This window comes from Streptomyces sp. NPDC001816, from assembly GCF_042892235.1.
Taxonomy (GTDB): Bacteria; Actinomycetota; Actinomycetes; order Streptomycetales; family Streptomycetaceae; genus Streptomyces.
In genome coordinates, this window is the sequence record NZ_JBIATY010000009.1 from 282993 (window position 1) to 340663 (window position 57671).

49 protein-coding genes (2 of these 49 cut by a window edge) are annotated in these 57671 nt (G+C 70.2%); 34 read left to right on the forward strand and 15 right to left on the reverse strand.

The genetic code is table 11. The features are described 5' to 3' along the window. The 4 genes from ACFYZZ_RS30365 to ACFYZZ_RS30380 form a co-directional block, all read left to right on the forward strand. Nucleotides 1-341 carry the final stretch of a S8 family serine peptidase gene (locus ACFYZZ_RS30365; protein ID WP_389182537.1) on the forward strand. It extends 1033 nt beyond the left edge of the window, so the window shows 341 of its 1374 coding nt (coding positions 1034-1374); its start codon lies beyond the left edge, outside the window; its stop codon occupies nt 339-341. Between the two features lie 172 nt (nt 342-513). Continuing rightward, entirely contained in the window at nt 514-1122 is a 609-nt protein-coding gene (locus ACFYZZ_RS30370) for a DJ-1/PfpI family protein (RefSeq protein ID WP_389182700.1), read from the forward strand. 197 nt (nt 1123-1319) lie between these two features. Then, nucleotides 1320-2129, forward strand: a complete 810-nt coding sequence (locus ACFYZZ_RS30375) for an endo-1,4-beta-glucanase (RefSeq protein WP_389182540.1) — start codon at nt 1320-1322, stop codon at nt 2127-2129. Between the two features lie 132 nt (nt 2130-2261). Continuing rightward, nucleotides 2262-4199, forward strand: coding sequence for an acyl-CoA dehydrogenase family protein (locus ACFYZZ_RS30380; RefSeq protein WP_389182543.1), 1938 nt, complete (start codon nt 2262-2264; stop codon nt 4197-4199). Nucleotide 4200: 1 nt separating this feature from the next. Here ACFYZZ_RS30380 and ACFYZZ_RS30385 read toward each other — a convergent pair whose 3' ends face one another. Next, the gene (locus ACFYZZ_RS30385; protein ID WP_389182546.1) at nt 4201-4659 is read right to left on the reverse strand and encodes a lamin tail domain-containing protein; all 459 of its coding nucleotides are present in this window, start codon (nt 4657-4659) and stop codon (nt 4201-4203) included. A gap of 199 nt (nt 4660-4858) precedes the next feature. Between ACFYZZ_RS30385 and dxr the strand changes: the two genes are divergently transcribed. The 3 genes from dxr (at nt 4859) to ispG (ending at nt 8752) form a co-directional block, all read left to right on the forward strand. After that, the gene (dxr, locus tag ACFYZZ_RS30390) at nt 4859-6124 is read left to right on the forward strand and encodes a 1-deoxy-D-xylulose-5-phosphate reductoisomerase (protein ID WP_389182549.1); all 1266 of its coding nucleotides are present in this window, start codon (nt 4859-4861) and stop codon (nt 6122-6124) included. Beyond that, nucleotides 6121-7425, forward strand: a complete 1305-nt coding sequence (locus ACFYZZ_RS30395; RefSeq protein ID WP_389182552.1) for a M50 family metallopeptidase — start codon at nt 6121-6123, stop codon at nt 7423-7425. Before dxr ends, ACFYZZ_RS30395 begins: the two co-directional genes overlap by 4 nt. A 169-nt stretch (nt 7426-7594) precedes the next feature. Continuing rightward, the gene (gene ispG / locus ACFYZZ_RS30400) at nt 7595-8752 is read left to right on the forward strand and encodes a flavodoxin-dependent (E)-4-hydroxy-3-methylbut-2-enyl-diphosphate synthase (RefSeq protein WP_386576405.1); all 1158 of its coding nucleotides are present in this window, start codon (nt 7595-7597) and stop codon (nt 8750-8752) included. A 58-nt stretch (nt 8753-8810) separates the two neighbouring features. On the opposite strand, the gene ACFYZZ_RS30405 is transcribed toward ispG, so the two are convergent. Next, nucleotides 8811-9548 (reverse strand): GNAT family N-acetyltransferase, encoded by a 738-nt coding sequence (locus tag ACFYZZ_RS30405; protein WP_389182555.1) that lies wholly within the window; start codon nt 9546-9548, stop codon nt 8811-8813. A gap of 101 nt (nt 9549-9649) precedes the next feature. Between ACFYZZ_RS30405 and ACFYZZ_RS30410 the strand changes: the two genes are divergently transcribed. The 3 genes from ACFYZZ_RS30410 (at nt 9650) to ACFYZZ_RS30420 (ending at nt 12859) form a co-directional block, all read left to right on the forward strand. After that, the gene (locus ACFYZZ_RS30410) at nt 9650-10498 is read left to right on the forward strand and encodes a GNAT family N-acetyltransferase (RefSeq protein WP_389182558.1); all 849 of its coding nucleotides are present in this window, start codon (nt 9650-9652) and stop codon (nt 10496-10498) included. 49 nt (nt 10499-10547) lie between these two features. Beyond that, nucleotides 10548-11078: a GNAT family N-acetyltransferase gene (locus ACFYZZ_RS30415; protein WP_389182561.1), complete on the forward strand. Its 531-nt coding sequence runs from the start codon at nt 10548-10550 to the stop codon at nt 11076-11078. A 74-nt stretch (nt 11079-11152) separates the two neighbouring features. Continuing rightward, nucleotides 11153-12859 (forward strand): proline--tRNA ligase, encoded by a 1707-nt coding sequence (locus ACFYZZ_RS30420; RefSeq protein ID WP_389182564.1) that lies wholly within the window; start codon nt 11153-11155, stop codon nt 12857-12859. A 338-nt stretch (nt 12860-13197) separates the two neighbouring features. Here the strand turns inward: ACFYZZ_RS30420 and ACFYZZ_RS30425 are convergent, their stop codons facing one another. From ACFYZZ_RS30425 to ACFYZZ_RS30435, 3 genes are read right to left on the reverse strand one after another with little or no spacing between them, the layout of a single operon-like run. Then, nucleotides 13198-14115, reverse strand: coding sequence for an aminoglycoside phosphotransferase family protein (locus tag ACFYZZ_RS30425; RefSeq protein WP_389182567.1), 918 nt, complete (start codon nt 14113-14115; stop codon nt 13198-13200). Nucleotides 14116-14165: 50 nt separating this feature from the next. Continuing rightward, nucleotides 14166-14651 carry a ferritin-like domain-containing protein gene (locus ACFYZZ_RS30430; RefSeq protein ID WP_386576399.1) on the reverse strand — a complete coding sequence of 162 codons (486 nt, stop codon included), beginning with the start codon at nt 14649-14651 and terminating at the stop codon, nt 14166-14168. After that, nucleotides 14648-15184, reverse strand: coding sequence for a hypothetical protein (locus tag ACFYZZ_RS30435; protein WP_389182570.1), 537 nt, complete (start codon nt 15182-15184; stop codon nt 14648-14650). The genes ACFYZZ_RS30430 and ACFYZZ_RS30435 overlap by 4 nt, the downstream gene beginning before the upstream one ends. A gap of 233 nt (nt 15185-15417) precedes the next feature. Between ACFYZZ_RS30435 and rimP the strand changes: the two genes are divergently transcribed. From rimP to ACFYZZ_RS30480, 9 genes are all read left to right on the forward strand, one after another. Beyond that, a complete protein-coding gene (rimP, locus tag ACFYZZ_RS30440; protein ID WP_389182573.1) occupies nt 15418-15927 on the forward strand; it encodes a ribosome maturation factor RimP in 510 nt (169 codons plus the stop codon). Nucleotides 15928-15929: 2 nt separating this feature from the next. Beyond that, nucleotides 15930-16928: a transcription termination factor NusA gene (gene nusA / locus ACFYZZ_RS30445; protein WP_145885528.1), complete on the forward strand. Its 999-nt coding sequence runs from the start codon at nt 15930-15932 to the stop codon at nt 16926-16928. 101 nt (nt 16929-17029) lie between these two features. Next, the gene (locus tag ACFYZZ_RS30450; protein WP_389182576.1) at nt 17030-17311 is read left to right on the forward strand and encodes a YlxR family protein; all 282 of its coding nucleotides are present in this window, start codon (nt 17030-17032) and stop codon (nt 17309-17311) included. A 166-nt stretch (nt 17312-17477) separates the two neighbouring features. Further along, entirely contained in the window at nt 17478-20561 is a 3084-nt protein-coding gene (gene infB / locus ACFYZZ_RS30455; protein WP_389182579.1) for a translation initiation factor IF-2, read from the forward strand. A 194-nt stretch (nt 20562-20755) separates the two neighbouring features. After that, on the forward strand, nt 20756-21049 hold the full coding sequence (locus tag ACFYZZ_RS30460; RefSeq protein WP_067301563.1) for a DUF503 domain-containing protein: 294 nt from the start codon (nt 20756-20758) through the stop codon (nt 21047-21049). 41 nt (nt 21050-21090) lie between these two features. Next, nucleotides 21091-21552 (forward strand): 30S ribosome-binding factor RbfA, encoded by a 462-nt coding sequence (gene rbfA / locus ACFYZZ_RS30465; protein ID WP_386576392.1) that lies wholly within the window; start codon nt 21091-21093, stop codon nt 21550-21552. Next, nucleotides 21549-22454, forward strand: coding sequence for a tRNA pseudouridine(55) synthase TruB (gene truB / locus ACFYZZ_RS30470; protein WP_389182583.1), 906 nt, complete (start codon nt 21549-21551; stop codon nt 22452-22454). Before rbfA ends, truB begins: the two co-directional genes overlap by 4 nt. A 271-nt stretch (nt 22455-22725) precedes the next feature. After that, the gene (locus tag ACFYZZ_RS30475; protein ID WP_389182586.1) at nt 22726-26310 is read left to right on the forward strand and encodes a trypsin-like peptidase domain-containing protein; all 3585 of its coding nucleotides are present in this window, start codon (nt 22726-22728) and stop codon (nt 26308-26310) included. Nucleotides 26311-26441: 131 nt separating this feature from the next. Further along, complete coding sequence (locus tag ACFYZZ_RS30480) at nt 26442-27389, forward strand: bifunctional riboflavin kinase/FAD synthetase (RefSeq protein WP_389182588.1); 948 nt, start codon at nt 26442-26444, stop codon at nt 27387-27389. Nucleotides 27390-27529: 140 nt separating this feature from the next. Here ACFYZZ_RS30480 and ACFYZZ_RS30485 read toward each other — a convergent pair whose 3' ends face one another. From ACFYZZ_RS30485 to eccE, 3 genes are all read right to left on the reverse strand, one after another. Then, complete coding sequence (locus tag ACFYZZ_RS30485) at nt 27530-31090, reverse strand: SCO5717 family growth-regulating ATPase (protein ID WP_389182591.1); 3561 nt, start codon at nt 31088-31090, stop codon at nt 27530-27532. Nucleotides 31091-31451: 361 nt separating this feature from the next. After that, complete coding sequence (locus tag ACFYZZ_RS30490; protein WP_389182594.1) at nt 31452-32216, reverse strand: hypothetical protein; 765 nt, start codon at nt 32214-32216, stop codon at nt 31452-31454. After that, a complete protein-coding gene (eccE, locus tag ACFYZZ_RS30495) occupies nt 32216-33586 on the reverse strand; it encodes a type VII secretion protein EccE (protein ID WP_389182597.1) in 1371 nt (456 codons plus the stop codon). Before eccE ends, ACFYZZ_RS30490 begins: the two co-directional genes overlap by 1 nt. Before the next feature lie 205 nt (nt 33587-33791). On the opposite strand from eccE, the gene eccB reads away from it, so the two are divergent. Genes eccB through ACFYZZ_RS30515 form a run of 4 tightly spaced genes read left to right on the forward strand, consistent with a single transcriptional unit; the run spans nt 33792 to nt 37554 of the window. Continuing rightward, nucleotides 33792-35315, forward strand: a complete 1524-nt coding sequence (gene eccB, locus ACFYZZ_RS30500) for a type VII secretion protein EccB (RefSeq protein ID WP_389182600.1) — start codon at nt 33792-33794, stop codon at nt 35313-35315. A 27-nt stretch (nt 35316-35342) separates the two neighbouring features. After that, nucleotides 35343-36617, forward strand: a complete 1275-nt coding sequence (gene mycP / locus ACFYZZ_RS30505; RefSeq protein WP_389182603.1) for a type VII secretion-associated serine protease mycosin — start codon at nt 35343-35345, stop codon at nt 36615-36617. Further along, complete coding sequence (locus tag ACFYZZ_RS30510; protein ID WP_389182606.1) at nt 36605-37213, forward strand: hypothetical protein; 609 nt, start codon at nt 36605-36607, stop codon at nt 37211-37213. Before mycP ends, ACFYZZ_RS30510 begins: the two co-directional genes overlap by 13 nt. After that, entirely contained in the window at nt 37207-37554 is a 348-nt protein-coding gene (locus ACFYZZ_RS30515; RefSeq protein ID WP_389182609.1) for a hypothetical protein, read from the forward strand. Before ACFYZZ_RS30510 ends, ACFYZZ_RS30515 begins: the two co-directional genes overlap by 7 nt. A 450-nt stretch (nt 37555-38004) precedes the next feature. Here ACFYZZ_RS30515 and ACFYZZ_RS30520 read toward each other — a convergent pair whose 3' ends face one another. Next, complete coding sequence (locus ACFYZZ_RS30520) at nt 38005-38358, reverse strand: DUF4333 domain-containing protein (protein WP_389182704.1); 354 nt, start codon at nt 38356-38358, stop codon at nt 38005-38007. Between the two features lie 180 nt (nt 38359-38538). Further along, nucleotides 38539-39228: a hypothetical protein gene (locus ACFYZZ_RS30525; protein WP_389182612.1), complete on the reverse strand. Its 690-nt coding sequence runs from the start codon at nt 39226-39228 to the stop codon at nt 38539-38541. 164 nt (nt 39229-39392) lie between these two features. On the opposite strand from ACFYZZ_RS30525, the gene ACFYZZ_RS30530 reads away from it, so the two are divergent. From ACFYZZ_RS30530 to ACFYZZ_RS30540, 3 genes are read left to right on the forward strand one after another with little or no spacing between them, the layout of a single operon-like run. Continuing rightward, the gene (locus ACFYZZ_RS30530) at nt 39393-39698 is read left to right on the forward strand and encodes a hypothetical protein (RefSeq protein ID WP_389182616.1); all 306 of its coding nucleotides are present in this window, start codon (nt 39393-39395) and stop codon (nt 39696-39698) included. Nucleotides 39699-39730: 32 nt separating this feature from the next. Further along, a complete protein-coding gene (locus ACFYZZ_RS30535) occupies nt 39731-41002 on the forward strand; it encodes a putative T7SS-secreted protein (RefSeq protein ID WP_389182619.1) in 1272 nt (423 codons plus the stop codon). Nucleotides 41003-41035: 33 nt separating this feature from the next. Next, nucleotides 41036-41551, forward strand: coding sequence for a hypothetical protein (locus ACFYZZ_RS30540; protein ID WP_389182622.1), 516 nt, complete (start codon nt 41036-41038; stop codon nt 41549-41551). 90 nt (nt 41552-41641) lie between these two features. On the opposite strand, the gene ACFYZZ_RS30545 is transcribed toward ACFYZZ_RS30540, so the two are convergent. The 4 genes from ACFYZZ_RS30545 to ACFYZZ_RS30560 all read right to left on the reverse strand — a co-directional run bounded on the left by ACFYZZ_RS30545 (nt 41642) and on the right by ACFYZZ_RS30560 (nt 45958). Beyond that, nucleotides 41642-42355, reverse strand: coding sequence for a hypothetical protein (locus tag ACFYZZ_RS30545; RefSeq protein WP_389182625.1), 714 nt, complete (start codon nt 42353-42355; stop codon nt 41642-41644). Nucleotides 42356-42500: 145 nt separating this feature from the next. Beyond that, the gene (locus tag ACFYZZ_RS30550; protein ID WP_389182627.1) at nt 42501-43196 is read right to left on the reverse strand and encodes a hypothetical protein; all 696 of its coding nucleotides are present in this window, start codon (nt 43194-43196) and stop codon (nt 42501-42503) included. Nucleotides 43197-43209: 13 nt separating this feature from the next. Beyond that, complete coding sequence (locus tag ACFYZZ_RS30555) at nt 43210-45498, reverse strand: hypothetical protein (protein WP_389182630.1); 2289 nt, start codon at nt 45496-45498, stop codon at nt 43210-43212. Between the two features lie 4 nt (nt 45499-45502). Further along, on the reverse strand, nt 45503-45958 hold the full coding sequence (locus ACFYZZ_RS30560; RefSeq protein WP_389182633.1) for a hypothetical protein: 456 nt from the start codon (nt 45956-45958) through the stop codon (nt 45503-45505). Between the two features lie 488 nt (nt 45959-46446). Here ACFYZZ_RS30560 and ACFYZZ_RS30565 point away from each other — a divergent pair, with 488 nt between their 5' ends. The 8 genes from ACFYZZ_RS30565 to ACFYZZ_RS30600 all read left to right on the forward strand — a co-directional run bounded on the left by ACFYZZ_RS30565 (nt 46447) and on the right by ACFYZZ_RS30600 (nt 56349). After that, complete coding sequence (locus ACFYZZ_RS30565) at nt 46447-46848, forward strand: hypothetical protein (RefSeq protein ID WP_389182636.1); 402 nt, start codon at nt 46447-46449, stop codon at nt 46846-46848. A gap of 2 nt (nt 46849-46850) precedes the next feature. Continuing rightward, a complete protein-coding gene (locus ACFYZZ_RS30570; protein WP_389182707.1) occupies nt 46851-48647 on the forward strand; it encodes a hypothetical protein in 1797 nt (598 codons plus the stop codon). A 90-nt stretch (nt 48648-48737) separates the two neighbouring features. Beyond that, nucleotides 48738-49964, forward strand: a complete 1227-nt coding sequence (locus tag ACFYZZ_RS30575; RefSeq protein ID WP_389182638.1) for a S8 family serine peptidase — start codon at nt 48738-48740, stop codon at nt 49962-49964. A gap of 142 nt (nt 49965-50106) precedes the next feature. Then, entirely contained in the window at nt 50107-50457 is a 351-nt protein-coding gene (locus tag ACFYZZ_RS30580) for a WXG100 family type VII secretion target (RefSeq protein WP_386576370.1), read from the forward strand. A 77-nt stretch (nt 50458-50534) separates the two neighbouring features. Continuing rightward, nucleotides 50535-50834: a WXG100 family type VII secretion target gene (locus ACFYZZ_RS30585; RefSeq protein ID WP_094221041.1), complete on the forward strand. Its 300-nt coding sequence runs from the start codon at nt 50535-50537 to the stop codon at nt 50832-50834. A gap of 113 nt (nt 50835-50947) precedes the next feature. Beyond that, nucleotides 50948-51922 (forward strand): serine/threonine protein kinase, encoded by a 975-nt coding sequence (locus ACFYZZ_RS30590; RefSeq protein WP_389182642.1) that lies wholly within the window; start codon nt 50948-50950, stop codon nt 51920-51922. Nucleotides 51923-51934: 12 nt separating this feature from the next. After that, complete coding sequence (locus ACFYZZ_RS30595; protein ID WP_389182645.1) at nt 51935-54130, forward strand: protein kinase; 2196 nt, start codon at nt 51935-51937, stop codon at nt 54128-54130. A 104-nt stretch (nt 54131-54234) separates the two neighbouring features. After that, a complete protein-coding gene (locus ACFYZZ_RS30600; protein ID WP_389182648.1) occupies nt 54235-56349 on the forward strand; it encodes a protein kinase in 2115 nt (704 codons plus the stop codon). Between the two features lie 131 nt (nt 56350-56480). On the opposite strand, the gene eccCa is transcribed toward ACFYZZ_RS30600, so the two are convergent. Next, a protein-coding gene (gene eccCa, locus ACFYZZ_RS30605; RefSeq protein ID WP_389182651.1) for a type VII secretion protein EccCa crosses the window boundary here: on the reverse strand, nt 56481-57671 show its final stretch. The gene runs 2775 nt beyond the window's last position; the window shows 1191 of its 3966 coding nt (coding positions 2776-3966); its start codon lies beyond the right edge, outside the window; the stop codon is at nt 56481-56483.

The window sequence follows — 57671 nt, forward strand, 5'->3', positions numbered from 1 at the left end:
CGGTCAACGGCGGCGCCTGGATCTACTCCAGCTACGACCCGACCGCCACCGGCTGGGACGTCACCGGCGGCACCAGCGAGGCCAGCCCGCTCTTCTCGGGCATCGTCGCCCTCGCCGACCAGGCGGCGGGCCACCGGCTCGGCAACATCAACGCGGCGCTGTACAAGCTGGCCAAGCTCAGGAACACCGGCGTGGTCGACGTCAAGGACGGCACAGACAACAGCTACGAGGGTGTCACCGGCTACAAGGCCGTCAAGGGCTACGACATGGCCACCGGCGTGGGCACCGTGGACGCCCTCCGCTTCGTGGCCGCCCTCGCCGACGCGAGCCACCACAGCTGACGCACCTGCGACGGGGCTTGTGCTGCCCTGCCGACGGCCCGGGTTCACCACCCGGGCCGTTCGTCTGTCCGCGGGCCACGGATCGCGGGCCACGGATCGCCGATTGGCCCGCGTCCCGGGTCCGGCGCGCCTGGCAGACTGCGCCTCCCGTGCCGTACTGCGAGGAGACGCCATGCAGGTAGCCGTGGTCACCTTTGACGGATTCAATGAGCTCGACAGCTTCATCGCTGCCGCGCTGATCAACCGGTGCCGCAAGGACGGCCTCGAAGCCTTCATCACGACACCGACGCCGGTGGTGACGTCCATGAACGGCGTCGAGGTGACCGGACAGCGCCCGATGGAATTCGTCACCGAAGCCGACGTCGTGCTGATCGGCAGCGGCGTGAAGACGCGGGACGTGGTTGCCGACGACCGGCTGATCTCCCGGCTGCCGCTCGACCCCGCGCGACAGCTGATCGGCGCGCAGTGTTCCGGCGCGCTGGTGCTCGCCCGGCTCGGCCTGCTGGACGGCATGCCCGCCTGCACGGACCGCAAGAGCCGCCCCTTCGTCGAGGCCTGCGACGTCACCGTGCTGGACGCGCCGTTCCACGCCGAGGGGAACATCGCCACGGCGGGCGGCTGCCTGGCGTCGCAGTATCTCGCCACGTGGGTGATCATCCGCACGCTCGGCGAGGACGCGGCCCGCGACGTCATCGACTACGTGGCGCCGGTCGGCGAGAACCAGGCGACCGTCGAGCGCGCCCTGCGCGCCGTCCGGACGGGCGAGGCGGCACTGCACTGACGGCCCCGCGCGCCGGCGTCGGTCTCCCGCCGTACTGACCGACATCACCGCACCCCTGCGGGTCAATACACCTGGAGCCTGCGGCGTGCGAGAAGGGGCCCGGCACCGCTGCCTTCCGGTGCCGGGTTCGGCAACCTTTCGGCAGGCCGGCGACCACAGGGAGGCGGCAGACGAACCGTCCCCCGGAAGGACCCTCGATGCAACACCGCAGACCGCGCCTGTCGAGGAAGGCGAAGACGCTTGTCGCCGCCTCCGTCGCCCTGGCCGCCGCCGCAGGCGTCACCATGGCGCAGGCCGGCGAGTCGAGCAAGAAGTGCACGGCCTTCGACACCGTCACGCTCGGCAAGTACTACGTGAACAACAACCTGTGGGGCCAGGACAAGGGCACCGGCACCCAGTGCGTCTGGGACAACTTCCGGAGCGGCTCGACGATCTCCTGGGGCACGGACTACACCTGGGCCAACAGCAGCAAGGGCAAGGACTCCGACGTGAAGTCCTACGCCAGCACGGTCCTCGGCTGGCACTGGGGCTGGAAGACGGACCGGGCGAGCACCGGGCTGCCGGTCCAGGTCGGCGACCGCAAGAAGATCACCGCCAAGTGGAGCTTCGCGCTCAGCTCGAACCCCGGAACGATGAACGTCGCCTACGACCTGTGGCTGCACGCCAAGGGCAGCGCGGACTGGCCCGACCAGCCCACCGACGAGGTCATGATCTGGCTCAACCGGCAGGGCGGCGCCGGCCCGCTCGGCACCAAGGACGGCAGCGTCAGCCTCGGCGGTGCCATGTGGGACATCTACCAGGGCGACATCGGCTGGAAGGTCTACTCCTTCGTTCGCCGTACCAACACCACGAGTGCCACGCTGAACCTGGACGACTTCACCCAGGCACTCGTTCGGCGCAAGCTGCTGAGCAACGACAAGTACCTCTCCGGGATCGAGGCCGGAACCGAGGTGTTCAAGGGCTCCGGGCGGCTGGACACGAAGTCGTACTCGGTCGACATCGGCTGAACCCGCCCGCCGGCGTCGACCGAGCGGCGCGCGAGGACTGGTGGGGTCGGCCGGATTCGGGTACCAACGATCCAGTAGCACTGGTCGGTAAGGATCGGTCCTCAACATCCCTATTGCGGCGAGGTGAGCCTCATGTCCGCCCCCACCACCCAACGCAAGACCGTCACTGAGCGCGAGGCGCGCCAGGTGGCGGAGGCCGCCCGGGAACAGGACTGGCGCAAGCCCAGCTTCGCCAAGGAACTGTTCCTCGGGCGCTTCCGGCTCGACCTCATCCATCCCCATCCGCTCCCGGAGCCCGAGAGCGTGCGCCGCGGCGAGGAGTTCCTCGCCAAGCTGCGCGTCTTCTGCGAGACGACGATCGACTCGGCCCGCATCGAGCGCGAGGCACGCATCCCCGACGAGGTCATCGCCGGCCTGAAGGAACTCGGCGCCCTCGGCATGAAGATCGACCCCAAGTACGGCGGTCTCGGCCTCACCCAGCTGTACTACAACAAGGCCCTCGCCCTGGTCGGCTCCGCGAGCCCCGCGGTCGGCGCCCTGCTCTCCGCCCACCAGTCGATCGGCGTACCCCAGCCGCTGAAGCTCTTCGGCACCCAGGAGCAGAAGGACGCCTTCCTGCCCCGCTGCGCCCGCACCGACATCTCCGCCTTCCTGCTCACCGAGCCGGACGTCGGCTCCGACCCGGCCCGCCTCGCGACGACGGCCGTCCCGGACGGGGACGACTACGTCCTCGACGGGGTGAAGCTGTGGACCACCAACGGGGTGGTCGCCGACCTGCTGGTCGTCATGGCGCGGGTGCCGAAGTCCGAGGGGCACAAGGGCGGCATCACCGCCTTCGTGGTGGAGGCGACCGCCGAAGGCGTCACCGTGGAGAACCGCAACGCCTTCATGGGCCTGCGCGGCATCGAGAACGGTGTCACCCGCTTCCACCAGGTCCGGGTCCCGGCCGCCGGCCGCATCGGCCCCGAGGGCGCGGGCCTGAAGATCGCGCTCACCACCCTCAACACCGGCCGGCTGTCGCTGCCCGCGATGTGCGCCGGCGCCGGCAAGTGGTGCCTGAAGATCGCCCGCGAGTGGGCCGCCGAGCGCGAGCAGTGGGGCAAGCCGGTCGCGCTGCACGAGGCAGTCGGCTCCAAGATCAGCTTCATCGCGGCCACGACCTTCGCCCTGGAGGCCGTCCTCGACCTGTCCTCGCAGATGGCCGACGAGGACCGCAACGACATCCGCATCGAGGCCGCCCTCGCCAAGCTCTACGGCTCCGAGATGGCCTGGCTGATGGCCGACGAACTGGTCCAGATCCGCGGCGGCCGCGGCTACGAGACGGCCGAGTCCCTCAAGGAGCGCGGCGAGCGCTCGGTCCCGGCCGAGCAGATCCTGCGCGACCTGCGCATCAACCGGATCTTCGAGGGCTCGACGGAGATCATGCACCTGCTCATCGCCCGCGAGGCCGTGGACGCCCACCTCTCGGTCGCCGGCGACCTCATCGACCCCGACAAGTCCCTGTCGGACAAGGCGAGGGCGGGCGTGGGCGCGGGCGTCTTCTACGCCAAGTGGCTGCCGAAGCTGGTCGCCGGACCCGGCCAACTGCCCTCCTCGTACCACGAGTTCAAGCGCGAGACGGACCTCTCCGGCCATCTGCGCTACGTCGAGCGGCACGCCCGCAAGCTGGCCCGCTCCACCTTCTACGCCATGTCCCGCTGGCAGGGCCGGATGGAGACCAAGCAGGGCTTCCTCGGCCGGATCGTGGACATCGGCGCGGAACTGTTCGCGATGAGCGCGGCCTGTGTGCGCGCCGAGCGGCTGCGCGGCGAGGGCGAGCACGGCCGCGAGGCCTACCAGCTCGCCGACGCCTTCTGCCGTCAGTCCCGCCTCCGTGTCGAGGAACTCTTCAACCGGCTGTGGGCCAACACGGACGACCTCGACCGCAAGGTGGTCAAGGGCGTGCTCGGCGGGGCCTACGAGTGGCTGGAGGAAGGGATCGTCGACCCCTCGGGCGAGGGCCCGTGGATCGCCGACGCGACCCCCGGACCGTCCACCCGCGAGAACGCGCGCCGTCCGTACGGCGCGTAGCTCAGCAGTACACGTCGCTCGGATCCCGTGTCGTCCAGGAGCAGGAGTCGACCTTGGTGCCGCTCGCCTTGGTCAGCGTGGCCGTGTCCTTGTCGTTGTTCCAGACGTAGGCACGACGGCCCTGGTACTTGTTCGACGCGGTGTCCGAGCCGCTGCCGGTGTGGATCTTCATGTACTTCCCGGCGCCGATCTTGACGTTCGGGAAGACGTACTTGTGGTTCGAGGCGTCCTTCAGGATCCAGCCCTTGAGCGAGACCGCCGAACTGCCGCTGTTCTTGATCTGCACCCACTCGGCGTTGAGGCTCGTGTTGGAGCGGTTGTCCGGGCCCGGGCTGTCGAACCAGACGTGGTGGATGTGCACGCCGCCGGCCGCCTGGGCCGGGGTGCTGAGCAGGGTTCCGGTGAGCAGGGCCGCGCCCGCGAGGGCGGGCAGGGCGGCGCGTATGCGCACAGTACGCATGAAGAGATCCCCCCAAGGATGTCGTCCGCGAAGTCGTACCCGGACCGGCTGACCACCGGCCCGACTGAAGTGTTATCACACGATCTTCACGCCGACTTCACAAACGGAGAACCACCCCATCCGGCAACGAAAGCTGCTAACGCACCCGCCCGAGGGATGCCCTGTCCGATCGCCCGCGGCCAGCGGCCACAATGGGGGGATGACCGACAGTCCCGCCAGTCCCGCACCCCTCGCCGACCCGCACCTCGTGTACGACCCCCTCGCGGGAGACGGCCCGAAGGACGTGGTGATCCTCGGCTCCACCGGGTCCATCGGAACCCAGGCCATCGACCTCGTGCTGCGCCACCCCGACCGCTTCCGGGTCACCGCCCTCTCCGCGAACGGCGCCCGCACGGCCCTGCTCGCCGAGCAGGCGCACCGGCTGCGGGTACGGACCGTGGCGGTCGCCCGCGAGGACGCCGTACCGGCCCTGCGCGAGGCGCTGACCGAGCAGTACGGCGCCGGGGAGCCGCTCCCCGAGATCCTCGCCGGACCGGACGCGGCCACCCAGGTCGCCGCCTCCGACTGCCACACCGTGCTCAACGGGATCACCGGGTCCATCGGCCTCGCGCCCACCCTGGCCGCCCTGGAGGCGGGCCGCACCCTCGCGCTCGCCAACAAGGAGTCGCTGATCGTCGGCGGCCCGCTGGTCAAGGCCCTCGCCAAGCCCGGGCAGATCATCCCGGTCGACTCCGAGCACGCCGCGCTCTTCCAGGCCCTCGCCTCCGGCACCCGCGCCGACGTGCGCAAGCTGGTCGTCACCGCCTCCGGCGGCCCCTTCCGCGGCCGCACCAGGGCCGAGCTGGCGAACGTCACCGTCGAGGACGCCCTCGCGCACCCCACCTGGGCCATGGGCCCGGTGATCACGATCAACTCCGCGACCCTCGTCAACAAGGGCCTGGAAGTCATCGAGGCGCACCTGCTCTACGACATTCCCTTCGACCGCATTGAGGTCGTCGTGCATCCCCAGTCGTATGTTCACTCGATGGTCGAGTTCACCGACGGATCCACGATCGCCCAGGCGACGCCCCCCGACATGCGAGGGCCGATCGCCATCGGTCTGGGCTGGCCCGAACGCGTTCCCGACGCGGCGCCCGCCTTCGACTGGAGCAAGGCCTCCACCTGGGAGTTCTTCCCGCTGGACAACGAGGCCTTCCCCTCGGTGAACCTCGCCCGACACGTGGGGCAGCTCGCGGGGACCGCCCCGGCGGTGTTCAATGCGGCCAACGAGGAGTGTGTCGAGGCCTTCCGCACCGGCGCACTGCCCTTCAACGGCATCATGGAGACCGTCACCCGGGTGGTCGAGGAGCACGGCACCCCGGTCACGGGAACCTCACTCACCGTGTCGGACGTCCTCGAAGCGGAGACCTGGGCGCGGGCCCGGGCGCGCGAACTGACAGACCGGACCGCGGAGGCGCGTGCATGACGACCTTGATGTTCATCCTCGGCATAGTGGTCTTCGTGGTCGGCCTGCTGGTCTCGATCGCCTGGCACGAGCTGGGGCACCTGTCCACGGCCAAGCTCTTCGGCATCCGCGTACCGCAGTACATGGTCGGCTTCGGCCCGACCATCTGGTCGCGGCACAAGGGCGAGACCGAGTACGGCATCAAGGCCATCCCGCTCGGCGGCTACATCCGCATGATCGGCATGTTCCCGCCCGACGAGGCCGGCCGGGTCTCCGCCCGCTCCACTTCCCCGTGGCGCAGCATGATCGAGGACGCCCGCTCGGCGGCCTTCGAGGAGATCAAGCCGGGTGACGAGACGCGCATGTTCTACACGCGCAAGCCGTGGAAGCGCGTCATCGTCATGTTCGCGGGCCCGTTCATGAACCTGATCCTCGCGATCGGTCTGTTCCTGACCGTGCTGATGGGCTTCGGCATCCAGCAGGAGACCACCACCGTCGAGTCCGTCTCGCCCTGCGTCATCGCGCAGAGCCAGCACCGCGACACCTGCAAGAAGTCCGACCCGGCCTCCCCGGCCCAGGCCGCCGGCGTGAAGAACGGCGACAAGATCGTCTCCTTCGACGGCAAGCCGACCGAGGAGTGGAACACGCTGTCCGACCTCATCCGCGACAGCGCCGGCAAGGAGGTCGCGATCGTCGTCGACCGCAAGGGCCAGGAGCTGACCCTGCACGCGAAGATCGCCACCAACCAGGTCGCCAAGAAGGACTCCAGCGGCGCCTACGTCCAGGGTGAGTACGTCAAGGCCGGCTTCCTCGGCTTCAGCCCGGCCCAGGGTGTCGTCAAGCAGGACTTCGGCCAGTCCGTGACCTGGATGACCGACCGGGTCGGCGACGCCGTCGACTCCCTCGTCGCCCTGCCCGGCAAGATCCCGGCCCTGTGGGACGCGGCCTTCGGCAACGGCCCGCGCGAGCCGGACTCCCCGATGGGCATCGTCGGCGCGGCCCGGGTCACCGGCGAGATCGCCACGCTGGACATCCCGGCCTCGCAGCAGCTGGCCATGGCCGTCTTCGTGGTCGCCGGGTTCAACCTCTCCCTGTTCCTGTTCAACATGCTCCCGCTGCTCCCGCTCGACGGCGGGCACATCGCGGGCGCCCTGTGGGAGTCCCTCAGGAAGAGCGTGGCCCGGGTGCTGCGCCGCCCGGACCCCGGTCCGTTCGACGTGGCCAAGCTGATGCCGGTGGCGTACGTGGTGGCCGGGATCTTCGTCTGCTTCACCATCCTGGTGCTGATCGCGGACGTGGTTAACCCCGTGAAAATCTCGTAGCCATCCGACGTTCGAGGCGGCCCGGGGCCTTGTGTTCCGGGCCGCCTTCCAATGAGTGGGTTTGCCGGGTGGGATGTGCTCGGCCCGGGGCCCGTGCCGTAATCTCGAAGCCTGGAGCCCGCCGTTCACGGGACCGGACCTTGATCCACGACTTGGGGTTGCACAGCAGATGACTGCGATTTCTCTCGGCATGCCGTCCGTTCCGACCAAGCTCGCCGAGCGCCGGAAGAGCCGGCAGATCCAGGTCGGATCCGTGGCGGTCGGCGGAGACGCGCCCGTCTCGGTCCAGTCGATGACCACGACCCGTACGTCCGACATCGGCGCCACCCTCCAGCAGATCGCCGAGCTGACCGCGTCCGGCTGCCAGATCGTCCGCGTCGCCTGCCCCACCCAGGACGACGCCGACGCCCTCGCGACCATCGCCAGGAAGTCGCAGATCCCGGTCATCGCCGACATCCACTTCCAGCCGAAGTACGTGTTCGCGGCCATCGAGGCCGGCTGCGCCGCCGTCCGCGTCAACCCCGGCAACATCAAGCAGTTCGACGACAAGGTCAAGGAGATCGCCAAGGCCGCCAAGGAGCACGGCACCCCGATCCGCATCGGCGTCAACGCCGGCTCCCTGGACCGCCGCCTGCTCCAGAAGTACGGCAAGGCGACCCCCGAGGCCCTGGTCGAGAGCGCCCTGTGGGAGGCCTCCCTCTTCGAGGAGCACGATTTCCGCGACATCAAGATCTCGGTCAAGCACAACGACCCGGTCGTGATGATCGAGGCCTACCGCCAGCTCGCCGAGCAGTGCGACTACCCGCTCCACCTGGGCGTCACCGAGGCCGGCCCCGCCTTCCAGGGCACCATCAAGTCCGCGGTCGCCTTCGGCGCACTGCTCAGCCAGGGCATCGGCGACACCATCCGCGTGTCCCTGTCGGCGCCGCCCGCCGAGGAGGTCAAGGTCGGCCTCCAGATCCTGGAGTCCCTGAACCTCAAGCAGCGCGGCCTGGAGATCGTCTCCTGCCCGTCCTGCGGCCGCGCCCAGGTCGACGTCTACAAGCTCGCCGAAGAGGTCACCGCCGGCCTGACCGGCATGGAGGTCCCGCTGCGCGTCGCCGTCATGGGCTGTGTCGTCAACGGCCCCGGCGAGGCCCGCGAGGCCGACCTCGGCGTCGCCTCCGGCAACGGCAAGGGCCAGATCTTCGTCAAGGGCGAGGTCATCAAGACCGTCCCCGAGTCCAAGATCGTGGAGACCCTCATCGAGGAGGCCATGAAGCTCGCCGAGCAGATGGAGGCGGAGGGCATCGCCTCCGGCGAGCCGTCCGTCTCGGTCGCGGGCTGACGCGGTACCACTCCGGGGGCGGTCGACCTCCTGCAAGGCCGATCGCCCCGCCGCCTGTTCAGCAGTGGCGCATCCAGACGTTGGGCTCCCGGTACACGCCCTCGTCCGTATCCCGGTCGACGTGCAGCAGGCTCAGCCCGTCCGGGATCACGTACGCACCGGACTCCGGGAGGGCGAGGCCCGTCCAGCCCTCCCACTCGGCGACCGTGCCGGTCATCGTCTGCGACTGTGGCGCCGCCGCCAGGATCTCGGCACCGAGACGCTCGTGCGTCCGTATCCACGGGTCGAGTGCGGCACCGTCGGGCCGCCGCCACCACATGAACGTCTCGACGGGCGTCACCGGATACCGCGCCTTCGTCGTCGGCCGCACCGGCGCGATCACCCGGCACAGCCCCGCCTCCCGGGCCGTCTCCCGCAGCGCGGTCAGTGTCCGGCCCGCCAGCCCGCGCCCCTTCAGCGACGGGGTGACGACGGCCCCGCAGATCACCAGCGTGTCCGGCTCGACGCCCTGCTCCCGCCCCTCCACGGCCCGCACCAGCGCGTCCGTGTATCCCGAGGGAAGAGTGTCGACCCGCCCGTCCCACCGCACCGGCACACCCCACCCGCCGGCGACCGGTACCCCGTCCTCGTCCACGAGCATCAGATCCAGGGCCGCGAAGAACTCCCGCACCCGGCCCATGTACGCCTTCACCAGCCGATCGGCCGTGATGAACTGCGGAAATCCCTCACTGAACAGCTCCGCGAGCTGCTCCTCGGAGCGGCTGCGGGCGTCGGCACGTTCGGCTGTCAAGATCATGCGCCGTTGGTAGCACAGGGCCCGGCTCGACGAGGCAGCGCGGCACAAATTCGGCAGGTACAGTGCGGAGATCAGCAGACCCCAGTGTGAGGCCCCCGCGCGTGTTGACCCAGACGACCTCCCGGGTCCTCGAACCGAGCGACCTGGATGCCGCGCTCGCCGTCCTCGACCGCGAGCCGGTCGCGAACGCCTTCGTGACGTCCCGGGTGCAGATCGCCGGGCTCGACCCCTGGCGCCTCGGCGGCGAGATGTGGGGCTGGTACGAGGACGGCATGCTCACGTCCCTGTGCTACGCGGGCGCCAACCTGGTCCCGATCTGCGCCTCCCCGCGAGCCGTCCGCGCCTTCGCCGACCGCGCCCGCAGGGCCGGCCGCCGCTGCTCCTCCATCGTCGGGCCGGCCGGATCCACCGCCCAGCTGTGGCGCCTGCTCGAACCGCACTGGGGCCCGGCCCGCGAGGTCCGCGCCCACCAGCCCCTGATGGTCACCGACCGCATGCCCGCCGACATCGCCCCGGATCCCTACGTCCGCCGCATCCGCAAGGACGAGATGGAGACGATCATGCCGGCGTGCGTGGCGATGTTCACCGAGGAGGTCGGCGTCTCGCCGCTGGCCGGCGACGGCGGCCTGCTCTACCAGGCCCGGGTCGCCGAACTGGTCGGCTCCGGCCGCTCCTTCGCCCGCCTCGACGAACACGGCAAGGTCGTCTTCAAGGCGGAGATCGGTGCGGCGACGTCCCAGGCCTGCCAGATCCAGGGCGTGTGGGTGGCACCCGAGTACCGCGGCCGGGGCCTCGCGGCACCCGGCATGGCAGCCGTCCTGCGCTACGCGCTGGCCGACGTGGCTCCGGTGGTGAGCCTCTACGTCAACGACTTCAACACGGCGGCGAGGCGGACCTACCGGCGCGTGGGCTTCCAGGAGGTCGGCGCCTTCATGAGCGTTCTCTTCTGAGACAACCGCGGGGCGGCCGCCCCAGGGGCGCCCCCTGTACGCTCCCCGCATGGACCTCGTGATCGGCCCCCTGGACCTCTCGGCGCACGTCGACGAGGCCCTCGCCGTCCAAGCCGTCGCCTTCGGACTCGGCCCGGACGAGGTCGCCGTACGCCGCCAGATCGTCCAGCGCCACATGCAGTACCCGGGTGCCAGGGCCCTCGGTGCGACCGTCGGCGGACTGCTCGTCGGCTTCGTCTACGGCATGCCCAACTCCCGCACCCACTGGTGGTCCACGGTCGTGGAGCCCTACCTGCGCGCCCAGCACAACGACTGCTGGCTGGACGACTCCTTCGTCATCACCGAGCTGCACGTGCACCCCGACCACCAGAACCGCGGCATCGGCCGCCGTCTGATCACCACCATCACCGACGGCGCCGCCGAACCCCGCTCGATCCTCTCCGCGATCGACACTGACAGCCCGGCCCGCGGCCTCTACCACTCCCTCGGCTACGTCGACCTCGCCCGGCAGGTCCACTTCCCGAGCGCGCCCCGGCCGTACGCCGTGATGGGCGCCCCTCTGCCACTGCGTCGGCGTTAACCGATTTCCACCGGAACAGGCAGCCCGGCTAACCTCCTATGCCATCACCCTTACCCGGCAGGAGTACGAGAACCATGGCGAACGCACCGGTCCAGCGCATGTCCCAGTTGATGGCGAAGACGCTGCGCGACGACCCGGCGGACGCCGAGGTCCTCAGCCACAAGCTCCTCGTCCGTGCCGGCTACGTCCGTCGCACCGCCGCCGGCATCTGGAGCTGGCTGCCCCTCGGCAAGAAGGTCTTCTCCAACGTGGAGCGGATCGTCCGCGAGGAGATGGACGCGATCGGTGCCCAGGAGGTGCTGCTTCCCGCGCTGCTGCCCCGGGAGCCGTACGAGGCGACCGGCCGCTGGGACGAGTACGGCCAGGAGCTGTTCCGGCTCAAGGACCGCAAGGGCGGCGACTACCTCCTCGGCCCCACCCACGAGGAGATCTTCACCCTCCTGGTCAAGGACCAGTGCACGTCCTACAAGGACCTGCCGGTGATCCTGTACCAGATCCAGACCAAGTTCCGTGACGAGGCCCGCCCCCGCGCCGGCATCCTGCGCGGCCGTGAGTTCCAGATGAAGGACTCCTACTCCTTCGACCTGGACGACGAGGGCCTCGGCAAGTCCTACGCCCTGCACCGCGAGGCCTACCGGCGCACCTTCGAGCGCCTCGGCCTCGACTACCGCATCGTCGCCGCCACCGCCGGCGCGATGGGCGGCTCCAAGTCCGAGGAATTCCTGGCCCCGGCCGAGGCCGGCGAGGACACCTTCGCGGACTGCCCGAACTGCGACTTCGCCGCCAACACCGAGGCGATCAGCTACGAGCTCAAGCCGGTGGACGGCTCGGCCGTGCCCGCGCTCGAGGAGATCCCCACCCCCGACACCCCGACCATCGAGACGCTGGCCGCCTCCCTCGGCGTCCCGGCCTCCGCCACGCTGAAGAACCTGCTGGTCAAGGTGGACGGCGAGATCGTCGCCGTGGGCGTGCCCGGTGACCGCGAGGTCGACCTGGGCAAGGTCGAGGAGCACTTCGCCCCGGCGGTCGTCGAGATGGTCACCGAGGCGGACTTCTCGGGCCGCCCGGACCTGGTCCGTGGCTACGTCGGCCCGCAGGGCCTGGGCGAGAAGGTCAAGTACATCGCCGACCCGCGCGTGGCCCCCGGCACCGCCTGGATCACCGGCGCCAACAAGGAGCACACGCACGCCAAGAACGTCGTCGCCGGCCGTGACTTCGAGGTCGACGAGTACGTGGACGTCGTCGTGGTCCTGGAGGGCGACCCCTGCCCGAAGTGCGGCACCGGCCTGAAGCTGGACCGCGCCATCGAGATCGGCCACATCTTCCAGCTGGGCCGCAAGTACGCCGACGCCCTCAAGCTCGACGTCCTCGGCCAGAACGGCAAGCCGGTCCGCGTCACCATGGGCTCCTACGGCATCGGCGTCTCCCGCGCCGTCGCCGCGCTCGCCGAGCAGACCGCCGACGACAAGGGCCTGTGCTGGCCCAAGGAGGTCGCCCCGGCCGACGTGCACGTCGTCGCCGCCGGCAAGGCCCTGCAGACCGAGCTGGCGCTCGACGTCGCCGACAAGCTGGCCGCCGCGGGCGTCCGGGTCCTGGTGGACGACCGGGCCGGGGTCTCCCCGGGCGTGAAGTTCACCGACGCCGAGCTGATCGGCGTACCGCAGATCCTGGTGGCCGGCCGCCGCTCCGGCGAGGGCGTGCTGGAGCTGAAGGACCGCAAGACGGGTGAGCGCGAGGAACTCTCCGTCGAGGACGCCATCGCCCGCCTGACGGCGCAGTAAAGAAAACAGGGTTCTCTCAGGCCGTTCCCCGACCGTGGGACGTGACACAGCGTCACGGTCGCCACAGGAGGGGAACGGCCATGGACACCAGGGAACGGGGCGCTGCGGCAGCGGTCCGCAGCGGAGCCCGCCGGACGGCGAACGCCGCGGCCGCGCTCACGCTGCATGGGCGGCCGACCCGGCCGTGGCCACGCTGGCGGCCTGCCCGCAGGGCGGAGAGGGACTGTCCGGCGCCGGCTTTCAAACGGAGGGCCAGTTCAACACCCCAGGGGCGTGGGGCGGTGTCTGATGTGCGGCTCCCGCCGCGTGGGCGCGACCAGCCCCCCTCAGCCAACCCGCTAAAGCCAACCCGCGAACTCCAACAACAGCTCCGCATCCTTCGGCCGGCCAACCCGAAGCGCGCGAACCCCCGACTCCACGGCCCGGAACAACGTCCACCCCCGCAGCCGCTCCAGATCCACATCCAGCGACTCGGCAAGCCGCTTGATCCGCCGCCGAGTGGTCGCCGCCCCCGACGGCGTCGCGATCAGATCCTCCACCCGATCCCGCACCAGCCGGGCCAGATCGAACGCACACTCACCGACGACCGGATCCGGCCCCACGGCCAGCCACGGCATCCGCTCCCCGGCGAGCACCTTGCTCTGCCGGAACGTGCCGTGCAGCAGCCGATGCTCAGGCGCGGACGCCGACAACTCCTCGCGCGCACCCACAGCGGCGTCGACCAGGTCCGCCACTTCGGCGAACGCGGACGCAGTCGCCCGCATCGCCTCCGCCTGCCGTCCCGTCCGCTCGGCCACCGTCTCGAAAGCGTGGGCCGTGTCGCCGACGGGTGGCTCCACCCACAGCCGCCGCAGCGTCCCCGCCGCCTCCAGCAGCGCCTTCGCCTCGGGCAGCGACCGCACCGACACGTCCGGGTGCAGCCGCTCCAGCAGCAGCACCCCCTCGGCGGCGTCCTCGGTGTCCGTCTCCAGGAGCTGTACGGCGCCCAGGCCGGCCCAGTGCGCCAGCGCCGCCCGCTCGCTCTCGGGGCGGGCCCGGGGCGGGGCCAGCTTCAGTACCGCCGGGCTGTCGTCCGTCCGCCGGACCAGCACCACCAGGCTGCTGCGCCCGCCGGGCACCTGGACCCGCTCCACGGTCAACTCGCGCCGGGCGACCGCCCGTTCGGCCGCCCCGGGCAGCCGCGTCAGCCAGTCGTCCCCGGCCGGTGCCGTCTCACCGAGCGCCCGCACCAGCCGCTGGGGCGGTTCGAAAGCCATGCGCGAGTTGTTCCCTTCCTCCTGGGCCTGCCGTAGGGGCGGCTACACGATCACGTCGTCGGGGACGCCGAGGTACGGGGTCCGGCCGCACCTGATTCGTCACCGGCCCGCTCGGCGAGCCCAGGGAAGGCTACGCTCTCCCCGCTCCAGCGCACCGCCCGCACCGCTGCCTCGCGCAGCGCCGCGGCCGCCGAGGCGCGCCGCGCGCCGGTCGCCGCCCGCACCAGGTCCGCGTACACCCCGGCCACCCGCTCCTCCAACTCGGCGGCCAGCCGCACCGCGGCGGCCGCGTCCGGCACCTGGAACGGCAGCGCGTACGCGGCGCTCGCGGCGACCGGCTGGGTGCCCAGGTCGCGCACCTCTCGCACCAGCGCGTCCCGGCGGGCCCGGTGCGCGTCGTACGCCGCCCGTGCGTCGGTCCGCCGCCGCTGGTCGATCCGCCCGCCGACGACGCCGTAGCCGTACACCGCCGCGTGCTCCGCGGCCAGTGCCGCCTGCAGCGCGGTCAGTTCGGCCTTGCGGGTCTCGTCGCTCACCTGGCCCCCTCGGTCAGCAGGTACGCGTGGGCCGCCCCGGCCGCCGCCACCGACGCCATCAGCCGGGCCAGTTCGCCCGGCACGTCCAGCAGGGCCTTGGTCCGCCGGTCGGCGAGGCCGCGCTCGGCGGCGGCGAGATCGGCGAGGGCGTCCTTCTCGGAGGCCGGCACGGCCTGAGGCGTCGCCGTGGAGGCCGCCGGGGAAGGGGATCCGGTGGCCGTGGGGGAGGGGGACCCGGTGGCCGTGGTGCCGCCGAACGCCTTCGCGTGCGCCGCGACTTCGGCGCGCAGCGGGCGCAGTCGCTCGGCCAGCGCCGGATGGGCGGCGAGGACGGCGTCGTAGCGCGCCAGCAGCCCCGCGCTGTCCTTGGCCGCACGCGCGCGTGCCCGTTCGGTCGCCGAGGGAGTGTCGCCACCGCCCCCGGAGTCCGGATCGGCCGAACAGCCCACGAGCAGGGCGGCCCCGGCGGCCGAGGCGAAAAGGGTCCTTCTGCGCGGCCCCGAGGGGGTGCGCGGCGGCGGGGGGTACGGCACTGCAGACGTCCTCGGGGAACTCGTACGAAAGGAGACTACGAAAGGAATAACTACGAAAGGAAGACAGCCAAAGGGCGGCACGCCCGTGATCACGGTACCCGCGCACCCCGCGCACACCACTCACCGGCACCGCGCGTACACAGGTGGACGGCAACACTCCCCTCGACCGGATACCCTTTGACCAGACACGCGACCCATCCCACAACAGCACACGCGGCCGAGGAGTCACCCGGATGAGCACCACCCAGAGCGAGAGGCTGCGAGAGCTTCTGGAACCGCTCGTCACCTCCCAGGGGCTGGATCTCGAGGAGATCGCCGTGGACTCCGTCGGACGCAAGCGGGTGCTGCGCGTGGTCGTCGACTCCGACACCGGAGCGGATCTGGACGCCATCGCCGATGTGAGCCGCGCGCTCTCGGCGAAGCTCGACGAGACCAACGCGATGGGCGACGCCGCGTACGACCTGGAGGTCGGAACGCCGGGCGCGGAGCGCCCGCTCAGCGAGTACCGGCACTTCGTGCGCGCCACCGACCGGCTCGTGAAGTTCCAGCTGGCCGAGGACGGCGAGCTGGTCGCCCGGATCCTGAAGGCCGACGAGGACGGTCTCGACGTCGAGGTGCCCGGGGTGAAGGGCCGCAAGGCGACCACCCGTCGGCTCGGCTTCCCGGAGATCGCCAAGGCGCGCGTTCAGGTCGAGTTCAACCGCAAGGACAAGAAGGACATGAAGGAAGAGGAGGAGGCGTAGCCGTGGACATCGACATGAGCGCCCTGCGGGGCTTGGTTCGGGAGAAGGAGATCTCCTTCGACCTGCTGGTCGAGGCGATCGAGTCGGCCCTCCTCATCGCCTACCACCGCACCGAGGGAAGCCGCCGGCACGCGCGCGTGGAGCTCAACCGGGAGACCGGGCATGTGACCGTGTGGGCGAAGGAGGATCCCGAGGACCTGGAGGAGGGGCAGGAGCCGCGCGAGTTCGACGACACCCCGTCGGGCTTCGGGCGGATCGCCGCCACCACCGCCAAGCAGGTGATCCTGCAGCGGCTGCGTGACGCCGAGGACGACGCCACGCTCGGCGAGTACGCGGGGCGCGAGGGCGACATCGTCACCGGAGTGGTCCAGCAGGGCCGCGACCCGAAGAACGTGCTCGTGGACATCGGCAAGCTGGAAGCCATCCTGCCGGTGCAGGAGCAGGTGCCCGGCGAGACGTACCCGCACGGCATGCGGCTGCGCTCGTACGTCGTACGGGTGGCCAAGGGTGTGCGCGGCCCGTCCGTGACCCTCTCCCGTACGCACCCCAACCTGGTGAAGAAGCTCTTCGCCCTGGAGGTGCCGGAGATCGCCGACGGGTCGGTCGAGATCGCGGCCATCGCCCGCGAGGCCGGTCACCGCACCAAGATCGCCGTACGGTCCACCCGTTCGGGCCTGAACGCCAAGGGTGCCTGCATCGGCCCCATGGGCGGCCGGGTGCGCAACGTGATGGGCGAGCTGAACGGCGAGAAGATCGACATCGTCGACTGGTCGGACGACCCGGCCGAGATGGTGGCGAACGCCCTGTCACCCGCTCGGGTGAGCAAGGTGGAGGTCGTCGACATGGCCTCCCGCTCCGCCCGGGTGACCGTGCCGGACTACCAGCTGTCGCTGGCGATCGGCAAGGAAGGACAGAACGCCCGGCTCGCGGCCCGGCTCACCGGCTGGCGGATCGACATCCGTCCGGACACCGAGCAGGCCGGGGAGCGTCCCGGGGAATAGATCTCGGCCGTCTGTCGCTGAGATCACGTCAGCCTGTAGCAAGCAACTGTTCGACTTTTCCCCCGAAGGGGTGAGGTCGGTGCGGGGAGGTAGACTTAGCAGTGTCTGGCCGGACGCGAGCCCGCGCATGCCCTGAGCGCACCTGTGTGGGGTGCAGGCAGCGAGCGGCCAAGGACGATCTGCTGCGGGCCGTGGCGGATCAGGAACAGTGCGTTCCCGATCCTCGCGGTACGCTGCCCGGCCGGGGTGCCTATGTACACCCCGACCCGGTCTGTCTCGACCAGGCGGTGCGCCGCCGGGCGTTCCCTCGGGCGCTACGCGTCCCCGGGCCGCTCGACATAAAGGCGTTGCGTCAGTACATCGAGCAGACAGACAGTTGCTGAGCAGGCAACACAGTAGGAAAGCGAGCCGTGCGGAACCCCCCGTGCGGCCCGGTACCTCGCGAGTCGAAAGCAGGTCGAGATTGCGATGAGCACTCGATGAGTACGCGATGAGTACGCCCATGAACTAACGACGGTCCGGCTTCAACCCGGACCTCAAAGGAGCGAAGTGGCTAAGGTCCGGGTCTACGAACTCGCCAAGGAGTTCGGTGTCGAGAGCAAGGTCGTCATGGCCAAGCTCCAGGAACTCGGTGAATTCGTCCGTTCGGCGTCTTCCACCATCGAAGCGCCCGTTGTACGTAAGCTGACCGACGCCTTCCAGGGCGGCTCCGGCAAGTCCGCCGGCAAGCCCGCCCCGCGCAAGGCCGCCCCCAAGCCCGCCGCGCCCTCTCCGGCGCAGGCGGCCCGTCCGGCTGCCCCGAAGCCGGCGGCCCCCAAGCCTCCGACGGCACCGCAGCCCGCCGCTCCGGCGGTGGCTGCGACTCCGTCGGCCCCGTTGTCCCCCGCGCCCGGCCCGCGTCCGGTTCCGGGCCCGAAGCCCGCGCCGCGCCCGGCCCCGGCCGCCCCGGAGTTCACCGCTCCGCCGGCCGCTCCGGCCGCGCAGGCCCCGCAGGCTCCGGCCGCCCAGGGTCCGCGTCCCGGCGCCCGTCCTGGTGCCCCGAAGCCCGGCGGTCGTCCGGCCGGTCCCGGCCAGGGCCAGGCCCGTCCGGGTCAGGGTGCCCCGCGCGCCGGTGGGCAGGCCCGTCCCGGTGCCCGTCCGTCCGGTCCGCGCCCGGGCAACAACCCCTTCACCTCCGGTGGCTCCACCGGCATGGCGCGCCCGCAGGCGCCCCGCCCGCAGGGCGGACCTCGTCCTGGCGGCGGCCATGGCGGTCCCGGTGCTCCCGGCGCCGGTCCCCGTCCGCAGGGCCCCGGTGCCCAGGGCGGCGGTCCGCGTCCGCAGGCTCCGGGCGGTTCCCGTCCGTCGCCCGCCGGTATGCCCCGTCCGCAGGGTGCCGGTGGCGGTCCGCGTCCCGGCGGCGGCCCCCGTCCGAACCCCGGCATGATGCCGCAGCGTCCCGCTGCCGGCCCGCGTCCCGGTGGCGGTGGCCCCGGCGGCCGCGGTCCTGGTGGCGGCGGTCGTCCCGGTGGCGGTGGCGGTCGTCCGGGCGGCGGCTTCGCCGGTCGTCCGGGTGGCGGTGGCGGCGGCTTCGCCGGTCGTCCCGCGGGTCCGGGTGGCGGTGGCGGCGGCTTCGCCGGCCGTCCCGGTGGTGGTGGTCCCGGCGGTGGCGGCGGTGGCCGTCCCGGCTTCGGTGGCCGTCCCGGCGGTCCCGGTGGCCGCGGTGGCACGCAGGGCGCCTTCGGCCGTCCCGGTGGTCCCGCGCGTCGCGGCCGCAAGTCGAAGCGGCAGCGTCGCCAGGAGTACGAGGCCATGCAGGCCCCGAGCGTCGGCGGCGTGATGCTGCCGCGCGGCAACGGCGAGACCATCCGTCTCTCCCGCGGCGCGTCGCTCACCGACTTCGCGGAGAAGATCAACGCCAACCCGGCGTCCCTCGTCGCGGTCATGATGAACCTCGGCGAGATGGTCACGGCCACGCAGTCCGTCTCCGACGAGACGCTGCAGCTCCTCGCCGACGAGATGAACTACGCGGTTCAGATCGTCAGCCCGGAGGAGGAGGACCGCGAGCTGCTCGAGTCCTTCGACATCGAGTTCGGCGAGGACGAGGGCGACGAGGAGGACCTGGTGGTCCGTCCGCCGGTCGTCACCGTCATGGGTCACGTCGACCACGGTAAGACCCGACTGCTCGACGCCATCCGCAAGACGAACGTCATCGCGGGCGAGGCCGGCGGCATCACCCAGCACATCGGTGCCTACCAGGTCTCGACCGAGGTCAACGACGAAGAGCGCAAGATCACCTTCATCGACACCCCGGGTCACGAGGCGTTCACCGCCATGCGTGCCCGTGGTGCGAAGTCGACCGACATCGCGATCCTGGTCGTCGCGGCCAACGACGGCGTCATGCCGCAGACGGTCGAGGCGCTCAACCACGCCAAGGCGGCGGACGTCCCGATCGTCGTCGCGGTCAACAAGATCGACGTCGAGGGTGCCGACCCGACCAAGGTGCGCGGTCAGCTGACCGAGTACGGCCTGGTGGCCGAGGAGTACGGCGGCGACACGATGTTCGTCGACATCTCCGCCAAGCAGGGTCTGCACATCGACTCGCTGCTGGAGGCCGTGGTCCTCACCGCGGACGCCTCGCTCGACCTGCGGGCCAACCCGGCCCAGGACGCGCAGGGCATCTCGATCGAGTCCCGTCTCGACCGCGGCCGTGGTGCCGTGGCGACGGTCCTCGTCCAGCGAGGCACGCTGCGGGTCGGCGACACGATGGTCGTGGGCGACGCCTACGGCCGAGTCCGCGCCATGCTCGACGACAACGGCAACAACGTCGCCGAGGCGGGCCCGTCGACGCCGGTCCAGGTCCTGGGTCTGACCAACGTCCCGGGTGCCGGCGACAACTTCCTCGTGGTCGAGGAGGACCGTACGGCCCGCCAGATCGCGGAGAAGCGCGCCGCCCGTGAGCGCAACGCGGCCTTCGCGAAGCGCACGCGCCGCGTGTCCCTCGAGGACCTGGACAAGGTGCTCAAGGCCGGCGAGATCCAGCAGCTGAACCTGATCATCAAGGGTGACGCTTCCGGTTCCGTCGAGGCCCTCGAGTCCTCCCTGCTCCAGCTGGATGTCGGCGAAGAGGTCGACATCCGCGTCCTGCACCGCGGCGTCGGTGCGGTCACGGAGTCCGACATCGACCTGGCGATGGGCTCCGACGCCATCGTGATCGGCTTCAACGTCCGTGCGGCCGGCCGCGCGGCGCAGATGGCCGAGCGCGAGGGTGTGGACGTCCGGTACTACTCGGTCATCTACCAGGCGATCGAGGAGATCGAGGCGGCCCTCAAGGGCATGCTCAAGCCGGAGTACGAGGAGGTCGAGCTCGGTACGGCGGAGATCCGCGAGGTCTTCAAGTCGTCCAAGCTGGGCAACATCGCCGGTGTCCTCATCCGCTCGGGCGAGGTCAAGCGCAACACCAAGGCGCGCCTCATCCGCGACGGCAAGGTGGTCGCGGAGAACCTCAACATCGAGGGCCTGCGTCGCTTCAAGGACGACGTCACCGAGATCCGCGAAGGCTACGAGGGTGGTATCAACCTCGGAAACTTCAACGACATCAAGATCGACGACGTCATCGCGACGTACGAGATGCGGGAGAAGCCGCGGGCGTAACGCCCCCGGTTCGCGCTGGCCGACGGGACCCCGGTCCTGTCGGCCAGCGCGCCGTTCCCGGGCTTCGAGCGCAGTCCGGGGTGCGGTAAAACCCCGTCGAGCCTCCGGCAGGAACGGGGTACCGTTCTTGATGACCCCGGCCACACGGACCCGGGGCCATCGATCCCGTACCGGCGGGTGAACCGGATACACACATGTACGTGGGGACTCTGTCCTTCGACCTCCTCCTCGGCGACGTCCACTCGCTGAAGGAGAAGCGCTCCGTCGTCCGCCCGATCGTCGCCGAACTCCAGCGGAAGTACGCGGTGAGCGCGGCCGAGGTGGACCACATGGACCTTCACCGGCGAACGATCATCGGCCTGGCCATGGTCTCCGGCGACGCGGCGCACCTCACCGACGTACTGGACCGGTGCGAACGGCTGGTCGCCGGCCGCCCCGAAGTGGAACTGCTGTCCGTGCGGCGGCGCTTCCACGGCGACGACGACTGACCCACAGAACGCAACAAGAAGAAAGAACGGGAGACGGACCAGTGGCCGACAACGCGCGGGCGAAAAGGCTGGCGGACCTCATCCGGGAGGTGGTGGCCCAGAAGCTGCAGCGCGGGATCAAGGACCCGCGGCTCGGCTCGCACGTCACCATCACGGACACCCGGGTCACGGGTGACCTGCGGGAGGCGACCGTCTTCTACACGGTCTACGGGGACGACGAGGAGCGGCAGGCCGCGGCCGCCGGCCTGGAGAGCGCCAAGGGCATCCTGCGCTCCGAGGTCGGCCGCGCGGCGGGCGTGAAGTTCACGCCGACCCTCACCTTCGTCGCGGACGCCCTTCCGGACACCGCCCGGACCATCGAGGACCTCCTCGACAAGGCACGGCAGTCCGACGCGAAGGTCCGTGAGGCCTCCGCGGGCGCGGCGTACGCGGGCGGCGCCGACCCGTACCGCAAGCCGGCCGAGGACGAGAGCGCCGAGACGGACGGCGACGCCGCGGAATGACCCAGAAGCACACCACGCCCGACGGCCTTGTCATCGTCGACAAGCCGTCGGGCTTCACTTCGCACGACGTGGTCGCCAAGATGCGCGGCATCGCACGCACCCGCCGCGTCGGCCACGCCGGCACCCTCGACCCGATGGCGACCGGCGTCCTCGTCCTCGGTGTGGAGCGCGCCACCAAGCTCCTCGGGCACCTCGCCCTCACCGAGAAGGAATACCTGGGCACCATCCGCCTGGGCCAGAACACGCTCACCGACGACGCCGAGGGAGACATCACCTCCTCCACCGACGCGTCCAAGGTGACCCGGGACGCCATCGACGCCGGCATCGCCAAGCTGACCGGCGACATCATGCAGGTGCCGTCCAAGGTCAGCGCCATCAAGATCGACGGCGTGCGGTCGTACAAGCGGGCCCGCGAGGGCGAGGACTTCGAGATCCCCGCCCGGCCGGTGAACGTCTCCTCCTTCGCGGTGTACGACGTCCGGGACGCCGTCGCCGACGACGGCACCGCCGTGCTCGACCTGGTCGTCTCGGTGGTCTGCTCCTCCGGTACCTACATCCGCGCCCTCGCCCGCGACCTGGGCGCCGACCTGGGCGTCGGCGGCCACCTCACCGCGCTGCGCCGCACCCGCGTCGGGCCGTACAAGCTCGACTCCGCGAAGACGCTGGACCAGCTCCAGCAGGAGCTGACCGTGATGCCGATCGCCGAGGCCGCCGCGGCCGCGTTCCCGCGCTGGGACGTGGACGCCAAGCGCGCCCGGCTGCTCCTCAACGGCGTCCGGCTGGAGATGCCCGAGGCGTACGCGGGCGTCGGCAGCGTCGCCGTCTTCGACCCCGAGGGCCGCTTCCTCGCTCTTGTCGAGGAGCACAAGGGCAAGGCGAAGAGCCTGGCCGTCTTCGGCTGACCGGCGTCCGGACCGCGCCGCGCCATGGAGCCCAGTCCGTGGAGCGGCGGCCACGGGGTACTGCCCTTGCCGCCGCTCCACGGTCCCCCCTCGGTTCCCCCACCCCTAGGGTGTATCCAGCCGCCCCCGCCTATTCACCCGACCGGGCAGGCGCTCGGAGTGAAGCGGGGGAGCGGAAGGGGGCGCTTTCACTTCGCGTGCTGTTCCGCTGATCACCGCGCCCCTACCGTCGATCACGAGGGCGCGTGTGTACGGGCGGGGAGGTACGGCCATGGCGGGTCGGGGCGGCGAGGCGAACCGTACCGGCGTATTCGGCCGGGCACGGGACGATTTCGGCCGGGATCGGGACGACTTCGGCCGGGCCCGGGACGAGGGCCACGACGAGGGCCACAGAGACCACGACGAGAGCCGCGGGGACGGCACGCACTGCGCCGGCGACCCTGCTCGCACAGACGTCACACACGTCCTCGTCCGGATCCGCGACCTGGCCGGCCGCCCCCGCGGGGTCGGCTTCCTGGCCGATCATCACGGCACCCTGCTCACCAGCCACGAGGCCGTCGACGGACTCGCCCGGCTGGTCCTGCATACCGCAACGGACCGCACCTGCGTGGTCGGCGCCGACGCCGTCACCCCGCTGCCCGCGCTCGGCCTGGCCCTGGTCCGCACCGAGGACCTGGGCGTGGACCCCCTCCCGCTGACCGTCCGGGAACGTGTCGAGGCCGGCACCTACGTCCGGGTCGCCGCGGGCTGCTGGCGCGAGGCACGTGTGCTCGCCGCCACCCAGGTGACGTACACCGCCACCGACCGCTTCCACCTGATCGAGGACGCCCTGGAACTGGCCATCGGCACGGCCGGCCGGGACGCGCTCCGGCTCGGCGGCGGCGCCTCTGGGGGACCGGTGCTGGACGCGGGGACCGGCGCGGTCGTGGGCGTCCTCGGCACCGCCCTGCACTCCGACCGGCGCGACGCCGGCTTCGCGGTGCCGCTGCGCCCGGCCGACGGCCCGCTGGCCGAGCTGCTCGCCCGCAACGCGGCCACCGTGCCCGCCTACGGCGCCGACCTCAACCTGGCCGGCGTCCTGGAGCTGACCGCCACCTCGGTGGGCCAGGACGGCCCCGCGGGTGCCCTCGCCGGGTACGTCGGCAGCACCGGTCCCGGCCGTGTGCAGCCGGTCGAACGCGCCGACGCGGTAAGGGAGTTGTCCGCCTTCGCCGACAACAGCGGGAGTGCCGCCGTGCTCGGCCTGGTCGGCGCCCCGGGCAGCGGTCGTACGACGGAACTCGCGGCCCTCGCCGCCCGCCGGGGCCGAACCGAGCGGCCCGCGCCCACGCTGTGGCTGCGCGGCGCCGACCTGAGGGACGCCGACGACTCCGTGGCCGACGCGGCCCGCCGCTCCCTGCGGCGCGCCGTCCGGATCGTCGCCGCCGCCCGCTCCGTGCACCCCGCCGACCTCGGCGACCTCACCCCCGAGCGGCTGGCCCGCCTCGCCGGGCAGGCAGGCCGCCCGCTGCTGCTCCTGCTCGACGGCCCCGAGGAGATGCCCCCCGTCCTCGCCCACCGGCTGCCCAAGTGGACCCGGGGGACGGCCGGGTGGCTGCGGGAGACCGGGGCGCGGCTGGTGGTGGCCTGCCGGGAGGAGTACTGGGAGCGTGCCGGGGCCGAGTTCCCGGCGGACCTGCTCCACGGGCCGGCATGTGTGCGGCTCGCCGACCTCACCCAGGACGAGGCTCGCCGTGCCCGGGCCCGCTACGGCGTCCCCGACGGCGCCCTCATCGACCGCGACGCCCGGCACCCGCTCACCCTGCGCCTCCTCTCCGAGGTCCGCGCCGCCCTCCCGGACGCCCCGCCCGCCGGGCCGCTCGACCGGCACGAGGTCTTCGCCGCCCACCTCGACCTGATGTGCCTGCGCATCGCGGTCCGCCTCGCCGCCGAGAACGGGCTGCGCGGCACGGCCGTACGGCGGCTCGCGGCCCGGGTGGCCGGGCAGGTGCACGAGGCCGCCCGGCGCAGTCTCGGCCCCGGCCAGGGCGAGCTGGACCGGGCCTCCTTCGAGGCGGTGTTCCCCTGGGGGCCCGCCCCGGCCCGGCTCGGCGGCGGCTCAGGCTGGGCCTCCGCCGTCCTCACCGAAGGCCTCCTGGTCCCGGCCGGCGCCGGGTACAGGTTCGCCCACGAGGAGCTGGCCGACTGGATCCAGGGCATCCACCTCGACCTTGACGAGGCCCTGCACGCCCTGGTCCACCGCCCCCGCACCCCGCAGGGAGCCCACCCGCTCCCCGTCCCGCACCACCGCGTCGGCCCGGTCGTCCAGGCCCTGCTCCTCCTCGGCCGCCAACAGGGAGCGCGCCAACTCTCCTTCCGGCTCCGGGAGTTGGTGGACGCCCTGGATCTGGACCCCACCTCCTGGTGGGCCGCCCGGCTGCTCGCCCGCACCCTCCTCCAGGTCCCGGACGCGACGCCGTACACGGAGGTGCTCCGCCTCCTGGCCGACCACGTCGTCGCCTGGAGCCTGGGCGGGCGGCCCGTACCGTCCGAGTTCGGCCCCGCCTTCTGGACCGCCCTGCCCCTCCCGGAAGCGGAGCGCTTCACACTGCTGCGGGAGCTGGTCCTCGCGGACCGGGAACCGTCGGAGCCGGCGTGCGCCGCCGCGGGCGAGCGCCACCTGGATGCCGTGGCCCGGCTGCTCGCCGCCGCACCCGGCGCCGTACAGCCGCAGCTCACCCGCTGGTTCGACGACGAGCGGCCGCTGCCCGCGACCCCGCACGCCACCGTGGCGACCGCAGCGCAGGCCCTGCTGCACACGCACCGGCACGGAGCCCTGGACGATCTCACCGAGGTGCTCGTGGAGAGCGCGCACCCCAGGGCCGACGAGCTGCTCACCGGCCTCGCCGAGGACGAGCCCTCGGCGGTCTGCCGGGCCGTCGACCGCTGGGCCCACGACGAGCGCCCCGCCCGCCGGGCGGCCGCCGTGGCGTACGGGCTGCGCGCGGCTCCCCACGTCCGCTCGGCGGCCGACCGCGAACTGCTCCGCTACGCCGCCCTCGCCCTGCTCGCCCGCCCCGCCGACCGCACCCTGCACGGCGGCGCCCTCGCCGTCCTGGTACGCGACCCGGACACCCGCGACCGTCATCTCGCCGAGGCCCTGCGCCACTTCGCCGACGGCGACCCGCAGTTCCCGCCCGGCGTCCTGGTCCCGGCCCTGACCAGCCACCCCGAGCCCGTCCTCGACGCCTTCCGCGCCCGTCTGCGCGGCGGCCCGGACGCCGGGGAGACGCTCCGCACGCTCGCCGACGTCACCACCCCGGCCCTGGCCCGCCGGGTCGCCGCCCTCGTCCGGGAGGCGGTGGGGCTGCGGCCGGAGACCGCCGGGCACGTGGCCGCGTACGTCGACCGCTGCCTCGACCGGGGCCCCGCCGCCCGCCCCGTCCTGCTGCCCCTGGTCACCGGCCTCCTCGACGGCGGCCCCGAAGGGGTCCGGGCGGCCCTCGCCACCGTGCTCGCCGCCCCCGGCACCCCCGCCTCCCGCCCGCTGCGCCGCGAGCTGCTGGACTTCCTGCTCGCCCACGAGCACGAGCCGGACGTCCTGGACGCCGTCCTGCAGGCGGCGGCCCCGCACGGCGAGGGCCGGGACGCGGAGCTGCGCGCACTGGTCCACCGCACCGGCCTCCTCCTCGTCCGCACCCCCGACGGCGCGACCCGGTTCGACTGGGGCCTGGTCGTCCTGTCCCGGCACGTGCCCGGCTTCGCCGCACGGATGGCCCGCTGGCTGGGCGAGACCCCTCAGGACTGGGTCGCGGTGGTGGGCCCCAGCGCCCGCCGCATGATCGAGAACCTGGCGGGCGTGCGCGTACCGGCCTGAGCGCCCGCCGCGAACGTGCGCCCGGTCACAGCCCCGATGCCGATGCGGGCCCCGGGCACCCGGCATGGCACCCTTAGACCTGCACAAGAGGTCAACGGTAGATACGGACACGGGTTCGAGGAGCGGTCACAGTGCAGCGCTGGCGTGGCTTGGAGGACATTCCCCAGGACTGGGGGCGCAGCGTCGTCACCATCGGTTCCTACGACGGCGTTCACCGCGGCCACCAGCTGATCATCAAGCATGCCGTCGACCGCGCCCGCGAGCTGGGCGTCCCGGCCGTCGTCGTCACCTTCGACCCGCACCCGAGCGAGGTCGTCCGCCCCGGCAGCCACCCGCCCCTGCTCGCACCGCACCACCGCCGTGCCGAGCTGATGGCGGAGCTGGGCGTCGACGCCTGCCTCATCCTCCCCTTCACCACCGAGTTCTCGAAGCTGTCGCCGGCCGACTTCGTCGTCAAGGTCCTGGTCGACAAGCTGCACGCCAAGTCGGTCGTCGAGGGCCCGAACTTCCGCTTCGGCCACAAGGCGGCCGGCGACGTGGAGTTCCTGACCGAGCAGGGCAAGATCTACGACTTCGAGGTCGAGGTCGTGGACCTGTACGTCTCCGGTGCGGCGGGCGGCGGCGAGCCGTTCTCCTCGACCCTGACCCGGCGCCTGGTCGCCGAGGGCGACGTGGCCGGCGCCCGCGAGATCCTCGGCCGCCCGCACCGGGTGGAGGGCGTGGTCGTGCGCGGCGCCCAGCGGGGCCGCGAGCTGGGCTTCCCCACGGCCAACGTCGAGACGCTCCCGCACACCGCGATCCCCGCGGACGGCGTGTACGCCGGCTATCTGCACGCGCAGGGCGAGGTCATGCCCGCCGCGATCTCCGTCGGCACGAACCCGCAGTTCGACGGCACCGAGCGCACGGTGGAGGCGTACGCCATCGACCGCGTCGGCCTCGACCTGTACGGCCTGCACGTCGCCGTCGACTTCCTGGCGTACGTGCGCGGCCAGGCGAAGTTCGAGTCGCTGGACGCCCTGCTGGAGCAGATGGCCGAGGACGTGAAGCGGTGCCGGGAGATCGTTGCCGAGGAGGCGTAGACCTGCGCTTTTCGCAGGCCTGAGTCCTCTACGACTCTTCTACGACGACTCTTCTACGACGACTTTTCTACGACGACTTTTCTACGACATGAAAGGGCGGCCGGTGCGGTGAGCACCGGCCGCCCTTTCGCTGTGCCGTCCTACTGCTGCGGCGGAGGGGCCTGCGGAGGCTGCCCGCCCTGCGGGGGCTGCGGGTAGCCGTACAGCTCGGGCTGGGGCGGCTGGCCCTGCGGCGGCTGACCCTGCTGGGGCGGGTACGGCTGGCCCGGGGCGGCCTGCGGGTAGGGCTGGCCCGGCTGCTGGGGCGGGTACGGCTGAGGCTGTCCCTGCTGCGGCGGGTACGGCTGACCGGGGTAGGGCTGGCCTGGGTACTGCTGGCCCGGCATGGGCTGACCAGGCATCGGCTGACCAGGCATCGGCTGGCCCGGGACCGGCTGGCCCGGCATCGCGTGGCCGGGCATCGGCGGGGCGGCCACCGGCGGCGGGTTGCCGTCGCTGGTCCACAGCCCGTGCGACTGCTGGTGGCGCACGAAGTCCTCGGCGACCATGGCGGCGAGGTTGAAGTACGCCTCCCGCACCTTGGGCCGCATCATGTCGAGGTCGACCTCGGCACCGGCGGCCAGGTGCTCGTCGAACGGCACCACGACCACACCGCGGCAGCGCGTCTCGAAGTGCCCCACGATGTCCTCGACCTTGATCATCTTGCCGGTCTCGCGGACCCCGGAGATCACGGTGATGGACCGGGAGACCAGGTCGGCGTAGCCGTGCGCGGACAGCCAGTCCAGGGTCGTACTGGCGCTGCTGGCACCGTCGACGGACGGCGTCGAGATGATGATGAGCTGGTCGGCGAGGTCGAGCACCCCGCGCATCGCGCTGTACAGCAGACCCGTACCCGAGTCGGTCAGGATGACCGGGTACTGCCGGCCGAGCACGTCTATCGCGCGCCGGTAGTCCTCGTCGTTGAACGTGGTCGAGACGGCCGGGTCGACGTCGTTGGCGATGATCTCCAGACCGGAGGGCGCCTGCGACGTGAAGCGGCGGATGTCCATGTACGAGTTGAGGTACGGGATCGCCTGGACCAGGTCGCGGATGGTCGCACCGGTCTCCCGGCGCACCCTTCGGCCGAGCGTGCCGGCGTCCGGGTTCGCGTCGATGGCGAGGATCTTGTCCTGCCGCTCGATGGCGAGGGTGGAGCCGAGGGCGGTGGTGGTGGTCGTCTTGCCGACACCGCCCTTGAGGCTGATGACCGCGATCCGGTAGCAGGACAGCACCGGCGTGCGGATCAGCTCCAGCTTGCGCTGCCGCTCGGCCTCTTCCTTCTTGCCGCCCAGCTTGAAGCGGGACGAGGCGGCCGTGGGCCGGCCGCTCTTCGCCTTCTGCTTCTTGGAGTTGAGCAGCCGGTCCGAGGACAGTTCCACGGCCGCGGTGTAACCCAGCGGCGCCGCACCCGGGTTGGTCATCTGCCGCTGGTCGTGCTGCACGGGCTGCGGCCAGGCGGCACCGGCACGGGGGTCGACGGCGGGCTGCGGGGCACCCTGAGCGGCCTCGGGGTGCTGCGTGGGCTGAGGCTGCTGTCCCGGCTGCGGGAAGCCGTAACCGCCGGGCTGGGCCGGGGGGTTGGGGGTGCCGGGCTGCGGGAAGCCGTAGCCGGACTGCGGGTTGGGGCCGCTGGGGGCCGGCTGCTGACCGGGCTGGGGGAAGCCGTAGCCGCCGGGCTGGGCCGGGGGGTTGGGGGTGCCGGGCTGCGGGGCGCCTTGAGCGGCCTCGGGGTGCTGCGTGGGCTGGGGCTGCTGTCCGGGCTGGGGGAAGCCGTAGCCGCCGGGCTGGGCCGGGGGGTTGGGGGTGCCGGGCTGCGGGGCGCCTTGAGCGGCCTCGGGGTGCTGCGTGGGCTGAGGCTGCTGTCCCGGCTGCGGGAAGCCGTAACCGCCGGGCTGCGCCGGGGGGTTGGGGGTGCCGGGCTGCGGGAAGCCGTAGCCGGACTGCGGCGTGGGACCGCTCGGGGCCGGCTGCGGCGCCGGAGGCTGCGGGAAGCCGTAACCGCCCGGCGGGGTCTGCTGCGGCGTGGGTGCGGGTGCCGCTGACTGCTCCGCCGTGGGGGAGGGGACGCCGGGGGCACCGGGGACCCCAGGAGCGCCCGGGGTGTAGGGCTGGCCGGGCTGCGGTGCGGGCTGCGCGGGAGTCTGCGGAGTCGGCAAGCCGGGCTGGTTCCAGGCGGCGGGCGCCGGCTGCGGCGCCTGCGGCTGGAACGGCGGCTGCTGCTGGGGCGGCACGGCCGGGTGCCCCGGAGCGGCGTGGGGCTGTGCCTGGGCAGCGTTCGGCTGCGGCACCGACGGGTCGGCCGGCTGCGGCTGCGCGGGCCACTGTGCGGCCGGGGCCGGGGCGGCGGGCTGGTAGGAGGGCGGCAGCGGGGGCACGTTGCCCTGCGGCGCCGGCGGGGGAGCCCAGCCCGGCTGGGCGCCCGGTGCGGCCTCTGGGCCTGTGGGGGCGGACCCGGCGGCCTGTGCCGCCTCAGGGCCGGAGGGGGCAGATGCGGCGGCCTGTGCGGCTTCTGGGTCGGCGGGGGCGGATGCGGCGGCCTGTGCGGCTTCTGGGCCGGTGGGGGCGGATCCGGCGGCCTGTGCGGCCTCGGGGTCGGCGGGGGCGGATGCGGCGGCCTGTGCGGCCTCGGGGTCGGCGGGGGGGGATGCGGCGGCCTGTGCGGCTTCCGGGCCCGCGGCGATGGGTCCGTCGCCCTGCGCGTCCGCGCTCGCGGCGGGAGCCTCGCCCGCCTGGGCGTCGCTGTTCTCCGTGGCAGCCGTCCGCGCCTGCGCGCTCGGTGCGGAGGCCGTCTCCGGGGACGAGCCGTCGGCCTGGGCGGCGTCGGCGCCGGCCGTGTCTGCTTCGCCGTGCTCGTGCTCGCTGGCGGGCGCGGACTCGTCGCTCGTGTCCGGGAGGGCGGTCTCTGCGGCGGCCCTGTGGGCGTCCGGCTCCGTTCCCTCGGACGCCGTGTCGCCGCTGTCCGGCTCCTCGCCGACGTGCGCCGTGACGGCAGCGGAGGAGTTGTCCTCGGCGTCAGTGTCCGTGCCTGCGTTCACCTCCGGAACGCCGAAGCCATCGCCGTCCCCGCTCGCCGCCGGCTCGGCCGCACCGACCGGCTGTTCGGCGGAGGGCTCGCTGCCGTACGCGTGGCTGCCGGTGTCGGCGTTCGTCGCGGCCTGCTCGGCAGCAGCAGCCGCGGCCGACCGCTCCGCGATCTCCCGCTTCACGGCGGAGGAGGAGATCCGCATGGTCGCGCCGCTGACGAGGTCTCCGCTGTCCCCCTCGGTCGGCACCAAGGGCGCGACAACAGGGGCGACAGGGGCGACCGGGGTCTCGGGCTGGGCGGCAGGCGGGGCGACGGGGGTGGCCGGGGCCGCAGGCGGGGCGGCAGGGGCGGATCCCGCCGTCCAGGCCGGCTGGAAGCCGCTACCGGGCGGCACGTCCGGAACCCCGAAGGGCTGGCCGACCGGCGGCGGAGGCACGGCGGGAGTGGCCGCCGGGGGCGGCACCGGAGCCGACGCGGGCGCACCGGACGCACCACCCGACGCGTTCTGCGTGTACCAGGCGGGCGGCGCGTAGTCGATCGTGAACTCGCCCGTCATCTCGATGCCGGACTCCGCGTCGGTCTGGTCGTCGTCGGGTGTGTCCCAACCCCCGCGGATCCCGTCCCGATCGCTGTTCACAGTTCCTCCTGGTGTGGTCGAACACCCTTGTGCCGTGCTTGGGGGCGACCGTTCCTGTCGTACGATTCGCCGGGCTTCCCCCTGGGGTCAGTTGACCCCTTTTGTCGCGGGGCGCGCATCGCCCGCTCACGGAAACTCGCGACGTGCCCGGTACCAGCCTAATCACCTCGAGCGCGGGCCCGGCAGGCCCGGCCGCCCCTTCGTGCCCGTCCGACGCGTCACACCGGGCCCGACACCTTCGCGGCGCATCTGTACGTACACCAAAACGTGACGAAGGCGCGGCGCGCTCAGCCCTCGATAGCAAACGAATTCACGCGATAGCGCGCCAGTTCCCGTGAAAACGGGCCAAGTTGGACGTCTGTCAGTCCATTCGGCGTGCCACGCCCAGCAGTCCGGTCTCGGCGTCCGTCGCCCGCGTCACCACGTACTGCCGGTCCCGCTCCGTGCACCACAGCGTCACGCCGTCCGGCAGCGTGGGCAGCGACTCCAGCTCCGGTCTCGGCAGCCCGAGCACGCGCCCGATCTCCGCCGCCTCGTCCGGCGACACCCGCTGCACGCCCACCAGACGCGCCTGACGCATCAACCGCGGTGCCACCGGGCTGAGATACGGCAGCAGCGTCAGCACCGACTGCCACGGCGCCGAGACCACGCGCCCGCGCGGGGGCCGCATGCCGCAGTCCCGCACCACGAGCACGGGCGTGCCGGCCGAGGCGCCCTGCGGGGGCACGCGGCCGACGTCGTACACCGCGAGGCCGTTCTGCCCGCCGCCCATGGCGTGCACCATCGGCATCCAGGCCTGCGCCCGGCCCGTCTCCACGGCCACGCGGGCGCCCGTCGCGGCCGCGCGCAGCGCCATGACCTGCGCCGTCCACAGGCCGCCGATGAGCACGATGTCGTACGGCGTCGGGCGGTTCACCCCGAGCACGGCGGGCTGGCCCTCGGCGTTGTCGCCGACCACCACACCGTCGTCGCCGATCGGCAGGGACAGCGCGTCGGCCTGCTCCAGGGGCAGCGCGTGCCGCGGGTGACGGGGGCCCAGCAGGCCGAAGCCGGTGCGCAGCCGCTCGCCGAGGCCCGGCGCCGACCGGTTCGTCTCCGACGGGGCGGGCGAAGTGGTCATCGCCATCAGCGGGCACCTCCGAGCGGCAGGGTGGCGAGAACGCCGGGGAGTTGTTCACGGTCCAGGCGTGCGAGCCCGGTCCGCGTCTGCCGCGCCGCATGCTCCAGATCGCGCCGCGCGTTGGTCAGCTCCTGGTTGCTGCGGCCGGTGATCCGCAGATGGCCGGTGATGGCCACGTCCTGCTGCGCGCCCTTGGCCAGCGTCAGGCTGAAGGTCGTAGCCAGCGCGGGAACCGCCGTCAGCTGCGCCACCAACTGCGCCAGCGAGCCGCCGGATCCGCCCAGTTGGGGCCAGCGGCGCACCCAGTACGTGGTGTGCCGGCGGTTGTCGCAGCGCCAGCTGCGGCTGGACTCCTCGGTCCGTCGCTGCGGCGCCTCGCCCCGCCCGGCCTGGGCCGCCTGGGCCGTCACCATCGGGTTGGCGCACGCCGAGGTGGCGATGGCGGCCGTCAGCTCCTCCTCGGTGAGCACGTTCGCCTGGAACCCGGCGCCGGTCAGCCGGCTCGCCAGATGCTCGGCCGAGCGGGTCAGGCACTTCTGCGCGCCCACAAGACCGCCGCCGCGCGCGGCCACCGCCTCCGGGCACAGCTCGGGATCGAGCTTCAGCGCGATCCACGTGATGCGCACCGCGGGGGAGCCGGTCTGGGCCTGCAGCGGCGCGTAGTTGCTGACCACGACCGACTGCTGGGGCAGGTGCAGCGCGGGCGCGGGCTGCGTGTGCACCACGATCTGCGCCGACTCGAGGCGGATCCCGTCGACTTCGAGGACGTCCCGTACCAGGGCCAGCGGCAGCGGTCTGCGACTGCGCTCCGCGCGCAGCGCGTCGGCGCCCGACTCCACCTGGAGCACCGCGGTCAGGAAGCCGCCGTCGCCCACCATGCCGATGGGCCGCTGGTCGCGGTCGTCGCCGCGGCTGTAGCTGTACGTGCGCAGGGTCGGGTCGCACTCCACGGCGGGCGCGAGACCGGAGTCGGTGCCCGGCGGCACCGGTGTGCTCGCGGCCCGCCGCGTGCGGGCCCGCAGCGCCAGCAGGGTGCCGAGCCATTCCGGCAGGGAGCGCCCCCGGCGTCGTACGACGGCGAGCACCACGAACACGGCGGCAACGGCGCCGGCGGCGATCAGCGCGACCGTACCGAGAAGCCACCCGCACACCACGAGCGCACCCGCGATCTCCAGCAGCACCAGCCGCTGCACCGCGAACGAACCGCCGCGCCCCGAACGGGACTCCAGATGCGGCGCGAAAGCGCCCTGGTACGGCGTCGGTGCCTGCTGGGCGCCCGTCCGGGAGGAAGAAGTGCCGCGACCACGCGACCGGCGCGCACCACCCGACCGTGACCCCGATTGCGATCGCGACCGGTTCCGCGTTGCGGAAGCCATCACTCCAAAACCCCCGAACTCTCCCGAAAACCCTTGCGCTCCGGTCCCTTCAAGCCCTGAGCACCCTACCCGTGCCACACGCACGTCCTAGCAACAGGCATAGTAGGGGCCGGGTCTGACAGTCGAGACACCAGAGCAACCGAGGGCGGGGGACGGATCTTCACAGGTCCCCCACGGCTCCGCAACGGGGAGAGAGCGGACACAGATGGCATCACGGCGGGACGAACTCAACGCCTACACCTTCGCGAAGCGCCGCACGCTCGCATCATTCCTGCAGCCTTCCCCCTCCGGCTCGGAGGAGGGCGCCCCCAAGCCGCTGGGCGCACTGGTGCCCGGCGCCGTCGTCGGCGTCGTGATCCTCGCGGTGTTCGGCGCGATCGGCATGTTCAGCCCGACCGCGCCCAAGGGTTGGGACACACCCGAAGAACACGTCATCGTCGCAAGCGAGTCGACCACGCGGTACGTCGTCCTGAAGACGGGCAAGCAGAAGCAGCTGCACCCGGTCCTCAACATGGCTTCGGCCAAGCTCCTTCTGGACCCCAGCCATGACAGCGTCATCACCGTGGACGAGAAGGTCCTGGACAGCGGCAAGCCCCCGCACGGCGCCACCATCGGCATCCCCTACGCCCCCGACCGCCTGCCCAGCTCGGACGAGGCCGAGGCCGCCAAGCGTTGGGTGGTCTGCGAACGCCCCGGTGACGGCGGCCGCGCCATCCAGAAGGCGGCGTTCGTCCTCGCGAAGAAGGAATGGGCGAAGACGGAGGGGCCGAACAAGCTCACCCACGGCGACCTGATGTACGTCGTCGCCCCGGACGGCAAGACCCAGTACGTCGTCGACGCGCGGGGTATGGCGTACCAGATCGCCGACCCGACCGACAAGGAACTGCTCAAGGCCCTCGACACCCAGGGCCGCGCCCCGCAGCGCGTCTCCCAGCAATGGCTCGACACCCTTCACAAGGGCAGCCCGATCGAGATCCCGCCGATCCAGGGCACGCCCGGCGCGAAGGCCAACGCCTCCAGCCTGCTGCGGCAGTACGACAAGGTCGGCGAGGTCATCAAGGCGTACGACGGCCAGTCGATGCAGTACTACGTCGTGCTGCAGGGAAAGGTCGCCCGCATCTCCGAGTTCACGGCCACGCTCCTGCTCAACAGCGGGGACCTCATCGGCACGGGCCAGGCCGGTGAGGCGCAGCAGGTCAGCCCCGGCGCGGTCGCCGACAGCACGACGTTCTACGGGACCAAGAACTGGCCGACGTACAAGCCGAAGACGGTGAACGACGGCGCCAGCACCACCAGCGGCCGCAACACGGTCTGCAACGTCATGCGCTCGGTCGCCGGCAACGGCGAGACCACGCTGTCGACCTGGGTGGGCACGGAATTTCCCGCCCAGCTGCCCACCGGCTCCTCCAGCGGCTACGTCACCGCCGGCTCCGGCCAGCTCTACCGCCAGTTCCAGGGTACGGCGACCGGCGCCGGCGGTGTCTTCCTGGTCACCGACACGGGCCTGCGCTACGCCCTGCAGTCCAACAGCGACAGCGCCACCGACGACCAGGGCATCGGCACCTCCGCCAAGCAGCGCAAGGAGGAGCTGTCCGAGGCGAAGATCGCCCAGACCCGCCTCGGCTACGAGAACGTGAAGCCCACGCCCGTCCCCTTGGAGTGGTCCAGGTTCCTGCCGACTGGCCCGCGCCTGTCGGAGGCGGCGGCGCGCCAGCCGCAGGGTTCGTAGCGGAGCGGGCGGAGGAGAAGCGAACTCATGCTGAAGGCAAGGACACCGGGGACCGCGGCCCGGACGGCGGGCGTGGCCGCCGCGGTGGTCCTCACCGCGACGACCACGGTGGTCGCCCTCCCGGCCTCCCCGGCCCGGGCGGACGACGGCCAGTGCACGTTCCCGTCGAAGAACTACGCGGGCCGGCCGTGGGCGCTGCAGCGCGTCAACCTGGACGCGCTGTGGGCGCAGTCGACAGGCAAGGGCGTCCGCGTGGCCGTGATCGACACCGGGGTGGACGTCAAGAACCCCCAGCTCACCAAGGCCGTTGACGTGTCGAAGGGCAAGAACCTGCTGCCCGCCAAGAACGCCAAGGGCGAGAAGATCGAGCGCGGCAACAACTCGGGCACCACGGACACGGTCGGCCACGGCACGCGCGTGGCCGGCATCATCGCGGCCCGCCCGGGCAAGGGAACGGGCTTCGTGGGCCTGGCCCCGAAGGCGACGATCATCCCGATCAAGCAGAACGACGCCGAGGGTGACGGCACGGCGCTCACCCTGGCCTCGGCGATCCACTACGCGGTGCAGGCGGGCGCGGACGTCATCAACATCTCCCAGGACACCGCCAACGCGGTCGAGCCGGACTCGCGCCTGAAGCAGGCCGTCGACGAGGCCCTGGGCCGGAAGGTCGTGGTCGTGGCGTCGGCCGGCAACGACGGTCTGGGCGGCAATGTCAAGCGGACGTACCCGGCGTCGTACCCGGGCGTCCTGGCGGTGGGGGCGTCCGACCGCAACAACGAACGGGCGGCCTTTTCACAGTCGGGAGATTTCGTGGGGGTCTCGGCCCCCGGTGTCGACATGATCTCCACGGTCCCGGGCCGCGGCCACTGCTCGGACAACGGCACGAGCTTCTCGGCGCCGTATGTGGCGGGCGTGGCGGCCCTGTTGAAGGCCAAGTACCCCAAGTGGACGACCCAGGAGGTCGCCGCCCAGATCGAACAGACCGCGGAACGCTCGATCCCCGGGCAGGACCGGCTGGTGGGCTGGGGAGTGGTGGACCCGGTGAAGGCGTTGACCGAGGTGGATCCGGAGCACCCCGTCGAGTCACCGAAGCCCGAGGACGGCGTCGCCAAGGGCGAGGCCCCCTCGGTCACGCCCCTGCACTTCGGCGAGACGGCGGACGAACGCAACTCCCGCATGGCGACGTACGTCATGGTGGGAGGCCTGGTCGTGGTGGCGGGGCTGAGCGGTACGGCCGTGGCGGTACGGGACGGACGCCGCAGGCGCGGCGGGCAGCGGCCGGGCGGCCGATGGACGGCCTGACGAAGCTGAACGTGCTGGGCCTGGCCCTGACCGCCGTACTCCTGGCCATGGCCTGCGTGAAGGCGGACCGGGTACGCGCCTGGCGCTCGAGCATCAACCCGTCCGCCCCGGACCTCCCCGACTCCGCCTTCGTCGTCGCCCGCGTCATCTTCGTGACCCTGGCCGGCCTCGGCATCTACACGGCCGTCCAGGCCTTCGGCGTCTCCGACGACATGGCGTGGGACGACAGCGAGCTGGCCGGCGCGGTGCAGCAGGCCGCCGACGACCTGGACGGCTTCACGTACCAGTCCGACGACTCGGGCAGCCCTCTCTACTTCGACGACTACGCCTCGCTGATCGAGGACAAGGTGATCCAGTACGGCGGCGGCGACGCCCCGCAGTACGGCGTGGATGCCACCCCGGCCGACGCCAACACCCTTGATGACGCGCACTTCACGGTCACCGCGAAGGGCGCGGACGACGCGTTCTGCGCGCACGTCGAGCGCAGCCGGTCGAAGAAGGACGACTACACGCCGCCGGGTATTGGTGGCGGGGAGGGGACGCTGACGTATCGGGGGTACCGGATCGCTGTGGAGTCACGAAAGGGCGAGTGCTGACCTTCGTCGGGCGGATGCCGAGAAGACTGCGGCTGTCCCTGGCCGCGGCGCTGGCCCTGGGCCTGGTCGCGGCCGGTCTGACGCTGGTCCTGCGCGACCAGGGTGGCCACCTCGCCGCCAACAGGGCCCAGGTGAAGCGAGCTTGCGGAGGCCTGCTGCCGTACGACGAACTCCACGACCACATACCGGACGACGCGAGGGGGACCCTCGATCAGTACGGCACCCTGCTGCAGCCCGGTCAGGAGAGCCGCTCGCTGCTGAACTGCACCCTCGAGTGGGAGGGGCACGGCGGCCTGCACGTGGAGGCCGCGAGCTCGTCAACCACCTTCCCTACGAGGTGAAGACCGAAGATCTCCTGGCACCGGGCCATGAAGCCATCGGCGTGACGGGCCGCCACAGCGACGACCGCGCTGAAGGTCCCCACCCGAGGACGACTCCGTCCGTGTCGACGAGCCGGGCCGGGGCATCAGGAAGTGCGGGTGGATGGCGGCCAGGGGATCGGCGCCGTTGCGGGGCACCTGGACCACGACCGGTGACCTCCAGTAGTCCCGCCTGCTGAGCGTCTGCCACGCCCGGCGCTGGGACTACGAGACGGACAAGTACACCGACCCGGAGCCGGCCGACCTGGAACCCATCACCGCCGAAGCCGCCAGCTGGGCGGGTGAGCTGGGCGGCAGCGCGTATCGCGACTACGAGCGCGACGGCGAGCGAGGACCGTCCTGCGAACCTTCGCCGAGCGGTCGGCGAAGGCGCACGGCTGTACCGCGCCTACGACGCCCTGACCACGAAGGTCAGTTGGCCGCAGGGGAGGCCTTGTCGTCGGCCTTGATGTCGAAGTTGATCTGGTCATTCTTGACGGAAGTCACGGTGACCGTCACTCCCAGAGTGCTGCCGTCGTTCGCCATGAGCGTGCAACGAGTGGTGGTGCCGACCTTCCCGGCGAGGTCCTCGGGACAGGTGATCTTCGGCTTCGGCTGGCCCGTCTGAGCGGCGAGCTTCTCGGAGACCGTGGTGGCCAGCTTGTCGGCAGACAACTTCGGCTCGGACTTCTCCGCCTTGACCGAGGCAGAGCAGCCGACAAGCAGCACACCGGTGGCCACGGCCGAAAGGCTCCAAGCTGCTGCGGATACACGGCCTATGGTCATGCTGAGCTCCATTCCGGGTGATCAAGACAAGGGGACGCTCGAAGCATACCGACAGCATTCCTCCTGGCTTCGTACTGAAGCGGCTGCCTGGCGCGAGCGGGAGCATATAGATACCGCAATCCTGCAAGAGATCCTCACCAATAAGGAGAAGGATCGGTAATTGTGAGGGGCGAGTGAACGTCAATCCCACACGGACGTCGGCGTGTGCTCGAGAACGTCGCAAAGGAAATCGAGCTTCGGCAGCACGTCCTTGGGACGAAGACGACCCTCGAACCAGGTGATCAACTCGCCCTTGTCGAACCGAAGAGGGGCACCGGCGGCCCGGGGGTCGTTGCGGAGGAAATTCTCCAGCTTCCCGTCGGCGAACTTCCCGTGGAGATCGCCCGGTTCACGGACCACGGTGCGGGAGACGGTGCCCGGTGTGGTGACCGAGAAGACGGAGTAGTACGTGGTCGTCGTGTCAAAGCGCTTCGGCCCCGCCGACCGGACGGTCTTCTCGTCGCGGTACTCGAGGCAGCGGATGCTGCGGCCCCGGTGACGGCCCTCGATGTCGTCCCAGGCACTCAGCCCCGACGACGCTTTCGGGAAGGGGGTGACGCCTTCGTAGCGGTCGACGCCACCCTTGTCCTGCTCCTGGTACGCCCACCCGTGCTCGCTCGCGAGGGCAGCGAGGCGGGACAACTCCTCCTCGCTACGGGAATCTTTCCGCGCATTTGACCAACTGGCCCAGACGATACTGCCGAAGGCGCCGGCGAAGAGCACGACGATTCCGGTGCCGACCAGGAGGAAGTAACGCCGGGGAATTTCACGGTCGTTGACAATGACCACACGGCGCTGCTCGGGCGGGCGGGACGGGTCCTCGTTGTTCATGGCATAGGAGGCTACCGGGCGTTCTGAGTGGCGCTGAGCGGTAGGAGTCGTGTGGGGGTGGTGAGCTGACGTAGATGGGGCGGGCGTTGGTGCTAGCGTGAGCGAGCTAATTCGCCAAGGCATATGTGTGCGGGCGGGGTTGAGGAAAGGGGAACTGGGGTCTCGTGTCGACTGATCTGGGAGTGGAGCCGGGGGTCCTGAAGAAGGGTGCTTCGGACATTCTGGAATGTCTGACGTCGGTCCAGAAGGTGGACCTGAAGGGCCTGGCCGAGCAGGGTTCCGCGATCGGAGATGACTCCGCGGCCGAGGCGCTGGTCACGTTCTGCGGCACCTGGGAGCTGGGGGCCGAGTTCCTCGCCGACTGTGCGGCCTCCCTGGCGGAGGGCCTGAACTCGGCCAACAACAACTTCACGGAGACGGACCAGGCCATCCGCGACGCGGTGAATTCGGTCAAGTCGGACTTGAGTTAGAAAACTGAATCAGAGACGGGGAATCCGAATCCATGGCAACCGAGCTGGGGTCGACGACCGACCCCAAGGAGCTCGTCCCGGGTGACACCGGAAAGCTGACCGAGCTGGCCTCCACCCTCACCAGCTGGTCCAAGAAGTTCGACAAGATCGGCGACGGCCTGCGCGACCTGAAGATCACGGGCTGGAAGGGCGAGGCCAGCGATGCCTTCTGGCCCACCCTGTCCAAGGAGAAGTCCAACTGGTACCTCGTGGCCGACGCGATGTCGGGCGCGGCCGACGCGGTCACCTCGTACTCCTCCACGCTGGGATGGGCCCAGAAGCAGGCCTCGACGGCGATCGAGCAGTGGAAGTCCGGCGACCACGACGCGGCACAGACGACGCTGAACGCCGCGCGCAAGCAACTCAAGCCCGAGCTCGAGAAGCTGACGAAGAAGCTCGACGACCTCGCGGGCGGTGCGGCGCACAGTCCCGGCTGGCTGACGAATGCCAGGCAGCGGGTCGACGACTGGAAGTGGATCCAGGACCACAGCGTCGGCAAGACGACCCAGAACCGGTGGAAGCTGGAGACCGAGCGCTGGCTCCCGAAGGGTGACGGCCACTACCGCGCCGACAAGGTCTGGGGCAAGGACGAGAACGGCAACTGGTTCATCAAGGACAAGCCCGAGCCCACCGGGGACGAAGAGGACGGGACCACCCCCGCCAAGAAGACCAACCTGACCGTCAAGCTCGCCGAGTGGCAGGGCGGTGCCAACGTCGGGTCGGCGGGCGCGAACGGAGAGACGTCCTTCGCGGGTGACGGCAAGCTGAAGGGTTCGGCCGGCGTCTCGGCGCTCGGTGTCGACGGGTCCGCCGCCGCGAGCATCACCAACGGACGGCTCCAGGCGGGCCTCTCGGGAAGCGCGTACCTCGCCCAGGCCTCCGTGAGCGGCAGTGCCGAGTACGGCTACGCGGCGGTCCAGGCCGAGGGCAAGGCCTACGCGGGCGCCGAGGCTTCCGCGAACGTGGGCGTCGGCAAGGACGGCGTGCACGCCGGCGCCGAGGCGTTCGCCGGCGCCAAGGCCACCGGCTCGGTCTCCGGCGACGTCGCCGGCGTCGGTGCCGGTGTCGGAGGCGAGGCATGGGCGGGTGCCGGCGCGTCCGCCAGCGCCGACCTGGGCATGAAGGACGGCAAGTTCACCATCGGCGGCGAGGTCGGAGTCGGCCTCGGCATCGGCGGCAAGGTCTCCTTCGACGTCACCATCGATCCGCACAAGGTGGTCGACTCGCTCGGTGACGCCGCCGACGCGATCGGCGACTGGTTCTAAGCTGAGCTGACGCTCATCAAGGAAGGGAGCATCATGGCGGCCACGCTGCCGGTCAAGATCTCGTTCTCGTTGCCGGAGGGGTGGCAGGCGGCGCCGCCGGACGAGGTGGGAGCACCCGGCGCAGCTTTCGTCGCGCTCCATCCCGCCTCCATCGACGGCGGGTTCACGGCGAACATCACCATCGCCGGCCGGATGCGCAACGACAACGCCACCATGTGGCAGATCGCCGACGAGTCGGTGCACCGGCTCGAACAGGCGGGAACCGTGGAGGTCGCCAAGAAGGCCGAAGTGGGGACCCCGGACATCCCGGGCCTGACGGACGCCCCCGGCGTGATCCAGAACCTCCGCCTCCACACCACCCTGAGGGGCGAGCCGCTGGAGCTGCTCCAGAGCCAGGTGTACCTCGGCATGGAGGACGTCAGGAACCCGGCCAAGCGCGCGGTGATCGAACTCGTCCTCACCGCGAAGCAGAGCCAGATGGCCGAGGTGCTGGACGACTTCAAGTCCTTCCTGCGGACGGTGCGCCCGGCCGAGGAAGACTCCGACTGAACGACAGAGTGCCCGTCCTCCCGCGAACCTGCAGGTTCCGGAAGAACGGGCACTCTGACTTGTGCTGAGACTTTTGCTCTGAGCTCTTGCTCAGGCGGCGCTCCAGGCCTGTTCCGGAATCCGGTCCAGGACATCGCACAGGTAGTTCAGCTTCTCGTCGACGGCCTGTGGAGTCAGGGGACCCCTGTACCACGTGAACAGTTCGTTCTCGCGCAGCTGGAGCGAGCCCTTCGCCTTCGGTTCGGTCACCAGATAGGGCACCACCGTCTGGCTGAGCGCGTTACGCACAAAATCCTCATCCCGGGTGATGACCCGGAAGTTCTGATCGAATTCCGGCACGCCGAGCTGCATCTTGGGCCGCCGGTCGAACAGCGTGTCCAGCACGCTCGGACGCAGTATCTGCACGAACGGCCCGGAGCCAGGAGCCGTGACGATGAAAACTGACTCGATGTTGGGCTGCTTGCGTTCCCCGGTGTCCGCGCCCGACTGGAGGTTCATGGACCGGTACTCGAAGTACTTGAAGGAGCGGCCGCGGAACTCTCCCGTGGTGTAGTGCCAGGCCCGCAGATTGCTCCCACGACCAGGAAAGGGCCGCACACCACAATACTGGTCGATCTGCCCCTGCACGCGCTTCTGGTATGTCCACCCACGTTCCGGCGCGATCCGGGCAAGCTGCTCATAGCCCTCCCTGATCCGCGCATCCTTCTTACGCCCACGCGCCGACACCGTGAACACGAGGACGAACAATCCCGCGATGAAGGCGAACAGCGACCACTTGATCAGTTCCCCAGCCCAATGCTCCATGGGTCCGATTATGGCGGACGGGGGTGAGGTGGTGAACGGAGGCTTCCGTTTGATGGCAGGGCCATCGCGGGCGGGGAGGGGACGGCGATCGCACTCGGGTTTGTGTTCGGAGTGGCGTCCCGGCCGGGGGCAGCCTCCACGGAAGTCAGCTGTCCTTGGCCTCCGGGACCTGCTTCGGCAGCGCGGCCGTGGACGGGCAACCCGCGGCTTCCGCGACAGCTCTCGCCATCGAGTTGAGGATCATCATCCGGTCCTTGTTTACGCTGCCGCCCCTCATGTGGTCGGCTGGCGCAGTCATCTCCGCCTTCACGTAGTTCGTGCTGCCGATGGCTGCATCATCGGTCGTCGGCTTGGTCGGGCAGCGGAAGAAGAGATCTGCTCCGTAGGGGCCGGCCAGCGCGTACACGCCGAGGGGATACCTGACCCTGTCGCTGCCGGGTTGCTTTTCGGAGCTCGAGGGATGGTTGCTGGATGCCAAGAACCGGATCTCCAAGAGTGGCGTCCCGCTCTCGTCCCCGCTCTTGTACACCCAGCATGCGCTCCGCTTGAGGTACTCGTCGTGCAGATGCTTGACCGCACGGTTCAAGGAGAACGCGTTGGGCTCGCCGGCCTCGTTGGTCCCGGTGAGCTCGTCGAACCGATCCGTACCGGACAGGCGTTGGAGCGCTGTCGCGGCCTGAGAGTCAAGTGATCCGTCGCAGATCTTGCTCGCGACCACGCCCGTGTTCGGCTCGCTCGTGTGGCCCTTGCCGGAATCGTCGCTGCACCCGCCGACGAGAACCGCGACTGCTGTGAAACAGAGGGCTCTCGCGCATACGCCACGCCCCGAGATTCGACGCATTCTGTGTCCTCGCTCAGTCCTTGTACGGAGGCCGACCTCGGTAGTCGTTCTCATGCGAGCCCGTACCCAGGTAGCTGCCCTTCGTTTCTTCGATCCACTGCTGGTCGTCAGCGGTCTCTTTTGCCTTCGGGTGGTCCTTGAAGTATGCGTCGTAGGTTGATCCGAGGTCGTTGGCTCCCGTGCCGTAGAATTCCCGGCTGGTCATCTGCGACTGAGCGACCGGGTTGGATTCCGCAGCGTCCGTGGCTTTGTCAATTTCGTGCCCGACCAACGTGTTGGCCGCGTCGGTGAGTGTGTCCGCGGCGAGAGGGGCGATGACGAGTGCGGCGGCCGTTGAGCCGGGCAGCGGGACGGCGGCGATCCCGCCTGCGATGACCGCTCCCGCCACCAGCTTCTTCCAGTCGGCCGAACGGCCCAGCGCTTTGTTGGCTTCCTCGGAATTTGCTCCGTATGTGGTCTCCGCCTGCTGCACACGGGAGTTGTCCAGGATTCCACGGGATTCCGCACCGACCGCCATGATGTCCCGGGCATGGTTCATGTTGGCATCGCTAGTGGGCGGATGGGAATCCAGCATGCTCAAGGTGTAAAGGTGCTGAGCGGTCGTCACAGCCTTGTGCGAGTCCTCGTTCTGGCCGAGAACACTCAGAAAATCGATGGCTCCCTGGTTCCCGAACTGCGCGCGTCCGGCGTATCGGGCCGGAAAGTCGCTCGCGTCCTTGCTGTGGTCGCCGATGCCGGACAACTCGTAGTCGATGTCGTCGATGTACGCCCCGGCCATCTTGCCCAGGCTGTCCGTCAGCTCGGGCTGGTCGTGCAGCATCTTGGGACCGTCTTCGCTGCCGTAGAGATAGGCCACCTGTTCCATCACGGCGGCGGTCGCACCGGTGCGGTGATCACCGCCGGCCTTGACGGCATCCGCGCTGACGTCGTATGCGTACCCGGTCGTGGCGGCATCCAGGGCGTGACCGAGTGAGTCGCGCCCTGCGACGTAGCCGTGCTTGCCCTCCAGTGTCACATCGGGTGCCCAGACGCGGTCCTTGGTCAGGTACTTCAGGTGGTCGTTGACTTCGGATGCCTTGTTGACCGTGTCGCCCGCACCGTCGGGCTGGGCGAAGAACTGTGCCGAGGCGTCCGGGTTGTGGCCCAGAGCCTCCAGGAAACCGGTCACAGGGTCGCGGCCACGGTCGTTCTTGTAGCCCCAGAAGTTGAGGTCCCCCTGGTTCGCGTTGTTGACCCACAGGCTGATGCCCTCGCCGTTGACCTTCTTGTCGTAGGCGAGGAGCTTGTCACCGTAGTCGTTGAGGAACTGGTCGTCGTAGTCGCCGAAGCGCATCAGGTTGCTCATGACCGCGTACCCGGTCGGGTCGTTTGCGTCGTCGATACCGAGTTGGTCCGGGCCGAGCTTGATCATCTGATGCTCCCAGCCCTGTATCTTGTCGCTGTCCGAGAGCGTGGCCTGACCGATGATGATGCCGAGGTTCTTCTGGAGCTGCTTGGCCTGCTTGCCGCGTTCGGGGTCGTAGCCGCCCTGGTAGGGGTCAGCGATTCCGGCGTAGAAGGTGAGGACCTTCTTTGGCCCGACCTGCTCGGCGAACTCTTCGGCGAAGAGCGGGTCGTTCTTGTACTTCGCCAGGGTCGAGTTGAGTGAGGCGAGTTCCGTGTTCGTCACGTCATGTGGGTTCTTGGCGAGGATCTTGGCGAGCCTGTCCGCGTCGGCGATCGACTTCGCCGCGGAATCCCGGTTCTCATAACTAGCGTCTGAGAAGCCGCACTTGGCCTGGTCGACGATGAGGCGCAGCGCCTTGGCGGCGGTGGAGTCGCTCTCGGTGGCCTTGTTGAGAATGCGCTGGATCTCGTCGCGCAGATCGTTGACAGCCTGCTGGTCCGTTGCGCCAGTCCTACCGCTGGGATCCGACGCCCAGTCGGGGCGGGTGTTCGCGGCGACCACGAAGGTTCCGTCACCGGTGTCTGCCACTGTGAGGTGATACTGGTTCGCGCCGCGCTCGATGGCAGTCTGGACCTGGGTGCGGTAGTCGATGAGTTCGTCGCGGGTGTCGCTGAGGATGTTCGCGACGGTGTCGGCCTGCGTGTGGGCGTCGGCGTACTCGTCGGCGGTCTTGTCGATGAACTCGCGGGTCACGGTGGCGTTCACGCCCGCCCAATCGGCCTTGTGCGCCCTGCCCTTGAGGTTCTTGTCGGCGTCCTCGGCGAGGGCCTTGAGCTTCTTCGCCATGTTCCGCCAGTCGGTGATCGCCTCGCCCAGCTGATGGAAGTTGCCATATCGGAGTGCGTCGAGATCCATCGGCTCAGCTGCCCTTCCGCTCGTCGAAGCCCTGGTCGAGCGTGGCGATGCTGCTCAGCGTGCCGGCGATGTACACCTCGTCCCCCGCGTGCGCGCCCTTGGTGTAGTCGAGGTGGTTGGAGATGTGAGCCGTGGCATCGAGGAGGGTCTGAACCTGGTCCACCCAATGCTGCGCGACATGCTCGAGCGCGGCGCCGATCTCGAACCCCTCGCTCCTCAAGCCGTCGGCGGCCTTCAGGGAGTTCATCCGGGCGAGATCGCTGTCGTGCTGAAACGCCTGATGTAACTCGTACGCGGCATTGCCGACGGCGGCGAGGTCGGTCTGGTTGACGCGAAGGTCCCCCTGAGGGTTGGCGCTGCCGCCGGGATCGACTGGAAGCTGGTTGAGCTGCATGTGCGTTGAGCCTTGGCGACGCTGCAGGGCGTCACCCTTCAGCTGTTCCCACTCATCCCAAGCCATCGGCGGAACTCCTCCCCGTTGTCACCATGGACTGCCTACTCCGCTCCCAGTGGCCTCCGAGACTCGGATGTGACTCGAGGGAACGTTTGCCGCACGCTAGCAACTTCTTTACCGCACCGAGGTAGTTGCTACGGCGTCGCCCACGAGCGGGTGTAGAAGTTTGATGAAGATCGCAAACGGTGCAACGTCGCCGGTGTCGACCACGTTCAAGATTGGGCCGTGCTCGGCGGGGGCGCAACGCGGAGTGCTGCGGGCTCGTTCACAGCAAACCGGCAAGTCGGGCAAACTGTGGCACCTGAGTCGGGCTCGTAACCGAGTTAACACACATGCTCGGTTGGACCGGTTGGACGGGTTGACTAGAGTGGTAAACGCGTTGTGAGACGCAGCTCGCTTTGCGATCGTACGGCGAGCGGTCAGACCGTCTCGTTCACGAGGCGTACGGGGAAACGGGGAGGAGCGTCGTGCTTCCGGCAGACATGGTTGGGGGCGTGTCGGCGGCGAACCTGGAGGCCAGCGGGGACGCGCTGAAGAAGTTCGTCAGTCGGGTGGACGGGGTGCTGAAGGACCTTGAGGGGTCGGCGGGCAACCCGGCGCGGGTCGGGGAGCAGGCAATCCGTCAGGGGTCGCTGAGCAGCGGGGCCGGGGCTTTCCATGAGGCCGACGCCCTTTACGGGACGTTCAACGCGGTCCACGAGAAGCTCACCACCCTTTCCAGGACCTTGCACCTGCAGATCGAAGCCATCGGCATCGCGGTTCTGGGTGCGAAGGGGACCTTCGACAACCTCGAAGAGGAACAGCGTCGTCGGTTCTACGAGATTCAGTCGGAGATCAAGCAGCTCAATCCGCAGGACAACAAGAAGGCTGGCGGCGACGCTGGGGTGGTGGCGTGACGATGACCGACAAGCACAAGGCGGACCTGGATCGGGCCTCCGCCCAGAACAACGTCACGGACTACGCCCGGGGTCTCGGGGAGCATCCTTACGAGGGCGGCGGCCCTGTCGGTTTCGTCGACAACGCGATTCGCGGTGCGGTCAAGCACACCCCGTATTCGCAGGCCATGGTCAATCGTACGGAATTCGACCATTACGACCTCAACGCGATGATCGACCTGGTCGAGCAGACGGACCCGGAAGACCTGGAGTCCTCCGGCCGGGCTCTCTGGGACGCGCGCGATGCCATCAAGGCGGCGGCCGACGAACTCAAGGGCCAGTTCCACACGGTCCCATGGGTCGGCAAGGCTGGCGACAACTTCCGGACGTGGGGCGATGGGCTCGTTGCGAGCACCTACCAACTGAGTGGCTTCGCCGGCGGAGCGGGCGACCAGATCACCGCTGCCGCCGAGGGGCTGGCGTCCGTCCGGAAGGCCATGCCCCCTCGGGACACCCGAGCGAACCCGACACCCGCCAAGGACTTCCCTGCGCCCGCGAAGGTCGCGGGCAACAAGGACTACGCCGCTGCGGTCCAAGTGGAGAAGCACCGCCAAGAGGCGATCAACCAGATGAATCGCTTGGCGTCATATTACGCGGTGTCCAATCAATCACTGCAGGACTTGCACAAGAACGAGCCTGAGTTCAAGGATCTCCCCGAGGTCGGGGTGCCCAAGCCCACCTCATTCGCCGACCCCGGTCACGGAGGCTCCGCTTCACACGGTTCCACAGGTACAGGCTCGACGGCGGTCGGGGGGCATCACGCCACGGTGGCGCCGGTGCGTCACGCAAGTGTGCCCGACACAACCGGCATGCCTACGCCTGTGAAGCACCCTACGAACGAAGGCAGGCACCCGGACGTTCCTGTCGGAACGCATATCGACAGCACCGGCACGCTGCCTTCGCCCACGACCACCACACCTGGCCCCAGCCACACTCCGCCTGTTACAGGCACGCCCCCCACAAGCGGCAGCCAGCCCAATGTGTTCGACGGCGGGGGCTTCAGGTTGCCCGTGCCCAACGCCACCTCGGGCCGGGGCTTGAGCGGCGCCGGCGGTTTCCGTACCCCTCCGTCGGCTCAGGGGCGCGCGGGTACATCCGAGTTGACCAATCCGGGCTCCGGGCGGTCCACGGGGCGAGGGCCCATGGACCAGATGGGCCGCGCCACGTCGACTGGTCAGTCCGCCGTCAAGGGTGCCGGTTCCGGACCGAGGGCGTCCTCCCCTATGGGGAGAGGAGTCACGGGCGGTACGCCGCGACCCGCAGGCACGGCGGCACAGCGCACGACCAGCGGGCCGACGACCGGCGCTGGCCGGTCCAACGGAGTCGTCGGGGGGCGGCCCTCCACGGCGAATCCCTCGTCGAAGAACGGGTCGAGGATTCCTCGCGGCACGATCGTCGGGGGTGAGGGAGAAGCCAACTCCCGGACCGCGACGGGCCGGCTCGGCCAGCGCGGTGTCTTCGGAGTACCCGAGTCCGAGTCCACGGCGCGGCCCGGTTCGGGAGCGACTGGGTCCCGTGCCCGCACGGGAACGTCCGAGGCCGTCACCGGAAGGCCGACCGCACGCACCTCCGCGGCGGGAGCTGAGCGGAACGGAATGACCCGTGGTGGTGCCGGTCTCACGCGTGGCGCCGGCCACAACGGAAAGCCTGGCGAAGAGCGGAAGGCGGACGGGACACCGCGGCCCGACTACCTGGTCGAAGACGAAGAGACACACCTGCCGAACGGGCCCCGGCGCGATGTGCCGCCGGTCATCAACTGAACGCGAGCGAGGACATTCAACGCCATGAAGTCAGGGACCAGCCGACGAGCCGAGCAGGCTGAGCTCCGCAGGGCGCGCTACGGAAGGCGAGTGCGCGCGGCGGGTGCGGCCGTCGGCGCCCTGGCCGTTGTGACCGTGGGCTTGGCCCCGGCCGCCGCTGCCTCCGACGAACAGTCGAAGGAGTGGTACCTGGGCCCCATGCAGGCCGAGCAGATGTGGAAGGTGAGCACGGGGAAGGGTGTCAAGGTCGCGGTCATCGACACCGGGGTGAACGCGAACACGCCGTCGCTGAAGGGGCAAGTCCTGGCCGATGAGGTTCCCAAGGCGGTTGCCTACCACGCTACGGATGATTATGCCGGCCACGGGACGAGCATGGCTGAGCTGATCGCAGGTACCGGGGCTGGCGGTGGACTGAAGGGGCTGGCACCGGGCGCGAAGATTGTTCCGTACCGTGTTCAGCTCGAGGGGCTCAAGGACGGGAATGAGAAGGAGAAGACTCCGGAGGCCTGGCAAGCCCTCAGGGCAGCTGCTGACAGTGATGCAAAGATCATCAACATCTCATTCGGCGGTATGACTACTGAAGAGGATGAGGCTGCGGTCAAATACGCGGCCTCGAAGGGAAAGTTGCTGATCGCGGCAGTTGGCAACAACGGGAAAAATAGTTTCTCCGATTACCCCGCCTCCTACCCTTATGTCCTGGGTATTGCGTCGGTCGATCAGTCTCTCACGGTCTCGAAATTTTCTTCGAGCGCAGGCTATGCCGACTTGGCGGCTCCCGGTGAGGGAATTCCTGGGTATTGTGACGCCAATTTCCGCTCGTACTGCGAAGATAAAGCTGGTACGAGTCCGGCGACTGCACTCACCTCGGCCGCCGCCGCCCTGATCTGGTCGGCCCATCCGGACTGGAACGTGAACCAGGTGGTCAGGGCCATGATCGACACCGCTGGACGCAAGTTCCCGAAGGATGATCCGAGTAAGGACGTTGGCTACGGATTCATTCGTCCCCGCATAGTTCTCGCGAAGCCCCATTACAATCCTGGCCCGCCGAACGTCGACCCGCTCGCCAAGTACAACGGCGGGGACCTGCTGGCGAAGTCCTCAACCACCGCCTCGGCCTCTCCTTCTCCCTCTGCATCAGCCACGTCACAAGCCCAGGAAAAGGGTTCCACTGGGGCGACCTCTGCGTCAGGATCAAGCACGGAATCGTCGAGCGACAGCAACAGCAACACCCTCTGGATCGCGCTCGGCGCCATCGCCGCAATCGTCGTGATCGGCGGCGGAGGCCTGGCCGTCATGCGGGCGCGACGCGCCAAGTGACGTGATCAGTCGTCAACAGACGTAGCAGCCCTGTGCTGTTCGGGCAGAACAGGGACTTCGTACTCACCCTGCGGAGCGACAAGCGCAGCGGTGAGCCGAAACCATCAGATCAACAACGGACACACGAAAGGCAGGGCCGATCATGGCCGGCGGAAAGCAGAAGCTCGAAGATGCCGCAGTAGTCCACCTGCAGAAGCAGATGGCCGAGAAGTACGAGGGCATCCAGAAGCGGGTGCACGGGCTTCAGGGTGTCATCGACGGCCTCGAGGGCCAGTGGCAGGGTATCGGCCGTGCCGCCTTCGACAAGAAGCAGTTCGAGATCAACGAGTCGCTGCGCAACATCGGCAACATCCTCGGTGACGTCATCGAGGCGATGACCTCGACGCGCAACATCAAGGACAGCAAGGAAGACGAGGTGCGCGCGGCGGTCAACAAGATCGACCTCCAGGACGGCGCTCCCACGGTTCCGACGTCTTCCCTCAGCTCCTACTGAGTCGAGCGAGACACAGAACATCTGCCGGGCAGCCGGCGCACCCACCAGCTACACACCAGCGAGACGAGGGAACAGGCATGGCCAACAACGCTGAGGGACTGTCAGTCACTTATGACGGGCTCGACGTCGCGGCAACCAAGATCGGTAACGAGGCGAGCACGCTCGAGCAGGACCTGCAGGAGCTCCGCAAGATGGTCGTGAGCAGCCTGCAGTACTGGGAGGGCGAGGCCCAGGGCACCTTCAACGAGAAGCTGCACCGCTGGGACAAGGAGGCGAACGACATCCACCAGGCCCTGACCGGCATCGGCCACGTCGTCGCCCAGTCCGGCGGTACGTACATGGAAGGTGACAAGAAGGCGGCCTCCTACTTCCGGTAGGCCGAGCCTCGCAGAGGTAACTACTCCAGGGTGGGCGCGCGCGGGAGGCGCCCACCCTGCTGCTGTGCCGAGCCGAAGAGCCGGTCAGAGCCATCAAGGCACGAAGGGTGAACATGCGCGCGCCAGACACCGGATCGGGTACCCGAGGTACACGGCAGATCGGCCCGTACACGGTCGTCACCCGGCTCGACACCGGCATTCCCGCACACACACCCGTACCCGAGCACCGCTTCATCGCCCGCAGCGCCGACGGCGACCGCACCGTACTGCTCAGCAGCCCCCTGGCGACGGTCGACCCGCAGCGCTTCATGGCCGAAGCCGACACCTCCCGCTATCTCCTGGGTTCCTGGGTCCTCCCGGCCGTCGAACTCGCAGCCCCCGGCGAGCAGGCGTGGCATGCGCGCCCCTATCTGCCCGCGCTTCCGCTGCCCATCGCACTGGCCGTGCACGGCGGCCCGCTGCCCGAACGGACTGTTCGGGCGCTCGCCGTCGCCCTGGCCGAGAGCCTCGCCGTGATGCACGGGCAGAACCTGATCCATGCGGGTGTCTGCCCGTCCGCCGTGCTGATCGCCGCGGACGGCCCCCGGCTCACCTGCTTCGGAGCGGTACGGGCCGCCGCACCGGACGGAGTCGCACGGCAGGACGTGCCCGGGCTCGATCCCGGCACCCTGCCCCCCGAGCAGGCCGCGGGTGGGCAACCGCGCCCGCTGGGTGACGTGTACGCGCTTGGTGCGACGCTCGCCTACGCCGCCACGGGGTACGCGATGCCGGAGCGGGAAGAACTGCCGTCGGCACTGCGCTCGTTGGTCAGGCGGTGCCTGTCCCGTGACCCCGCCCAACGACCACAACTCTCCGAGATCGTTGATGAGTTGGCCGGGAGCGTCCCATTGGACGCTCCCGCGGGTTTCGCTTCGCCCACGCGTGCAGACACCCTCCTCGGTCCGGGGTGGCTCCCTGCCCGACTCGTCGCCGCCATCGTCCACCAGTCGGCGTCCGTGCTGGCTGCGGAAGTACAGCTACCGGCGCATACGGCCTGGCCGCTGGGCAGCGCACCGTCCCAGGCCCCCGTACCCCACCACAGCCACTGACGACAAGAACCCATGCCGACTCCCCTCACCCACGACGACCCCGTCACCCTCGGCGCCTACCGGCTCATCGCCCGGCTCGGCAGCGGAGGCATGGGCACCGTCTACGTTGCGCGCTCCGCCGGCGGACGTACGGTCGCCCTGAAGACCATGAACGCCGCCATCGCCACGGATCCGGCGGCCCGCACCCGTTTCCGGCTGGAGGTGGACGCGGCCCGGGTCATCGGCGAGCAGTTCGGGGCGCGGGTGATGGACGCGGATCCGCTGGCGGAGACGCCCTGGCTGGCCACGGAGTACGTGCTCGGGCCACCGCTCGACGAGGCCGTGGAAGCCGGGGGACCTCTGCCCGAGCAGTCCGTACGGGCCCTGGGTGCCGCTCTGTGCTCGGCGCTCGGCCAGCTGCACCGGTCGGATGTCGTGCACCGCGACCTCAAGCCGTCCAACATCCTCCTGACCGCCTACGGGCCGAAGGTCATCGACTTCGGCATCGCGCGGGCGATCGGCGACGACCGGCTCACCCGCGCCGGTGCCGCTGTCGGCACACCGGCTTTCATGTCGCCGGAACAGGCGACCGGACAGGAGCACGACGCGGCCGGCGATGTGTTCGCGCTCGCCGGAGTGCTGGTGTACGTGGCCACCGGGCGTGGCCCGTTCGGAAACGGGCAGGTGGCGGACCTGCTGTACCGGGTGCGATACGCGGAGGCGGACCTCAGCGGCGTTCCGGCCGCCCTCGCACCGGTGCTGGCCCAATGTCTGGCCAAGGAACCGGGGGCCCGACCCACCACGGCTCAGCTCGCGGCACAACTCCACGACGGCAAGGGTGAGTTCGCCGACCACCTTCCGCACGAGCTGCTGGCAGACATCGGACGGCGGGCCGCCGACGTCTGGCGGCTGGCGCCACAGCGGCTGCCCGCGCCGGTGGCCGGTCCGGAGGCCATGGCGGGCACCACGGCGGTCGGTCGTCGCCGGTCGCGCCGCGGGTTCCTCGCCCTCGGCGGCGCACTCGCCGTCGGAGCGGCGGCGGGCGGAGGCGCGTGGTGGTGGCAGGAACGCACCCCAGCACGGGGCGGCGGTGGCACGAGAACGAAGAGCAGCACCCACAGGACGCAGAACATCGAGCCGCTGTGGACGTACACGGTCAACGTCGTGGTCACGGCTGAGTTGGGCGCGGTCGTCCCCCGGGCGATCGGCGGAATGATCTACGTGCCCACGGGCGGTGGGAGCCAAGGTGTCAGTTCGGCGAGCGGAACCCGCAAGTGGGACAGCTACTACGAAGAAAGCAGTTGGCAGACGCTCGTGGCGGGTGGGAGGCTCTACCGCCTCTCGATCGGGGAGGAGACCAGCGACGGGATCGGGGCCGCCGTCACGCTCCAGACCGTCGACCCGAAGAACGGGAAGACGATCAAGACCCTGGCCCGGTTCGCGGGCACCAATAATGAGCTTCCGACACATCAACTCCTGTGCGTCACGGACCACGTCGCATACGTCGTCCTGGGCAAGGGGAAGAACGACGGGAGCGGCACCTTCTCGGTCGGGGAGACCGACACCCTGGGTGCCGCCGACCTCGAGACCGGCAAGCTCCTGTGGTCGAAACCGCTGCCCGTACGGTTCGAGTTGAGCGAGAGGCTGCATTTCCTCGCCGCGAAGGCCGTCGGCAGCCGCCTGGTGACACTCCAGGAAGTGAAGGACGGGACCGTCCACATCGTCGTTCGGGACGCCTCGACCGGCGCCGTCCTCTGGGAGCGGCCGTACGGCATTGACGAGCCGGACGTCCTGCGGGGCGGGATCGCCGCGGACAGCGATCACCTGTATCTCGGCGGCAGTCGGCTCTGGGCGCTGCGGCTGAGCGACGGGGCCGTGACGTGGAAGACCTCGACAGAGCACGTGTACGGTCCGCCAGTGCTCAAGGCGGGCATCCTGTACGCCGTGGGCGGCGGCGTCGGTTTGACGGCGGTGGACGCGCGCAGCGGAAAGGTGCTCTGGACCGAGCGCGGCGGGGAGGTGTCGGAGGCGTCCACCGCCTGGCCGCCCGTCCTCGGCACCCACTACGCGTACTACAAGAACGGGACTTTGCTGCGCGCGATCAGCTTGTCGAGCCACACTACTTCGCTGACATACCGGACGAGTGGCAGACAGTTCTACGCGGACGCGGACGCGAAGCTGGTCCTCGGCGTGGACAGCCTGAACCTGATCGCGTATCCCCTCCAATGACGTGACCTCGAAGCGGCAGAACACCAGTCGCGCGGAACTGCGCACGACGACAGCCTCGCCGCTCGGCCGCCCCCACCGACCCCTCTCGGGCAGAAGGACCCACCATGAAACCCCTCGCCACCGGCGACCCACTCCGCCTCGGTCCCTATCGCGTTCTCGGCGTTCTCGGCGAAGGCGGCATGGGCAAGGTCTACGTCGGCCAGGACGGTGCCGGTAGCCTGGCTGCTGTCAAGGTGCTGCGGCCGGAACTCACCCACGACACCCACCTCGCTCAGCGGTTCGTGCGCGAGGCGCAGGCCGCTCAGGCGGTGCGGAGCAACGGAATCGCGAATGTACTCGGCGCATGGACCGAGGGCGGACGGCCCTGGATCGCTACCGAGTTCCTCGCGGGACTCACCCTGGACCAAGCCGTCGACACCTACGGACCTCTCGACGAGTCGGCTCTGCGCGCCCTTGCCACCGCGCTCGCCCGGACCCTCGCCGACATCCACGCTGCCGGGTTCATCCACCGTGACCTGAAGCCGCCGAACATCGTGCTCACCTCGGCCGGACCGCGCATCATCGACTTCGGTATCGCTCGGCCCGAACACGGTCTGACCCTGACCACGACTGGGCAGGTGCCCGTCACTCCGGGGTACGGCGCTCCCGAGCAGGTGCTCGGTCGGCGGGTGACTCCGTCGGCGGACGTGTTCTCGCTCGGCGCGGTTCTGGCCTACGCGGCAAGTGGCAGACGGGCGTACGAGGGCTCGCATGTCGCGGCCGTGCAGTACGAAGTGGTGCACGGAGAACCACGGCTCGACGGCATCGCACCGCATCTGCAGTCACTGATCCTGCCCTGTCTGGCCAAGGAGCCGGCCGCGCGTCCTGCCCCGCCGCAGATCGTCCAGGCCATGGCGGCGCCCAAGAGAGCCGATCGGGTCTGGCGGCGCGGACCGGTTGCCGACGCCATCAGAGAGCGGGAGGTCGCGGCACGCCGACTGCCCCTCCCGGTCACGACGGAGACGGCTCCGTCCGTCACCCGCAGGCGGGTGCTCACCGGGCTGGCCGCCAGCGGCGTGGTCCTGGCGGGCGGGGGCGGCACGGCCGCGTGGTGGTTCGGAACACGCGGTGGATCGACGAGGACGAAGAGCGGTCCATTCGACATTCCTCCGGCGGTGCCTGTTCCCCTGCAAAAGCTGGACGTCCACGGCATCGAGGACCCGATCCTCCATGACGTTCAGCCGACGGAGCTCTGGGAAGTGCACGGCCAGGCGGACGCCTACTCTCAGACGCTGCTGCCGATCGGGGACGTCATTGTCTTCGGCGTCGCGACCGGCGGCATCGCGGGATTCGACATCACCAACGGCAAGCGCCGCTGGAGCGCGCCTCACGTCAGGACGAAGAGCGGCTATCTGTCTCTCTCCGACCGGCTGGTCGTCGGCGCCGACGACAAGGGTGTCCTACGGACGTTCGTGCCTTCCACGGGCGAACCCAAGTGGACGTGCCCGGCCGCGGAGACGGCGGCGCTGCTCGCGGCCGACGACGATGCCGTGTACCTGGTGACGAAGGACCACAGGCTGCGCAGCGTGAGCCGCTCCGACGCCAGGATCCGCTGGACGACTGCCGTCCCCACAAAGTTCCGCGGGCATCTGCTCGCCCCTGCCGTTGTCGGCCAGGGCAGGCTGGTCATATCGGCCGTGGACGGCACCGTGCTCGTCGTGCACACCAACGATGGCAGCACGGCGTGGACCCGCCTCGACCAGGACAAGGACCTCACGGTCAGCCCGGTGGTCTACGACGGCATCGTGTACATCAACGGCAAGTCCATGGACGCCCGCCGGCTCAGCGACGGAACGAGGATCTGGAACACCAAACTCGACGACTGGGCGACCGACGGGTACAAGTGGGGCCCTGCCGCGGTCTACACGGACGCGGTCTACACGAACGCGGGTACAGGCACCAGGTGCCTGGACAAGGGAAACGGCAAGGTGCTGTGGGAGGCGTCGCAGAACGCGACGTGGGGGAGCCCTGTGGTACGGCAGGGCCACGGCGTCTGGACGTTCGGCAGGACCCATAACGGGTATGGGCCACAGTTGTTGATCAATGCGGTGCGGTCCTCGGACGGAAAGGACTCACGGAGCTACATCGTCCCCGATCCCGACTACGCCCGCCTGGCCGCCGCCGGAAACCGCGTCTTCGTCATGTACGACAGCTCGGTCATCGCTCTTTCGACGTTCTGAGCGAGGAGCAGGTCGTTCGACCGTGTTCGGAACGGCAGGATGCCGCGGACCGGCATGGTCCGCGGCATCCAGGTCGGATCAGGAGGCGAGAGCCGTTCCTGCCCGAGAACGACTCCGAAGGCGAAGGTCTCCTAGGACTCCACCAACCCCACCTGCACCATCGGCTTCCCCCTCTTCCGAGAAACGAACACCCCCCGCCCCGCAGGCATCGGCCGCGGCCGGACCCCGCCGAGCAGGTCGCCCTCGGCCGGGTCGCCCGCGAGGACCACGCCCTGGGCGCCGAGTTCCTTGATGCGCTGCATGAAGGATTCGTAGCCGGCGCGGGACGCGCCCGCCGTGGAGCGGGCGATGATGAAGCGGACGCCGACGTCGCGGGCGAACGGGAGGAGTTCCGTCAGGCCCGACAGCGGGTTGCCGCTGGACGTGGACACGAGGTCGTAGTCGTCGATGATGACGTAGACCGTGGGGCCCCGCCACCAGCTGCGGTCGCGCAGCTGCTCCGGGGTGACATCCGCCGTCGGTGTGCGGCGCTGCATCAGGTCGGCGAGTGCGTCCATGTGGTGCTGCATCTGGTTGGACATGGGGATGTACTCGGCCAGGTGGGACGGCGGGGTCACCCCGAGCAGCGAGCGGCGGTTGTCGACGACGAACAGCTTGCAGGAGTTGCCGTCGTAGCGCTCGGTGAGGCGCTTGATCAGCAGCTTCAGCAGGTTCGACTTGCCCGACTCGCTCTCGCCGAACACCAGGAAGAACGGGTCCTGTTCGAAGTCCACGAACACCGGCTCGAGGTTGTCCTCGTCCAGGGCGAAGGAGATGCCCCGGTTCGGGAAGCGGTCGCCCGGAGGGAGTTGGGCCGCCGCGAACTCGCGGGGCAGCAGGCGTACCTCCGGCGCGCCGGGCTCCTGCCAGTGACGGCTGACCTCGGCCGCGAGGGCGGTCGACGCCTCCGCGAGGTCCGTGTCGGAGGAGAGGCCGTCGATGCGCGGGACCGCCGCCATGAAGTGCTGCCTCTGCGGGGTCTGACCGCGACCCGGCACACCGGTGGGGACGTTGGCCGCGACCTTGCGGTCGATCTCGGAGTCCATCGGGTCGCCCAGCCGCAGCTCCAGGCGGTTCATCAGGTGGTCCTTGAGGTTCGCGCGGACCTCCATCGTGCGCGAGGCGGTGAGGATGAGGTGGATGCCGTAGCCCAGACCGCGCGCGGCGATGTCCAGGACCAGCGGCTCCAGGGCCTCGTAGTCCGTGCGGAAGTTGCCCCAGCCGTCGATGACCAGGAAGACGTCGCCCCAGGGCTGGTCGGTCACCGAGATGTCGCCGCGCGC

What these genes read in the sequence shown, in the direction of transcription:
- eccE (WP_389182597.1), bottom strand. Translation starts at nt 33,586, where the DNA reads ATGGCTTCCGCAACGCGGAACCGGTCGCGATCGCAATCGGGGTCACGG.
- ACFYZZ_RS30490 (WP_389182594.1), bottom strand. Translation starts at nt 32,216, where the DNA reads ATGGCGATGACCACTTCGCCCGCCCCGTCGGAGACGAACCGGTCGGCG.
- ACFYZZ_RS30475 (WP_389182586.1), top strand. Translation starts at nt 22,726, where the DNA reads ATGGCGGGTCGGGGCGGCGAGGCGAACCGTACCGGCGTATTCGGCCGG.
- ACFYZZ_RS30600 (WP_389182648.1), top strand. Translation starts at nt 54,235, where the DNA reads ATGAAACCCCTCGCCACCGGCGACCCACTCCGCCTCGGTCCCTATCGC.
- ACFYZZ_RS30545 (WP_389182625.1), bottom strand. Translation starts at nt 42,355, where the DNA reads ATGGAGCATTGGGCTGGGGAACTGATCAAGTGGTCGCTGTTCGCCTTC.
- ACFYZZ_RS30525 (WP_389182612.1), bottom strand. Translation starts at nt 39,228, where the DNA reads ATGAACAACGAGGACCCGTCCCGCCCGCCCGAGCAGCGCCGTGTGGTC.
- ispG (WP_386576405.1), top strand. Translation starts at nt 7,595, where the DNA reads ATGACTGCGATTTCTCTCGGCATGCCGTCCGTTCCGACCAAGCTCGCC.
- truB (WP_389182583.1), top strand. Translation starts at nt 21,549, where the DNA reads ATGACCCAGAAGCACACCACGCCCGACGGCCTTGTCATCGTCGACAAG.
- ACFYZZ_RS30540 (WP_389182622.1), top strand. Translation starts at nt 41,036, where the DNA reads ATGGCGGCCACGCTGCCGGTCAAGATCTCGTTCTCGTTGCCGGAGGGG.
- eccB (WP_389182600.1), top strand. Translation starts at nt 33,792, where the DNA reads ATGGCATCACGGCGGGACGAACTCAACGCCTACACCTTCGCGAAGCGC.
- ACFYZZ_RS30420 (WP_389182564.1), top strand. Translation starts at nt 11,153, where the DNA reads ATGGCGAACGCACCGGTCCAGCGCATGTCCCAGTTGATGGCGAAGACG.
- ACFYZZ_RS30510 (WP_389182606.1), top strand. Translation starts at nt 36,605, where the DNA reads ATGGACGGCCTGACGAAGCTGAACGTGCTGGGCCTGGCCCTGACCGCC.
- mycP (WP_389182603.1), top strand. Translation starts at nt 35,343, where the DNA reads ATGCTGAAGGCAAGGACACCGGGGACCGCGGCCCGGACGGCGGGCGTG.
- ACFYZZ_RS30405 (WP_389182555.1), bottom strand. Translation starts at nt 9,548, where the DNA reads ATGATCTTGACAGCCGAACGTGCCGACGCCCGCAGCCGCTCCGAGGAG.
- dxr (WP_389182549.1), top strand. Translation starts at nt 4,859, where the DNA reads ATGACCGACAGTCCCGCCAGTCCCGCACCCCTCGCCGACCCGCACCTC.
- ACFYZZ_RS30570 (WP_389182707.1), top strand. Translation starts at nt 46,851, where the DNA reads ATGACCGACAAGCACAAGGCGGACCTGGATCGGGCCTCCGCCCAGAAC.
- ACFYZZ_RS30380 (WP_389182543.1), top strand. Translation starts at nt 2,262, where the DNA reads ATGTCCGCCCCCACCACCCAACGCAAGACCGTCACTGAGCGCGAGGCG.
- ACFYZZ_RS30415 (WP_389182561.1), top strand. Translation starts at nt 10,548, where the DNA reads ATGGACCTCGTGATCGGCCCCCTGGACCTCTCGGCGCACGTCGACGAG.
- ACFYZZ_RS30535 (WP_389182619.1), top strand. Translation starts at nt 39,731, where the DNA reads ATGGCAACCGAGCTGGGGTCGACGACCGACCCCAAGGAGCTCGTCCCG.
- ACFYZZ_RS30585 (WP_094221041.1), top strand. Translation starts at nt 50,535, where the DNA reads ATGGCCAACAACGCTGAGGGACTGTCAGTCACTTATGACGGGCTCGAC.
- ACFYZZ_RS30370 (WP_389182700.1), top strand. Translation starts at nt 514, where the DNA reads ATGCAGGTAGCCGTGGTCACCTTTGACGGATTCAATGAGCTCGACAGC.
- ACFYZZ_RS30590 (WP_389182642.1), top strand. Translation starts at nt 50,948, where the DNA reads ATGCGCGCGCCAGACACCGGATCGGGTACCCGAGGTACACGGCAGATC.
- rimP (WP_389182573.1), top strand. Translation starts at nt 15,418, where the DNA reads ATGAGCACCACCCAGAGCGAGAGGCTGCGAGAGCTTCTGGAACCGCTC.
- ACFYZZ_RS30385 (WP_389182546.1), bottom strand. Translation starts at nt 4,659, where the DNA reads ATGCGTACTGTGCGCATACGCGCCGCCCTGCCCGCCCTCGCGGGCGCG.
- ACFYZZ_RS30460 (WP_067301563.1), top strand. Translation starts at nt 20,756, where the DNA reads ATGTACGTGGGGACTCTGTCCTTCGACCTCCTCCTCGGCGACGTCCAC.
- ACFYZZ_RS30520 (WP_389182704.1), bottom strand. Translation starts at nt 38,358, where the DNA reads ATGACCATAGGCCGTGTATCCGCAGCAGCTTGGAGCCTTTCGGCCGTG.
- ACFYZZ_RS30395 (WP_389182552.1), top strand. Translation starts at nt 6,121, where the DNA reads ATGACGACCTTGATGTTCATCCTCGGCATAGTGGTCTTCGTGGTCGGC.
- ACFYZZ_RS30425 (WP_389182567.1), bottom strand. Translation starts at nt 14,115, where the DNA reads ATGGCTTTCGAACCGCCCCAGCGGCTGGTGCGGGCGCTCGGTGAGACG.
- ACFYZZ_RS30580 (WP_386576370.1), top strand. Translation starts at nt 50,107, where the DNA reads ATGGCCGGCGGAAAGCAGAAGCTCGAAGATGCCGCAGTAGTCCACCTG.
- ACFYZZ_RS30375 (WP_389182540.1), top strand. Translation starts at nt 1,320, where the DNA reads ATGCAACACCGCAGACCGCGCCTGTCGAGGAAGGCGAAGACGCTTGTC.
- ACFYZZ_RS30595 (WP_389182645.1), top strand. Translation starts at nt 51,935, where the DNA reads ATGCCGACTCCCCTCACCCACGACGACCCCGTCACCCTCGGCGCCTAC.
- ACFYZZ_RS30560 (WP_389182633.1), bottom strand. Translation starts at nt 45,958, where the DNA reads ATGGCTTGGGATGAGTGGGAACAGCTGAAGGGTGACGCCCTGCAGCGT.
- ACFYZZ_RS30550 (WP_389182627.1), bottom strand. Translation starts at nt 43,196, where the DNA reads ATGCGTCGAATCTCGGGGCGTGGCGTATGCGCGAGAGCCCTCTGTTTC.
- ACFYZZ_RS30555 (WP_389182630.1), bottom strand. Translation starts at nt 45,498, where the DNA reads ATGGATCTCGACGCACTCCGATATGGCAACTTCCATCAGCTGGGCGAG.